Below are 56,691 nucleotides of genomic sequence, written 5' to 3' on the forward strand. Positions count from 1 at the left end.
GCCGATCTCGCCGCCGGTCGTCACCGCGAAGCCCACGGTACCGTCGCTCGCCTCGATCTCGACGACCAGCGTGCCGAGCACATTGATGCCGAATGACTGGCGGCTCTGGCGGTACTCGGGATAACGCGCCATCGGCGTCGCGATGTGATCGTCGATCCAGTGCCCGCCGGCCTGGTCGTGATAGTCCGCGCCGCCGCCGCGAACGATGAAGGCACGCACGTGCCGGATGGTAGGCATGGCCATGAAAGGGCTCCGTGAGAGAGAGGCGTCGAAGCGGCTCGACAACGCGCGTTCGACGCGTGAGCAATGCTCGAGCAGCGCGATTAATAAGTGGCGCGGCCGCCGGAAAGATCGAACACCGAGCCGGTGCTGAACGCGCAGTCTTCGGAAGACAGCCACAGGATCAGCGACGCCGCTTCTTCCGGCAGCAGGAAACGGTTCATCGGGATCTTCGACAGCATGTAGTCGATGTGCTGCTGCGACATGGAATCGAAGATCTCGGTCTTGGCCGCGGCCGGCGTGACCGCATTGACGAGGATGTTTCTGGTTGCGAGTTCCTTGCCGAGCGACTTGGTGAGCCCGATCAAGCCCGCCTTCGACGCGCTGTAGTGCGAAGCATTCGGATTGCCTTCCTTGCCCGCCACCGACGCGATATTGACGATGCGGCCATAGCCCTGCTTCAGCATCTGCGGCACGACCGCGCGGCAGGTCAGGTACGGGCCGATCAGATTCACGTCGATCACGCGGCGCCACGTGTCCGGCTCGAGCTCCCACGTCGTGCCGTTGCCGCCGGTGATGCCCGCGCAGTTGATCAGCACGTCGATCGAGCGGTGCTCGGCGAGCGTTTGCGCGGTGGCCTGCTGGACCGCGGCTTCGTCGGTCAGCTCGACCGTGACGGCGCTGACCTTGCCGAGCTCGCTCAGCTCGCGCTGGCTGCGCGCGAGGCGTTCGCTATCGACGTCCCACAACGCCACCGACGCGCCCGACTTCAACGCCCGCTGCGCGACCGCGTAGCCGATACCGCGCGCGCCGCCGGTGATGACGACCGCGCGCCCCTCCAGATCGATCCGATTCATTGCTGTGCTCCTGTGGGCCGCCGTGTGGCGTGCCGTCGAGTTGTTGTATATCGCTGCAGTCAATATACGGGCGGTGCGATGCACCAACAATTCGACTATCGAAGTGGGCGATAGCAAAAGTGAATCGGCGGCGGGATCGAGCGCTAATGGGAAGCGAAGATGCTAGTCATCGGCAGCGACGAAAAGCATCGACACATACAGAATGGTCGACACGACGATGATGCCGACGCCGACCAGCACCTTGGTCCGGTCGAAGTTGATGCCGCCGATGATCGCTATGCCGATGCCGAACACCGACGACAACGTGCCGACCGCCGCGAGGCCCACGTGGATCTTGCTGCGGACCAGCCTTTTGCGCTCCGATTCGGCAGTGGTTTCCGTTTCGCTCTGTTCCATTCCCCGCTCCTTCGCGCGCGACGCGATGATCTTGTGAAACCTGAGCTGCGATGGCCGGCGCGCGACGGCGAACCCCCGGTTGCGGTTCGACGCCGCACGCCTCGATACGCTTCAGCGTAGTTTATTTAAGCCTTCCCGAGCGCCGTTATTTGACGTCCGCGCCATTGCGCGACACCGCCGCCGCGATGGCCGACACGAACACCGCGCGCACCGAATCGCCAACCTTCAGTTTTTCGAGCGGAATGTCCGGCGCCACGTCGAGCGTTTCGGTGCGCGACGGCCCGCGCAGCGTGATCGTGCGCTTCTTGCGATCGATCTTGCGCACCGTCGCCACGACTTCGACGCGGCGCGCCGATGCAACCACACCGTTGGCCGCGGGCTGCGTGACTTCGGTATCGATGCGCTGGCGAATTCCGCTCGGCGCGAGTTTGTCGACGCCGACGAGCAGCGCGTTTTTGTACGCAATCGTCACGATGTCGCCGATATGCAGCTTGCTGACGTCGGCGGCTTGCGGATTCACGTCGAAGGTTTCGTCGCCGCCGTGTGGGCCGCGCAGCGTCACGCTGTTCGTCGCAGGATCGATCGCGACGACGCGCGCCTGAACGTGCAGCAGCGCGGCAGCGCCGATTGCCCGCTGTTCCGGCGCGGACGCCGCGTTGTCCTGCGCGAACGCCGAACCCGCCGGCGCGACCAAAACCGCGAACGCAACCGTGATCGCCTTCACTCGCATGAGCCTGGAGCCCGTTGTATTGCAAGCCATGAAATGCTCCTTTTGATTGCGTCGTTGTTACGGCAAATGTTTTGTCGCAGATCGCGTACTATGCGCAGCAGCGGCAACTGCGGTCGCTTCGAATAAAAAGGAAAACGGACTATTAATCGCTTTTAGCAGACGGGTACGCATTTTTGAAACCGGTAACGGTTCTTTTCTGATGCGCCGATTTGTCTCGCAGAACTGATCGTGAAGAGCGCGTGGCAGCGGGTGAGTGCGCGCAAGGAGCGGCGCGGCTTTGCGCACGCGTTCCCGGAGCGTCAGCGGAGGGGTTGAGAGCTAGCCATAACATATACCTCGCAAGGAGATGGACTACCGGGTGACCCAATGTAAGCGGGTCCGGAAATTGCCGTACGTTATGACTATTTCAAACTGTCTCGGGGATGCTAGCAAACGGGTAAAGGAATGGCAAGACAAAGGATCGCGCATCGCTATTGCGGATTAATCTGGCTTGCTGTGTCAAAACTTTTATGACGAGTGGCGATTCATTTGCGATAAAAATATGATGCTCGTCGTTTCGACTGTGGACGAATTAGCAATCAGCGAACGACTCAGCATAAACCCTTAATGGATGATACTGACGCTATTGCGCATCACTTCGCGACGAATACAAAAAATTGTCGTCAATCATTGGAATACTGCCCACACGGCCGGATTGATCGAGCGAATTTTGCCATCGAGATCACAGCCATCTGGCATCGCAGGCACAGCGTTTGCTGCAGCTCGCGTCGGCGTTTAACGCACAAACATTGGAATTATCGAAAGGACACCACACACATGGTCACGACTCGCCCCTGCACCGCCGCCTGCGTCATCGACGGCCGTCTCGTCACGCTCACTTTCTATCCGGACAACGGCGTATTGCGTATTGCCGATCCGACCGGCGTCTGTCTAAGGGAAACGCGCTGGCATGGGTCCTGGCGCGCACTGCTGGAAGTGTTCCGCGGTTACTACGATCCGGCGGAAAACAACGATACGGTACGCGGCGTCGACGATATCGTCGCGCGCCTCGGCGAGCGCAGCGCTGATGTTTCGCGGGAACTGGCATTCTCGTGAAATGGCATGCGCTTGCGGTCAAGCGCATGCACCGCCGCGGCGGCGCGCGACGCCTGCCCTTTGCCTGGAAACCCAGAGTCATTCGGGCGCGCCTCGTTAGGCGCGCCCTGCTGCCGCTCACCGATCGGTCATTGACCGAAATAGGTTTTGCACTCCGTGCTGAACGAGCAGGACTGGCTGTGTCGGCCACCGGCTTGTGACTCGCCCGCCGGAACACCGCCATACGACGCGTTGCGCACGCCCTGCTCGCGCGGGTCCCAACTGCGACCGTAGGACATATCGGTCGTCGCCTGCGCCGATTCGTTCGCATTGAACTGCATCATCGCGCGACCTGACATGCCGGGGTCCGCCTGGCCGCTCAGTTCCTCCGCGGTGGCTGTTCTCGGTACCAGAAACAGGACGGCGGTCGCGGCAATCATCAATATACGTGCTCTCATTTCCGGACTCCTCGATCCGGCGCAGCAGTGTTCGTCCTCCACAAGAATTGATCCGCGAACAGCCAGCCTGCCCAATGGGGCCGAGGAACGGGTCGATGCCAATGCGCTACTGCTGCGACGGGTCACCGAACTAAACAGATGAAGAATTACCGCGCTTGCAACCGATGCCTCGACGCGTTCCTGGAGCGTCGGCGGAATCGGCGGACATAAGGCGGTTGTAAGTCTGCGTTGCGCAGCTTTTCGTCTTTCTTTTATAGGTCGCGCCCCCCGGAATTCAATCCAGGAGCTTCCAGCAGAGTGGCCGATTGTCCATACCGTTCGATAAACCGCATTCACTGACAAATTCAATGTGAACTAAGCGTGCTTTGCTCGCGCATTGCGTTATGATGTTGCTACAAAGCACAAAAAGCGAACCCGCACATCGACGAAAGTCCGGTGAAAGACGGACAGCGTGGAGTGACTCCATCCATTCGCAATCATTGCATCGAGACTCAGAGTTTTTCATAGCGAACGTCAGGCTTACCGGCCTCGTTCGCCGCGCTGCGACATGCTGAAATATTTGCTGATTGGGGCTCTCAGTTTGAGGGTCGGTTGTTCCAGCGGCCGTCTTTGTCCGAGGCCGTATTGCAAATTCGGGAGCAACGTTTTTTAACCCGGCACATGGCATTTCCGTCAATCGACAACTCCACCGCGGGGCGGCCCCACTCAGTCGGGCTCGACGCTTCGCAGCTTTTTCCCCGCAATCTGTCTTCGACAGTACGCTGCACGTTTTAGAAGGACAAATATCCTATGGACGAACGGAAGCGAGATAGCATGATTGCGTATCTCCGCCATCGCATGGAAGAGTTTGGTATCAGGCCAGAAGACCTTGCCGCGGCGCTGGCTAACGAATCATTGGCCAAAAACGCTGAGCGCTATCGCAATGCGACCGGAGACAGCTGGGATGGCAATGGCGAAATGCCGCAATGGTTGAAGCAGGCCATTAGTGCCGGCCAGAGCATTGAGCATTTTGAATTGGCCGCCAAACCGGCGCCCGCACCCCAACCGAAAGCCCAACCGAAAAAACAGGTGGACTGGTCGAATGACCCGTTCGCCGGAACGCGGCTCGCGCGCCCGAATAGTCGCTAGGTGCAGGCCGCCGCGCTCGAAGGCGCGGACACCATGGCTGCGGATTCGAAACGAACCGCCGTGCCACGCACCGGTTTTGTGCCACCGCCTGGCATATTCGCGGTATTCGCGGCATTCACCGTATTCCCCGCATTGATGGCATTCGCCGCATCGACGATATTCGCGTGATTCGCGCGATTCGAGGCAGGCTGCGCATATTGCGGCAACTCGATAAACGCGCTGACCTGACGCACGATCTGCCAGAAGGTCTTGTCGAAAAGACGGGCCTGCTCGTCAGCGGACCCGTGGCCGCCCGCGAGCGGATCGGCAATGGTCCAATAGACGAATGCCGGCGCGCCGGGAAATACCGGCGCATGCAGCCCGCCGACGAATTCGTCGAGCGCGATCACGATATCCATGCGCGGCGCCCATTCGCCGGTGAATTCCAGCCAGCTTTTAGGGCTCAGCACCGCGCGCCCCGAAATGCCGGGCTGCAATTGCGCGACCGCGAGTGGATGAAGGCGCGCGGCCGGTTCAGGGCCCGCGCTGAACGCCTCGAACCGGTGCCCCGCCAGTTCGCGAAGTAAAGCTTCTGCAATGATGCTGCGGATCGAATTATCGCGGCAGAGAAACAGCACCTTATATTTTCTGGACACGCTTACCCCGTACCGATGTTTTTTTATTTAACCTCTGGGCGGAATTGTGCCGCTCCAGTCTTGCGCCCCCGTGACACTACGGCGTTTTTTTTATTTGCGCCACGGGATTCACGCCAGCTATCTCGAGTCCGGGGCACAGAGCACAACTTTGCGAATGGGCAGTGTACCAGTGTCCTGCCCCCAGTTTCAGCACCCTTTTTCAATATTTGTCAGATCAGGCGACGCTGCCGCCGGTGCGGCGATCCGGCGCGATCGGCGCGATCGGCGTGGCCGGGTCGTGATCGCAGCGCGCGGACCTGCGCGTAGGGGTATACGCGGTACGCGGGAAGCGTCGCCTCGAATGAGATTGCCGCAGGCAACCCGGATCGTCGCGACGCGTCAGAATTTCAGGCTGTTGAGGAACTGGAACCACAGGCTGCCGAGCGCACCGGCCGGATGGATGTCGCTGGCGGTCTCATCGCGCTTCGCGTGGTTCGCGCGTTTGACATGCGGTGTGTCGTGAAGGGCGGCTTCTGAAGCCGTGCTGGTTTCGTGCGCGGTTTTCGCCGGTTCGGCCTCGGCCGCCTCAGCTTGCGCCGCTGCCGCGCCCTTCGCCGCCTTACCCGCGCGCTGGGCATTTTGCGCGGCGTCCGCCTCGTCGCGGCGCGCCGCCTGCAACGCCGCGACGCTGTCGGCGATCTGCGCGGCGCGCTGTGGTTCGCATTGCCGGCCAAGCAGCACGCCGAACAGCACGTCGCGATTGTGGCCCTGGTCGGCGAAGCGGATCGCGATCGACACCATCTCCGCATACGCGGCTTCGTCGGCCGCTCGCGCCGCCGCCTCACGCTTCGCCTGCGCGCGTTGCCGACGCGTGTGCTGCGCCTCCCACTCGCGCATCTGTTCGGCGTAGACCGTGTCGTAGACCTTGCGCTGCTCGGCATCGGACAGGATCGCGTATGCGTCCTTGATTTCCTGGAACGCCGCGCGCGCCACGTCCTCGGCACCGTGATTACGATCCGGATGCCACTTCATCGCGGCTTTCCGGTAGGCCCGCTTGATTTCGTCGTCGGTGGCGTGCGCGGGCACGCCGAGCGTGTCATACAGGGTTGCCATGCTGGGCTCGATCTCGCGGAAAATCACTGCGGGCATCGTAGCATGCAAAAAGCGGCGTCATCGTGAAGCGGCTACCACGCAGGCGCATGCAACCGGCATTGCCGCCATGGCGCAACGTCCGCCAGCGACCCACGAAAAAAAGGCCCCACCACTTGCGTAGCGAGGCCGTGTCCCATGTCTAACGCGATCTATGGAGGAGACGAGTCCATCTTAGGGTCTTGCCCGCACCCGCCCAACCAACGATTCGCCATATGCTTATCGCCCGCTTGCTCACGTGCATCGCAGATGCGACTCGGCGCGTTGTGGCCGCATGGTTATATCGTTAGAACAAAAAGTCGCTTAGCGGCGCGGCGCTCGCTCATTAAGATGACACTTCAAAGTCCGGTTCACTCCGGTCGGTCCGTTCACGGCCGTGCACATGCGTTGCTGACGCTGCATGAGTCCCGCATCGACCGCGCCGTCAACCGCAGCGTGAACCGCAATCGAAGGAGCATTTCGTTGAGCAGATCCGATCACTCCCGCCCGCCGCTCATCATCGGTATTGGCGGTACGACGCGCGCGGCCTCGTCGACCGAGCGCGCGCTGGCCTTCGCGTTGCGCGGCGCCGAAGCCGCCGGTGCGCAAACCCGCCTGTTCGGCGGCACTTTTCTGCATAGCCTGCCGCACTACGCGCCGGAACAGCCGGCCCGCACCGACGAACAGCTCGAGTTGCTCGACGCGGTGCGTCGCGCGGACGCGGTGATCATCGCGACACCGGGCTATCACGGCGGCGTATCCGGGCTCGTGAAAAATGCGCTCGACACGCTCGAGGAATTGCGCGCCGACGAGCGCCCGTATCTGGATGGCCGCGCGGTGGGCTGCATCGTCACCGCCTACGGCTGGCAGGCGGCGGGCTCCGTGCTGACGTCGCTGCGCTCGATCGTGCATGCGCTGCGTGGCTGGCCGACGCCGTTCGGTGCCGGCATCAACACGCTGGAGACGCGTTTCGATAGCGTCGACAGCTGCTCCGATCCGAAAGTCATCGAGCAACTCGCGACCGTCGGCCAGCAAGCCGCGCAGTTCGCGCTCGCGTTCAATGCACAGCGTGCGCACGGCGCACCCGCCACGTCGAGCCATTCGACCGCGAGCCGGACCTCCGCACAAAACACCACCTCGATCGCCGCGGACGGCCGTTCCGCGCGCGTCCTGCACGCGGTCTGAAATACTCCCCCGGCACCCGTGACGCCGCCGCAATTGCGCGTGGCGTCACGCTTTGCGTCGAGCGACCGTGCGCCACATAACAGACATCGCGACCCCGCTCGAATAGAGTCCCGAACACAGCGACTTCGATCCAATCCGGGCTTCTGATTACCACTCCCGCGCCGCGCTGATTTGCTTCCGACGAAAGATTGGTTCACCCGCTGCGCAGCGCGCCCTACGCTTGACCCTGCCCGCCGCTTCACCCACCTTCGGCAACGACGGGGCCGCGCCGCACGCATTGGTATTCCGCACGACACCCGCGGACACACAGACAAGTCAGGATCATGAACTCACACATCCGCTACAAGGGCTACGAGGTCGAAGCGGCAACGCAACTGCTCCCCAACGGATTATTCGCCGCCAATCTGACGATCGAGCAGCGCGACGAGAATACGCGTAAAGCTTATTCGTTCGACGCGCTCGACTACTTCTTCGACGAAGAGCATGCGCTCGCCTATGCGTCGGACTGGGGGCGCATGTGGATCGATAATCACCGGTAAGCGCATCGATATCGATGAAAGCGAGCGCGACGCGCGTTGTGCATCGCCCGGCATCGGCTTTCAGGCGGATGTGCCAGAATAGCTGAACACTTGCGTTCGCTGTCTGCCCGCGTGACCTGTCCGCTACTTCGACGGATGCAGTCGAACCTCGCGCCGCCCGCGACGCATCCATCGATACGGAGACGCCGGTAATGACATGGACCGTCGATGCACAACTCGCGCTCAGCGCGGCACAAGCGGTCGAGGCGCTGCAAGCGGGTCGGCTCAAAGCCGCCGACTACGTCGCCACCCTGCTCGCGCGCGCCGCCGCCCTCACGCAGTTGAACGCGCTCACCACGCTCGACTTCCACGGCGCGCTCGCCGCCGCGCAGCGCATCGACGCATTGACGCCAGCGGAGCGGGCGCGACTGCCGCTTTGCGGCCTGGCCATAGTCGTCAAAGACAACATCAACACCGCGGGCCTGCCGACGACGGCCGGCACGCCCGCGCTCGCCGGCTTCGTGCCGAACACCAATGCACCATCGGTGCAACGACTCGTCGACGCGGGTGCGATCGTGCTCGGCAAGGCCAATATGCACGAGCTTGCGTTCGGCATCACGAGTACCAACCTGTCCGCGCACGCGGGGCCGGTGCGCAACCCGTACGATCCGTCGCTGATGCCGGGCGGCTCGTCGGGCGGCACCGCGGTGTCGATCGCCGCACGCATCGCGCCCGCCGGGCTCGGCACCGACACCGGCGGCTCGACCCGCATCCCGGCCGCGCTGACCGGCACCGCGGGCTTTCGTCCATCGGTCGGCAATGGCGGCGCCGAGCGGCGCTATCACGACCCCAACGCGGTCGTGCCGATCAGCCATACGCGCGACACCGTGGGCCCGATGGCGCGCAGCGTCGCCGATCTGGCGCTGCTCGACGGCGTGATCACCGGCGACGGCGCGTTGCCTGCGATTGCGCTCGACGGCTTGCGCATCGGCTTGCCCGCGCCGCTGTGGGACGCTCTCGAGCGACAGGTCGAAGACGTCGCGCGCGCCGCGCTGCAAAAGCTCGAAGCGGCCGGTGTCACCTTCGTGCCGGTCGCGATGACCGAGTTGGAGCATCTGAACGGCATGGTCGGCGGTCCGCTCGCCATTCACGAAGCGCGCGACGACGTGCTCGCGTGGCTCGTCGCGAATCAGGCGCCGGTGCAGACCGTCGCCGATCTGGCCGTGCGCATCGCGAGCCCGGACGTGCGCGCGATTTACGACGACGTGCTCGCCGACGTGCTCGGCTCGCACTATTCGGCAGCGCTCAACTACTGGCGGCCGCGGCTGCAGAACTACGTCGCCGCGACGTTCGCGAATGCCGGTCTCGATGCGTTGCTGTTTCCGACGACGCGGCTCGTCGCGGTGCCGATCGACGATCTGAACGGTTCGTCGACTGTCACGATCGATGGCGGTCCGCCGATCGATACGATGGAAGCGTTCCTGCGTAATACCGATCCGGCCAGCACATCCGGCATTCCGGGGCTGTCGCTGCCGGCGGGTATCAGCGCGAGCGGGCTGCCGGTCGGCCTCGAACTCGATGGACCGCTCGGCTCGGACAGGCGGCTGCTGGCCATCGGTGTCGCAATTGAACAGGTACTGGGAGAGTTGCCGGCGCCGGTGCTGTGAAGCCCGAGTTTCACGTCGGCGCCATCCGGTTTGTGCTCTAATGCCTGCGCATTGCAGCCCGCATTGCGGCGCTTTCCCTGCCCGAACCCCACCCAAGCGACGATGACGGACCTCGCCACCGCCCTCTCATCTCGCGGCCTCGCGCGCCGCATCGTTCACTTGACCGCCGTGCTCGCGGCCGCTCTCGCCGCCAGCGCCTGCGCGCGCCTCGATACGGTCGATTCCAACGCGCTGTGGAAGATCGTCGACATTCGCTGCGTGCCTTCGCAGCTGGCCACCGGCACGCCGGGGCAATGCACGGTCGTCGATCTCGACAAGCGCTATGTCATCCTGAAGGACATTCTCGGCCGCTCGCAGTTTCTGCTGATGCCGACCGATCGCATCACCGGCATCGAAAGTCCGCTGATCCTCGCGGCCGATGCGAAGGACTACTGGAGCGACGCGTGGGTTTCGCGCCATTACGTTCAGCAAGCGGTCAAACGCGAATTGCCCGACGATCAGCTCGGCCTCGAAATCAACTCCGAATATCGTCGCTCGCAGAACCAGCTGCATATCCACATCGATTGCATGCGGCGTGAAGTCAGCGCCGCGCTCGCCAGTCACGCTCACGACGCGCCCGGCGAATGGCGCTGGGCGACGCTCGATGGCAAGCGCTACAGGATCATGCGCGTGAGCTCGCTAAGCGGCGCCGACGCCCCGTTCAGGATCGTCGCGCGCGACAATCCCGATCCGGCGACGATGGCCACGCAAACCATCCTGGTCACCGGCGCGGGACCGTCCGCGGCTCGGGATGGCTGGCTGATCGTCAACAGCGGTATCGACATCGATGGCGGCAGCGGCACGGCCGAAGGGCTGCTCGATCACGCCTGCCGCGTGGCGGACGATCATTGAACGCTTACCGGATACGCACTATCCGCGCCCGCTTTTCCACGATTGCGTGGATGCATTGCTCAATAAAATGGTTCGGGCGCACAGCGTCGCCCCGTAGGATCGGTCTGGACCTGCGAGTCAACATCGCGGGTTCGAACATAAATGCGGACCGATGCAACGATGGCGATCTATCTCGACGACTCCCAGCGCAACGATATCGACCGTCTGGCCGCTGGCCGGGCCTGGCGCACGCAGTGGCCGACATGGGCGCTGATCGTCGCGATCTACGGTGGCTGGTTCGGCGTCGCCGCGCACGCGCGTCTGCTGGGTCTGCCGCTGACGGCCGCGCTGCTGGCCATCTTCGGCGCATGGTACATGTCGTTGCAGCACGAGCTGCTGCATGGCCATCCGACGCGCTCGCGATTCGTCAACGCGCTGCTCGGCTTCGCGCCCCTCGCGGTGTGGTTCCCTTATCACGTGTATCGCGAGTCGCATCTGCGCCATCACGACGATGCGTATTTGACCGAGCCCGGCAGCGATCCGGAAAGCTATTTCGTTAGCGCAGCGGACTGGCAACGCGCGGGCACCGCGCTGCGTGCGTTGCTGGTTTTCCGCAATACGTTGATAGGTCGCTTGCTGGTCGGGCCGGCGTTTGCGATTGCCGCGACCGGTGCGCAGGCACTCGACAAGATTCGCGACGGCGATTGGCGCGACCTGCCCGCATGGCTCGCGCATCTCGCCGCGCTGGTTGCACTCACTGTGTGGTTGCAGCAGCGGTGCGGGATACCGGCGTGGGTGTTCATCGTCGGTGCGGGGTATGGCTCGCTCGCGCTTGCATCGGTGCGTTCGTTTCATGAGCATCGGATTGCGCAGGAGCCCGCGCATCGCACGGTCATCAATGAAGCGGGATGGCTGTGGCGGTTGCTGTTTCTGAACAACAACTATCATCTGGTTCACCATGACTTGCCGCAGGTGCCCTGGTTTGCGCTTCGGACGGTCTATCAAACGTCCCGCCAGCAGTACATAGAACGCTCCGGAGCCTTTCTGGTCAAGGGTTACAGCGAATGGGTCAGACGCTATGGATTCGCTGCGGTAGCGCATCCGGTGGCGATCGGCACGTCCGACTCAGGCCGAGGAAATCCGGCTGCTTCCGCCGGTTTTGCGGGTAAATTGCGGGAAAAATTTTTGGTAGTTGTCCGTCAAGGAGAACTCCATGAGGCTCACCTACCCGCTCCTGAAGAACGCCAAACCGCAGAGCAAGCCCTATAAACTTCGTGATCGCGATTCCATGTATTTGCGGGTCTCGGTCTCGGGTTCGAAAGTCTGGAAATTTGATTACCGATTGGATGGCAAGGACTGCCGCTACAGCTGTCGGATGGACAGCGGTCATTCCAGGCTTACTGCTTGCCGCCGCTCCATCCGTCCCGTTCACGTAAGGCGATAAGCCTTGCGCGCGGTTCCCCGGAACAAAGCCTCGCGTTCGCCAGCGCTAGCGTGTGCCGTCAACTTCTTGAAGGCGTTCCAACCGTTGCTGAATGGATAGGAATCCGTTTACAAAATTGCGGTTGGCACCACGCTCGCTGACGACCGGTTATGCGTGCCGCAGCTTGAAGCGGCGATCGCGACCGTACTGGGTTTGCAGCCAGCGCAGATCAACATCTTCGTGACCATCGTTACACAGGAGGAAGTCGACCTGCACTTCGGTGTCTACGAGAGGATGCTGGCTGAAAAGCTCGGCGTGGTGCCGTCGATCCAGTAACCCACGCGGCAGGCATGGAGCGGTTGACTGGCAACAGAAGCGCCAGCATGAAGGGGCAACTGTCGGCAAGACAGCCCACGAGACCAGGTGCCCCTTTATGACCGGCCGCGCTCCCGTGGCGAGCGAGGCAGTAGCCGGGCGGTTCGCGTTGCTCGCCTGAGGGTTGCTCCTGCCTCAGCCACCGCGAGCGAGACCGCCGGGCCAATGCGTTACCCGCTGCGGGGCCCCTTTGCACGTCTGCATTGATAACCTTGGGACATCAATGCTTCGAAAAATTGCACTTCCCGTTTTGCGCGTCCTGCGCAAATATCGATCCCCAAGACGTTCATAACAGAGAACTCGTCGGAGAAAGGCGCGAAGCGCAAAACCGTGTTTCGCCTCTCCCAGTGCAAGCCCGATTATGGCTGCCGCCTGGAGGTACCGACGCGCATCTCGCCCGCCCCACCTCGCCACGTGATTCTCCTGCCGCCGCCTTCGAGCGCGTCCACGGCAGCGGTGCGTCTCGCGCCTGCCGCAGCGAGCTGACTGAATATCCAGTATCCGCTTCATTCGTCATTACCTTCAAATTCGGGAGACACTCACATGCAGATCACCGGAATGTTGCACGGCGCGCGCCTGCTGCAATTCGTCGGCTTTCCGTCCAGCGAAGTGCTGGGCCCGGGCGCCAGCGAAGAAGAGATCAAGTCGCTCATCGACCGGCATGGCCAGATATTCATCAAGCCGGTATTCAAGGGCGGCGTTGGCAAGAAAGGCAAGGCAGGCCTGCTCGGCCGCGCAACCGATCTCAAGACGGCGCTGGCGGAAAAAGAACGGTTGTACTTTGCCGAGCACGTTGTAAGTCACGTGCGGGCGAAGGCGAACGGCGTGACATTCGAAGCGGGTGTGCCCGCCAAACATGAAGTCTACTTTTCGATCTCCGATTCCACGCGTTTTCGCGCTCCCACCATGACGCTGTCGCACATGGGAGGAATGGACATCGAGGAGGTCGATCCAAAGCACGTCGCGATGGTGCCGTTCGATGCGCTGACCGGACTTAAGGCGTTCGTCGTCGCCAATGCGCTGAGCGAGATCGGGGCGCCGCGTGAAATCATCTCGCCACTCGTGCAGCAGTTGCCGAAGCTCTGGGAACTCTTCCATGACTTCGGCATGACGACGCTCGAACTCAACCCGATCCGCATGCGCGAGGACAAAAAGGGGCGTCTCACGCCCGTGGCATGCGACTTCAAGTGCGGATTCGATCGCGACGATCCGCGCTTTTCGCGACTCGGTCTCCCGCCCCACCTGTTCGCCGCAGACTACTCGGACTTCGAGCAGGAGATCAACCAGCTTCGCACGCACCAGGGCCAAAGTGATGTCTACGTGATCAACGACAAGGGAACCATCCTCGCGCCCACGTTCGGGGGCGGGGCGAACTCACTCGTCACCGAGATGTTGGGCGACGCCGCCATTATCTCGTCCGATTTCGGTGGCAACCCGCCCTACGAAAAAATGAAGGAAGTGGCGCGCATCTGCTTCCGGCACTGGCTCAAGCAATCGAACGTGCTATTCATCATCGGCGGCAAATCCAACAACACCGATATTTACGAAACCCTGCGTGCGATGGCCGATGCGCTGCGCGAGCACTTCAGCGAGCACGGTCCGACGCCGCTCTACGTCGTCCTCGGCCGCGGCGGTCCTAACCTGGTTCGTGGCATGTCCGCACTGCGCGACACCTGTGATTCGCTCGGCCTGCCCTATCGTCTCTTTGGCTTTGACTCCGATATCAGCGAAGTGATCCAGTACGCCCGTAAGGCCGACGCATGGATGCGCTCGGGTGGACGCTCGCAGGTCGCGGCGCGCATCGGCGCGCGCGACGCTCAATCGCAAACGGCATCGGCCTGAGGAGATCGACATGCACAAGCAAGGCAACAGCCACTTCAAATACTTCGTCGGAATCCAGTCGCTGGCGGACATCGCCACGCGTGAAGATCGCGTCTGCGTGCTCAATATTCTTGGGGGCGAGTCGTCGGACGTCACGCCGGTGAGCCACGCTTTCTCGGGCGCGAACGTCGTGTTCGGCACCGCGCCCGGCAAAGGCGGGCAAGTGCTCGCGACGCCCGCAGGCGACATTCCGGTCTTCAACAACGTGAGAGAGGGTTTGGAAGCCGGTCATCGGTTCAACTGTGGCGTGGTGTACCTGCCTCCGTCGGCCGCGCGCGACGGCGTGGCCGAGCTGATCCGTGTGAATCCGGATCTGCGCAAGGTCTTCATCATCACGGAGAAGATCGCCGTGCACGACGCCCGTGAAATCCGCGCAATGGGACAACAGGCGGGCGTCGACATCTTCGGCGCGAACGGGCTGGGCGTCGCGGACTCGTGGCAGCGCGTGCGTATCGGCGGCGCGCTCGGCGGTGACGATCCGGGCGCAACGCTGCGCCGGGGATCGATCGCCATCTTCTCGAACTCCGGCGGCTTCAGTACCACGATCGCGCAGTACCTGCGCATGAGCGGCTGGGGCACATCGACCGTCGTTTCCAGCGGAAAGGATGTCTATATCCACTATGCCGCACCGGAGTTCGCCTTTGCCCTCGCCAACGACGCGCGCAGCAAGGCCGCCGTGCTGTACTGCGAGCCCGGCGGGTACTACGAGGCCGAAGCGGAGTTCACCAAACCCGTGGTCGCGTGCGTGGTGGGCCGCTGGAAAAGCCGTCTCACGCGCGCAGTGGGACACGCGGGCGCGATGGCGGGTGGCGCCGACGATGCGCTCGCGAAGGAACGCTGGTTCATGGAGAAATTCGGCGTCGAGCGGCTCTTCACGCCCGACGATCCTTGCTGCTCGGCGAAGGGCGCGGTGGTGACGAACATCGCCCATATTCCCGCCGCGCTCACGGCGGTGATGCGCGCAAACGCAACGATGCCCGACTTCGAGCCGGAAGGCAGCCTCGCGCTCAAACCGTGGTTCGGCTCGGATCAGGGGCTCGAGTTACCCGGCGAACTCGCGCTGCCAGTCGTGCGGGCCGTCGCGCCCTACGACGAGCAAGTCGCGCGGGTGAACGACCAGGTCGGCGCGATCCCGCCGCGGCAGCCGTTGAAAGACGCCTCGGGCGCCTCGCAGATGGACGCGAAGACCCAGGTCAGCAGCTTGCACGGCGTATCGATGCTCGAAGCGGCGACGCATTCGTTCGAAGCGAACGTGTGCCTCGCACTTTTGCACGAGTTCGGTGGCACAAATGACGAGAAACTGGTCGACGTCGCGATCGGCGCGGCGGTGAACCTGTACGGCACGCCTGAACTGGCGGCCGCGCAGGCGGCGCGCGAGGCGGGCAATGCGCCAAACGCGGTGCTTGCCGCCGCCGCTGCGATCGTCGGGCCGAATCGCCAGCGCGCGGCGCGCGAGGCGGCCAGGCTGATGATCGACCGCTTCGCGGCAGCAAAACTCATGGACGCGTTCGATCACGAATTCGACATCGACGCGATCGACACCGAAGGCAGCGCGGCACTTTTTTCCGACGAACCCGACCTGCAAGCGCAGGCCATGCTCGCCGGGCTCGCCGTGCGCAGTGTGAGTTCGGTATTCGTGCGATGGCTTGCCAACGGGCCGGGCCATCCGCGAGCGGACGCCGTGCTCGCGGCGATCACGACGACACTCGCCTGGGGCCCGCTCATGCGCAAGCGCATCTCGCGGCTCACGGCGGAGAACCTGCCATGGTGGATGAAACTCTTCGGCACGCTGATCGGCGCCTCGGCGGACGCCTCGCGCCACCGTGCTGACGGTTTCTGCGACTTTTCCACCGAGGCGTTGCTCGGCGAGCGCTCTCTGACGGAGGTGGCATTCGCAGCGCTGCTCGGTCTGAAACCGTCCGCCGACGACCTGTTCGCATTCAGGACGCTGACCGGATTACTGCTCACGAACGGACCGGGCGCGATCTCGGCGCAAGGTGCGAAGGGTGCGGTGTCCGCCGACGGTCCCGAATCTCCCGAACGCGTCCAATTGAACAAGGCGCTCACGGGCTTTCTCTCCCATTCGGGTTATACGCACGGCGGCAACGGCTATGAAGGCATCGCCTTTCTCATCGAGGCGTTTCGCGACAGTGGCCTCGACGACCCCGCCGACGCGCAACACGGCGTCGACCTCGAAGCACTCGCGCGCCGTTCGGTCGAGCACTATGCGCAGTACAAGGCGCAGCAGAAACAGCTGGGCAGCCTCGACATCGCCAAGCTGCCGGGCGTGAACCACCCGGTCTTCAAGGACAAGCCGGTGAACCATGATCCGCGCGAGGTGTTTATCTCCAGGCTTTACGAGGCCCGCGGGGAGTACAACGCGTTCCATGCGTACTACCGCGCGCTGGTGCAGGCATTGTTCGACGCGGGTGTCTCGCGCAACGTCTACTGCGTCAATGTCGATGCCGTGATCGCCGCGCTGCTACTGAAGATGCTGTGGCAGCCGCTCAAACGCGGAGAGTTCAGCGAGGCGGACCTTGAAACCGCCGCGTTCACAATCTTCCTCTACCCGCGCATGCTCGGATGCGCGGCGGAAATTGACGATCATCTGAACCGCGGACGCAATATGGACACGCGAACGCCCGCTTCACAGTGTCGTTTCGTGGCCTGACTGTGGGAATCTGAAGGCGCGCCGGGCGCTAGTGCACAGGTAGCACCCGGCGCGGCAGAGCCAAATGACGATCGATAACTAACAAACATCAATCGTTCAAAACATTGCAATTTTGGTTTTATTGGTCATGGGCCAATATTCCCGAAAGACAAGACCGGACCACCGCATTTATCGGGATTTCAGGAGACACATTGATGCACCCCTCGCCCTCTACCCGTTGCCGGGACACTCCAAGGCTTCGGCGGTTTTCCGCGTAACGGCCGGAAATTTTCTGGAACAGTTCGACTTCTTTCTTTTTGGCTTCTGATGGAAACCTGAAGGAAGGCTTGGCTCTGGCCATTTCCCTCTCACGTCTTCGGGGCATTCCTCGCGACTTCCTCCGCACTCTGCGCGCCGCCTGGCGTTGCTGCCCCGAGCATCCGCCCGAGACACGCACGATCGCACGCACCTTCCCACATCGAAACAAAGATCACTGCGCAAGCGTTGCTGACCACGCTCGTCAGCGCCCGCGCCTCTGACATGAAGCGGTCGATGCCTACCAGTAGCGCCACTCCGGCGACGGGCAAATCGGGAATCACTGTCAACGTCGCGATGAGCGCGACCAGCCCGCTGCCCGACACGCCGGCCGCCCCCTTTGAGGTGAGCAACATAACCGCGAGCATCGCCGCGATCTGCGGCGCGGAAACCGCTACGTCGCACGCCTGAGCAATGAACATCGAGGCGAGCGTCAGATAGATCGCGGTGCCGTCGAGATTGAACGAATAGCCCGCGGGCAGCACAAGCCCCACTAGGCCCTTGTCGCAGCCGAGCGCCTCCAGCTTCGCGATCAGACGGGGCAGTACCGGCTCCGTCGACGACGTCGCCAGAACGATCAGCAACTCCTCTCGCAGGTAGCGCAACAGCCGCCAGAGAGCGAAACCGTGCACGCGCGCGAGCGGAGCGAGAACCAGCGCAATGAACAGCACGCATGCCACGTAGAAAGACACCATCAACATGCCAAGCGAGCCGACCGAGCGGATCCCGAAGCGGCCCACCGTGAATGCCATCGCGCCGAATGCGCCGAGAGGCGCCAGTCGCATGATCATCGCGAGGATGCGAAAGAGCGTCTCGGCGATGCCGTCGATGAGCGCGAGCACCGGCCTGCCGGCGCCCGGACATGAATTCAGCGCGAAACCGAAGAGCAGCGAGAGCAGCAGCACGGGCAGCACCTCGCCCTTGTCGAAGGCACCAAGCATCGTCTCGGGGATGAGGCTCATCCCGAACGCGACAACGTCGCGCGGATGCGTGCCCTTCGCATATTGCGCGAGGTTACTCACGTCCAGGTGGCTTGCGTCGATGTGCATTCCCGCGCCGGGGCGCAGCACGAACGCCGTGACGAGTCCGAGCGCGAGCGCCGCGGCAGTTAGAAGATAAAAGAGCGCCAGCGCCCGGAAAATTGTGCGACCAATCGCGTTTCCGCTTCCAAGCGATGTAACGCCCGAGACGATCGTGCAAAAAACGATGGGCGCAATCATCATCCTGACAAGGCCAATGAACCCGTCGCTCAGGGGCTTCAGCAGCGGGCCCGCTTGCGGCAAGAAATGACCGAGCGCCATACCGAGCACCATGGCCAGCACAACCTGCACATAGAGCAAGCGAAGCGGTCTCACCAATCTCACGATGCGGTCTTCCTGCCTCGCCGCTCTTTCGGAGACGCTTCGTCGCTTAAGGCATCGCCGCTTGCGCCGCCGCGCCTGAGCTCGATAATCGTTCTGTGGAACTCCTGAGCGGCCGGGGTCAGCGGACGCCCGCGGCGCCTCACGATTCCCACGCGCCGCTTGACCACCGGTTCGACGAGCGGCACGCTCGTGAGGATGGGGTGATTGTGCCCGGGCATGGCCATCGACGGCACCGCCGCGACACCGAGGCCCGCTTCGACCAAACCCAGCATGGTCGTGACATGGCGAGTCTCGCAGATACTCGGCAAGCGCGGTGCCACCGCCGAGAGCGCCTGATCGAGCAGTAATCGGTTGCCTGAAGTCTTGTCTACCGAGACGTACTCGTGCTCGTAAAGCTCGCTCCAGCTCACGCGCTTCTTGCTGGCGAGCGGATGATCACGACGGCAGGCGGCCACGAAGCGCTCCTGCAGCAGCACCTTGAAGTCGACCTCGGTCTCCTGGCTGCCCACAAAGCTCACCCCGAAATCAGCCTCTCCGCTGATGACGGCGGAAAGCACCTCATTGGCGCTCACATCCAGCAACTTGACCCGGATGCGAGGAAAGCGGCGATGATAGCTGGCAACGGCGTTTGGCAGGAAGTAGTAGGCGACCGAAGGCACGCAGGCAATGGTCACATGACCCAGGCGGCTCGAAGAAACGTCGCGGATGCCGAGCAACGCGACGTCGAGATCATCGAGCAGCTGTTCGGCGCTAGGCGCAAATACACGACCAACCGTGGTGAGCGTGACGCTGCGCGTGGTGCGCTCGAACAGACGCACGCCGAGCGCTTCCTCGAGCTTGTCGATGCGGCGGCTCAAGGCCGGCTGCGAAATGCTGACCGCCTCGGCGGCCTTGCGGAAGCTTCCGAGCTCCACGACCGCTCGAAACGCCTGCAAGTCGTTCAAGTCGAAATTGACGCCCACAGGTCATCCCTCCGCGTTTCAAATCAGGTATTTTGCACGATGCAGCGCAAAGCACCCATTGGGAACTACGCGCGTTTGCGGGCGTAAGCGCACGACGGTCAAACTTGACAAGCCAGGTATTTATTGCGAGGTAACCTTCGCAGCAGATTGCCGCGCGGCATGCAACCTATATATTGGCATTACCGGTCAAGACGAGAGGTCGATTCGATGGACTTTGATTCGGCGAGTAGAACTCGTAGCGTCGCGGCGCTGTTGACGTTATCGGGAGGCTTTCTGGACGCTTTCACGTATGTCGGGCATGGTGGCGTATTTGCCAATACGATGACGGGGAATGTCGCCCTTCTCGGTATCCAGATCGCGGCGGGGGACTGGGCGCGGGCGGCCCGCCATATCCCTCCACTGATCGCTTTCGTGTTCGCGGTATTTGTCGTTCATCTCCTGCGCCTCGATGCCTTTGCGGCTTCGGTCCGTCGTCCAGCACTCGTTTGCCTGCTTCTTGAGATTGCCTTTCTGTCCATCGCTGCAAGCGGTCTGGTCGGCGACTCGGATGTCTGGCTTATCCCTGGCATTTCGTTCGTCGCCACCCTGCAGACGTTGTCCTTCACGCACATCGAGAATCTGACCTACACGTCGGTCATGACAACAGGAAACCTACGGCGAGCGGCGAAAAAACTGCTGGAGGCCTTTATCCCGAGTTACGACAGAATTGCGTTGCACGAGGCGTCACTGCTTGGGATGGCAGGCTTTTGTTTTTTCGCAGGCGCGGTGTTTGGGGGTGTGACGACACGGATGCTACACGACGGAGCACTCTGGCTTGCAGTCCTGCTTCTCGTCGCAGCGCTTGTCCAGATAGGTCGGCTAGTTCGCCGGCGCGAAGACGAGGCTGCCGCGCGGAGTTACGGTGAGTGATACTGGACGTTTTGTGCTGATGGCCCTGGCTGGATTCCGGTTTGCCCCGCGCATTCGCGATCTTGGAAACATGAAGCTGAGAAAACGGCAATCGACAGGCGATTGAGTGGAGGCATTCGGCACCATCGGTTATGACCGACGGTTTTGTAGAACTGCCGCGAGCGTGCTTGCACCTCGGGAATGGTCGCCGCGTCGATACCGTGACCGCGCAGATAGAAGAAGCCGATATCACGCGCGGCTTCGCGCAGCTTAACCAGAAAATTCGCGAGCGCTTCGGCATCGCCGTGGTCGAATTGCATCAGGTCGAGTACGGGCAAAGCAGTCGCGGCGCAGCGGTCTCTATTGGACATATGAACTTTCGCGGTCAGATCGTCATTCGATGAATCACCCGCGAAGCGCACGAGCGGCCAGCTCATCCGCGATAGCAACGAGATTGATCAACGGTGGACGTTTGGCTCAATCTCTCTTCGCTCGTTCGATCCGACACGGAAATCTGACGCGGCGTGCTGCTCGGGCAAATGATCGCCGCGCCCAAACAGCTTGCCGCGCAGCGTTCCGTCCGCATAAGCAGTCTTGTAAAGACCCCGGTTCTGCAGTTCGGGCACGATGTGATCGATGAAGTCTTCGTAGCTCTCGGGCACCACCGTACGGCTCAGATTGAATCCATCGATACCGGTTTCTTCGATCCAGCCCTGCAGTTCATCCGCGACCTGCGCGGCACTTCCGACGATGGCGGGATACCGGCCACCCAGCTCGAACATCTCGAGCAGCTTGCGCCGCGTCCAGCCGTGCTGCTTTGCTGTGCGCGTGGCGGACTCGATGGCATTGGTGGGCGCGTAATCGACGGCGGCGTCAAGATCGTATTGTGCGTAATCGATGCCCGTGCTGGCGGCAAAATGTGCAAGCCCTGCGTCGCGGCTTGCATACCGTAGATAGTCCGCGTATTTCTCGCGAGCTTCGCGCTCCGTGGCGCCGGTCACGACTGCCGCGCCGGCGAACACCTTCACGTCATCTGGGCGTCGTCCCGCTTCCACCAGTTGCTCGCGCAGCGTCTTGACCGTCTCGCGTGCAACCGCACGACTCGGGGGCGAAATGAACACGCATTCTGCGTGACGGGCGGCAAAACGTTGACCACGCCCCGAACTCCCCGCCTGAAACAAAACTGGCGTGCGCTGCGGCGACGGCTCCGCGAGGTGATAGCCGTCCACGTTGTAGTAGCGCCCCGCGTGCCGGATCTTGTGGACCTTCGCCGGATCGGCATACACACGCGCCGACTTGTCGCGAAGCACCGCATCCGCTTCCCAGCTCCCTTCCCAGAGCTTGTACAGCACGTCGAGGTATTCGTCCGCGCGGTCGTAGCGCTCGTCGTGGGGCAACTGCTCTTCAAGTCCCATCGCCCTTGCCGCACTGTCGAGATAGCCCGTCACGATGTTCCAGCCGACTCTGCCTTGCGTCAGATGATCGAGCGTCGAGAAACGCCGTGCAAGCAGATAGGGCTGCTCGTAGGTGAGGTTGACCGTGACGCCGAAGCCGAGATGCCGGGTAACGGCGGCCATCGCCGAAATCAGCAGCGTGGGATCGTTGACGGGAAGCTGGATCGATTCCCGCAACGTCACGTCGACGTTGTGCTGATAAACGTCATACACGCCAACGATGTCGGCCAGAAACAGCCCGTCGAACAGTCCACGCTCGAGCGTGCGCGCCAGATCGGTCCAGTACGGCAGTGTCCGATAGTCTGCCGAGCGATCGCGCGGATGCGTCCATAACCCGTGGTTGATATGGCCGACGCAATTCATGTTGAATGCGTTCAGCAGGATCTGCTTTTTTGCCATCACAAGGCTCCGTGCCTGGGCGGATGTTTGTCGTTGAGATAGAAGTTGCCGACGGCGTGATACTTCCAGCGCACGGGATCATGCAGCGTGTGGGTGCGTGCATTGCGCCAGAACCGGTCGAGGCCGAGGCCGTCGAGCGTCGCGGCCGTGCCGGCGAGTTCGAACAGCCGCGAGCCGGCTTCCAGTGAGACCGTCGTGGTGAGCGCGCGCGCCTCGGCCACGGCGATCGACGCCTCAGCAACGGAGCGTTCGGCTGGCTTCGCCTGGGCTGCATCGACCAGGCGGCCCGCCCGGCGCAACAGCGCTTCCGCCGCGCTCAGGCGAACGGCAAGATCACCGAAGGCCGTGATGGTGAGCGGATCCTGCCACGCATGTTCCACCCTCGCGTCGATCCATGGCCGCGAATGCTCGCGCACGAACTGCAACGCTGCCTGAAATGCCCCGCGCGCCTGTCCCAGATCGATTGCCGCATGCATGATCTGCGCGAACGGGCCGATCGTCGTAGGCCGCTCGAACGAAGTCTGAAACGGCACGATCCATTCTGGCTCGACGCGCACCTGATCGAACTTCACGGAGCCGCTGCCCGTGATGCGTTGCCCGAAACCGTCCCAGTCGTCGATCACTTCGACACCCGGCGCGTCGCGCGGGATGAACACGAGGTAAGTGACATCGCGCCCATCTTCTTCGCTGACCGCCAGTGTGGGAATCCAGTGTGCGAACAGCGCGCCGGTGCAATAGAATTTTCGCCCTTCGACTTGCCACCCGGCCGCGCCGCGCGTGAGCCGCGTGCGCCGTTTGAAGTCCTTATGGCCAGTCTCGGCGAGTGCGTTGCCGAATCGGTCTCCCGCCAGTACGCGATCATAGAAGAAGCGCTGTTGCTCAGGGCGCCCGCCGACACGCAGCACTTCCAGTGCATAGAAATGATTCTGCGGAATCTGGCCCAAAGAGCCATCAGCTGCCGCAATGATCGCCGTCACTTCCGCGAGCGTCTTGCTGCTGACGCCCGCGCCGCCATATTCGCGAGGCACCGTGATCGCCCATAGACCACTCGCCACGAACGCATCGAGTTCGGCCCACGGCAACCGGCGATCGCGATCGCGCGCCGCGGCATCGGGGGCGAAAGCTGCGGCGAGCTGTCGAGCGGCCAGCAACGCGTGTGCGTCATCGGCGATTCGTGCCGGCCTCGCGCGCGTCGATTCGGCCGGCGAGATGCGCTCAAGCGTACTGTCATGAATGTCTGTTGCCATTTTTCAGTTCCACGAATGCCGCACGGGCAGTACGTCATTCAGAAAATAGTTGCCGACCAGATGCAACTTCCAGCGCACGGGATCGTGCAGCGTGTGGGTGCGTGCATTGCGCCAATGGCGATCGAGGCTGTGTGCCGCGCGCGTCGACGCGGACCCCGCCAGTTCGAACAGCTTCTCGCTGGCTTCAAGCGCGATGCGCGTCGTGAGCACTTTTGCCTGAGCCACGGCAACGGACGCACGCGCGCTCGCCGCGGCATCGACCGGCTGCGAGGCGGTGGCGTCGAGCGTGTGGCCAGCCTCGATCAGCACTTCGTGCGCGGCGTGGAGATCGATTTGCAGGCGGCCGACGTCGGCGATGATGTAGGGATCGTCGACGGCGCGCTGCAGCCCCGAATCGATCCACGGCCGGGAACGCTCGCGCACGAAATGGATTGCATCGGCCACGGCCGCCTCGGCGATTCCCTGGTCGATGGCGGCCTGTATCAGTTGAGAAGTCGGCCCGAACAGACCCGGACGGTCGCCAAGCTGCCAGATGGGCAATACATCGTCGGCATCGACGGACACCTGGTCGAAAATCACGGTACCGCTCGCGGTTGTGCGCTGCCCGAACGAATTCCAGTCATCGACCACGCTCAGGCCAGCGGCATCGCGCGGCACCCAGACCTGAACGGCACGTCCTTCGTCGTCGGTCGCGCGGGCCGGAACGCGGTGCGCAAACAGCGCGCCCGTAGAATAGAAACGCTTGCCGTCTAGCCGCAGCCCATCTTCCGTCGCACGCAAGCGCGTCGTGCCTTGCAGGATCGTCGCGCTCGATGCGGAGCGGCGTTCCGGGCCGGCATTGCCGATCCGCTGGCCCGCCAGCACTTCGCCATACAGGCGCGCTTTTTGGGCTGGTGTGCCGATCTCGCGAAGTACGCCCAGCACGCCGAAATGATTTTGCGGGATCTGACCCAACGCGGGATCGGCCGCGCAAAGAATCACGAAGACTTCCGCAAGAGTCGCGAACGAAACGTCGGCGCCGCCGTATTCCGCCGGCACGGTAATCCCTCCCAGCCCGCTTTCGGACCACCGGTCGAGTTCGGCCCATGGCAGGATGCGGTCGCGATCTCGTTCGGCGGCACCCGCTGCGAAGTCTGCCGCGAGGGTGCGCGCCGCATCGAGGGCTTCGGAATCGTCCTTGATGCGCTTGACACGCGCAGGATCGGGACGTCGCGGCAACTGCGCCACGGCATCAGATTGAAATGTCGACATGATGTTGGCTCGAATGCAAAAGTGAAGCCCGCAGCGCTACGATTCGCTTCCGGCCGATCTGGCCGGACTTCACGCCCGTCGCGCGAGACGGCGAACGAGGCGGTCCCCGACGACCTGCACCGCCGTGACAATCGCGATGAGCAACACGATGACCGTCACCATCACAGTCGTGTCGAAGCGCTGGTAGCCATAACGGATCGCGAGATCGCCAAGCCCGCCCGCACCGACGGCGCCCGCCATCGCGGACGAGCCGATCATCGCCACGATCGTGATCGTGAATCCGCCCAGGATGCCCGGCAGCGCTTCCGGCAGCAGTACATGCCAGATGATGTGGCGGCGCTGCGCACCCATCGCCTGGGCGGCTTCGATCAGACCGCGATCCACTTCGCGCAGACTGACTTCGGCAACGCGGGCAAAGAATGGAATCCCTGCGATAGAGAGCGGCACGATCGCAGCCCACACGCCGATCGTCGTGCCGACCAGAACACGCGTGAGCGGCAACAGCGCGACGAGCAAAATGATGAACGGCGTCGAGCGCAGCGCGTTGACGAGACCGCCAAGCGTCGAATTCACAGTGCGTCGCTCGTAGATACCACCCCGCGTGGTCGTGACGAGCACCAGCGCAAGCGGAATACCGACGATCAACGCGATGCATGCCGAAATGCCGACCATCAGCAACGTGTCACGAATCGCACCCGTCAGTTCCGAAAGCCACAGTTCAGACATAGCCAAGCACCTCCACGTGATCCGCGTGTCGCCGCGCACGCTCAACCAGCACGGCGATGCGGCTCGCGAATGCATCCTCTGACCTCTCATGCGCCGACAACCGCGCCGCCAGCACGAGACGCCCCTGTGCATGTCCCTGAATGCGGTCGATTCCGCCATGCACGAAGCTCACCGCGCCGCCGTCCACCGTCAACGCCGAGCTCAATGCCGCAAGGTCCGGATCGTTTCCGCTGGCCCCCGTGTAGCGCACGTCAAGCAGAACATCGGCCGCCTCGCCAAGCAATGCAGGATTGCTCGCCGGCTTCAGGCGGGCGGCAAGATCGTCGGGAAGGGCGTGCACCAATGTGCGCAACAGCGCGCGCGTCGCGTCATGCTGTGGCTCGCCGAACACTCGCCACACGGGGCCTGTTTCGACTACGGCGCCCTGCTCGATGACAGCGACGGTGTCGCAGGCTTCGCGTATCACGCCCATTTCGTGCGTGATGAGAATGATCGTCAGACCGAGACGCCGGTTGATATCGCGTAACAACGCGAGAATCGACTGTGTCGTCTCCGGGTCGAGCGCAGAGGTCGCTTCGTCGCACAGCAAAATGTCGGGATCGTGTACCAGCGCACGTGCAATGCCGACGCGCTGCTTCTGCCCGCCCGAAAGACTCGCCGGAAATGCGTTTCGCTTGGCCGACAACCCGACGAGATCGAGCAGGGCCGAGACTTTCTCTTCGATGGCCGCCCGGGACACGCCCGCGATCCTGAGCGGCAACGCGATATTGTCATAGACCGTTTTCGCCGACAGCAGGTTGAAGTGCTGGAAAACCATGCCGATGCGCCGACGCAATGTGACGAGTCCGCTCTCGTCGAGTTCGCCGACGCTCACGCCGTTCACGAGCACCGCTCCCGAGGACGGCTTTTCGAGTCCATTGACAAGGCGCAGCAAGGTCGACTTGCCCGCTCCGCTGCGCCCGATGATGCCGAATATCTCGCCACGACGCACATTCAACCGTACGTTCGTCAACGCGACGGCGGGCTGACCGCGTGCCGGCTTGAATACCTTGCCTGCGGCGTCGAATACGACGGCAGGTGCGGTGCCGTGCTGGGGCGCTCCGACGGCGAATGCCGATTCTTCCTCGATGAAGCGCGCAGCGTCGAGCAGATGGGTCATGTGGAATTCCTTGCCGATCCTCGTCTCACCACGCGACAGCGTACAGATTGCCGAACGCCTTATCGAGCGCAACTCGCACAGCATGCGAATGCTGGTAGATCGAAATGAACTTGAGGATGCGCGGGTCGTTGACGCTTTCCGGGCGCACCACCCATTGAATCGCAAAGTTCTTGTTTTCGAGGCCATCGAACAACAGCGCGCTATTCGGATCGGCCGTGCCCGCGAGTTTGATAAAGCTCGGATAGCCCTGCGCGAGATCGACGTCATCGAGCGAGCGTGCCAGCTGCGACGCCTCGAGGGCAACGATCTTCAGATGCTTCGGGTTATCGACGATATCCAGCGTGGTCGCGCGGTAGTCGACGCCAGGCTTCAGCTTGATAAGTCCAGCGCGTTGCAGCAGGAGCAGTCCGCGACCGCCGTTGACGGGATCGTTCGCGATCGCAACCGTGGCACCATCCTTCAGATCCTCAAAGCGCTTTACCTTCTTCGAATAGAGGCCGATCTTCATGATCGTGCCGGGAGCAATCGCCACGAAGTTGTAACCACCCTGCTTCTTGGCGTTTTCGAGGAAGGGAATGTGCTGGAAATAATTGACGTCGATATCCTTGTTCGCGAGGGCGGCGTTCGGCGTATTCCAGTCGGTGAATTCGATGATCTTGACGTCGAGCCCTTGCTGTTTGGCTTCCTGAGCCGCGGTCTTCAACGCTTCGATTTGCGGGCTGGTCGATGTGCCGATCTTGAGTGTCGGTGCGTCGCCCGCGAATGCGGATGACGTACTGAAGGCCAGCACGAAGAGGATAGCGTGGACTGCCGACGCGTTTCGAGCTAAAAAGAAACGCCGTAATGTGGACAAAGCTTGATTCATACTCGACTCTCGTCAATGGAATGTATTGATTCAAAGCGCTCGCGACTGCAAGAGGCTCAGATCACGCCTCCACGGACTTCCACGTGCGGGAATGGACTGGGAACCCATTTGGCCGTTAGATAACACCTCGCCGCGCTCAGTCCGGGGAGAGCCGATAATAGAGTCACGCAAAAACCCGGTCTACGAAGCGATTTTCGAATGGAAATCGTAAAACGCGATATGAAAGCGTTGCAGATGGCTTGCGCAACATGCGATCTCTATATGTTTATCTGAATTTACTATTTAGTCTTTGCATAACGTAGTGTTAGCCTCGTTTCGATCATCCGCAGGCGCTTCGTTCATCGTTGCGTCTGTTGTGACATGTATTTCCTCATCAAAACGGATTTCCGCAAGGAACTAACATGAGCGTCGAATTCATCGGCATGATTCAACAGCGCAAGGTGTCGGAAACGCATCTTCCGCAAGGGCCCGCTATCGATACCGACTACGTGCGCGCCTTTGCGCAGGCGCACGAGAACGCCGGCTTCGACCGCATTCTGGTCCCGCACAGTTCGACGAGCCCCGATGCGACGATCACGATCGCCTACGCGGCGAGCGTGACATCGAAAGTGCATTTCATGCTCGCGCATCGCCCGGGCTTTGTCGCCCCGACGCTCGCGGCCCGGCAGATCGCCACGCTCGATCACTTCTCGGGCGGCCGGCTCGGTGTGCACTTCATCTCCGGCGGCAGCGACGAAGATCAACGGCGCGACGGCGACTTCCTGAGTCACGACGATCGTTACGCGCGCACCGACGAATACCTGCAGATTCTGCGTCGCGTGTGGACGGAAGATCAGCCGTTCGATCACGAAGGCCGCTTCTACCGCGTAGAAAAGGCGTTCTCCGAGGTCAAGCCGAAACAGTCGCCGCATGTGCCCATCTATTTCGGCGGTGCATCCGAGCCCGCGCTCGCCGTGGCCGGCAAACATGCCGATGTCTATGCGCTGTGGGGCGAATCGAAACAGCAGGTGCACGAACAGGTGACGCGCGTGCGCGCCGAAGCCGCGAAACACGGCCGCAGCGTGCGCTTCTCCGTGTCGTTCCGGCCGATCCTTGCCGCGACGGAAAGTGCCGCATGGGAGCGCGCAGAACACATCCTCGAAGAGACACGTCGCCTGCGTGTCGAACAGGGCTTCTCGCGCGGCGGTCCGCAGCAAAGCGAAGGCGCGCGTCGCCTGCTCGCGGCATCCGGCGACGGCGTACGCGCGGACGAACGTCTCTGGACCGCCGTGGCAAAAGAAATCGGCGGCCGCTCGAATTCCACTGCGCTTGTCGGCACGCCGGCGCAAGTCGCACAGACGCTCGCCGAATATCATGAACTCGGCGTGACGACCTTCCTGATTCGCGGCTTCGATCCGCTCGAAGACGCCATCGACTATGGGCGGGAACTGATTCCCGCGACCCGCGAACTCACGTCCCGCGAACGCCGCGCCGCCTGACAGGAGCGATCATGAGCACCCTTCTCGCCGCCGATCAACCGTCGCTCGTGCGGCGTCACGCACCCGTGCGCAAGTTCTGGTTCGACGAAGAACCGGAACCTCAACGTACGCTTGCAGAAGAACGTCTGCATCGTCAGCAACGTCTTGCGGGCGCATTTCGACTGTTCGCGCAATATGGCTTTGCGCAAGGTCTCGCGGGCCATATCACCGCGCGCGATCCCGAATGGACCGATCACTTCTGGGTCAATCCGCTGGGTCGGCATTTCGGCCGCATGCGCGTGTCCGATCTGCTGCTGGTGAATCGCCACGGCGAAATCGTGGTGGGCGATGGTCCTGTGAATCAGGCTGCGTTTGCCATTCACGCTGCCATTCACGAGGCGCGCCCCGATGTCGTCGCAGCCGCTCACACGCATTCGCTGTATGGCAAGGCATGGTCGACGCTCGGCCGAAAGCTCGATCCGTTGACGCAGGACTCGTGCGCGTTCTACGAAGACCACGCGCTGTTCGATGATTTTCGTGGCGTCGTGCTCGATACGACGGAAGGCGCGCGCATTGCAGATGCCCTCGGGTCGCGCAAGGCCGTGATCCTGAAGAATCATGGCATTCTGACAGCAGGCCCAACAGTCGAAGCAGCTGCATGGTGGTACATCGCGCTCGACAACGCATGCCACGCTCAACTGCTCGCGGAAGCGGCAGGCACGCCGCAGCCGATTCCTCACGACATGGCAGACCTCACGCATCAGCAGGTCGGCCGCGCAAACGGTGCGCGTCATGCATTCGACAGTCTGTATGAAGGGCTGATCGAAAGCGAACGGGAGTTGCTCGACTGATGGCCATTCACAAACTGAGGCACTTTGTCGGCGAGATTGCGGAACTCGTCGATGCCGGCGTCGATGAAGCCGGGCTGCTCGATCAGGCCGCGCTTGCGCTGCGCGAACTGATCCGCGTCGACGACTGGCTGCCCAATGCCTACGCGCAGCCGTCCGTCGAACGCTACCAGCAATTTCTGCTCTACGCCGACGCACGTCAACGCTTTAGCGTCGTCAGCTTCGTCTGGGGTCCGGGCCAGCAGACGCCGATTCACGATCACACCGTGTGGGGACTCATCGGTGTGCTGCGCGGCGCGGAACTTGCCGCACCCTACGCGCGCAACGACGACGGCACGCTATGCGTGGCGGGCGCCGAAGTACGTCTCGAAGCGGGCGATGTCGAAGCGGTGTCGCCCGCCATCGGCGACATTCATCGCGTGCGCAATGCGTACGACGACCGCACGTCCGTCAGCATCCACGTTTATGGTGCGAACATCGGCGCGGTGCGCCGCTCCACGTATCCGCCAAACGAGCGGCCAAAACCCTTTATTTCAGGCTATTCGAACGACACGCTCCCCAACCTGTGGGATCTCAGCAAGGAAATACCTCTTTCATGACGTCATATCCCGTCCGCACGTATGAAGACGTGCGCGAAGCGCTGCTCGCGCGCCGAGAAATCGCGCTGCTCGATGTGCGCGAGGAAGACCCGCACGCACAGGCTCATCCGCTTTTCGCCGCGAATTTTCCGCTGTCGAAGATCGAACTCGACGCGTACACGCGTTTGCCGCGCCGCGACGTGCCCATCGTGCTATTCGACGCAGGCGAAGGACTTGCGACGCGCGCCGGCGACAAGCTCGCTTCGCTCGGCTACACGCAGATCGCGCTGCTGGCGGGCGGACTCGACGGATGGATTCGCGCCGGCGGAGAAGTGTTCCGCGACGTCAACGTGCCGAGCAAGGCTTTCGGCGAATTCGTCGAAGCGCAGCGGCATACGCCTTCGCTTTCCGCCGAGGCGGTCGGAACCCTGCTTGAAAGCGGTGACGACGTCGTCGTGCTCGACGCGCGACGCTTCGACGAATATCAGACGATGAACATTCCCGGCAGCATCAGCGTGCCCGGCGCGGAACTCGTGCTGCGCGCGCGAGCGCTCGCGCCAGATCCTAAAACGCGTGTGATCGTCAATTGCGCGGGCCGCACACGCAGCATCATCGGCACGCAATCGCTAGTCAATGCGGGGCTGCCGAACCCCGTCGCGGCGCTGCGCAACGGCACCATCGGCTGGACGCTCGCGGGGCAGACGCTGGAGCACGGCAGCAGCCGTCGGTTCGATGCCGAGGCCGGTCTCGATCAGACGAACCTCGCTGCATCGCGCACCGCAGCGCGCGCGCTCGCCGACCGCGCGGGCGTCCAACGCACGACGCCCGATGAAGCCGCTCGCTGGGCGTCCGATCCGTCGCGCACCACGTATCGCTTCGATGTGCGCACGCCTGCCGAATACGAACGCGCGCATGCACCGGGGTTTCAGGGCGCGCCGGGCGGCCAGCTCGTGCAGGAGACGGACATGTTCGCGCCCGTGCGCGGCGCGCGCGTCGTGCTGTTCGACGACGACGGCGTGCGCGCCAACATGACAGCATCTTGGCTCGCGCAGATGAACATCGACGTCTACGTGATCGATGACGCTGCCGGACAGGAACTCACGGCTAGTGGCCCCTGGCGCAGCACGAAGCCGGAGCCCGCGCACACCCCCGCTTTATCCGCGGAAGAACTCGCCGCGCTGCTCGCCGATCCATCGAGCCGCACCGTGGTGATCGACGTTACGTCGAGCGCGAACCACGTGAAGGCGCATATTCCGGGTGCGCACTGGATTGTGCGTTCGCGCCTGTCGAACGATGTCGACGATCTTCGCGCGCTGCCCGACGCGAAACGTTATGTCGTCACCTGCGCGACCAACGCGCTCGCACCGTTCGCGGCCCCCGAAGTTGCCTCGCTAACGGGTAAGCCCGTGCATGTGCTGGAGGGCGGCACATCAGCGTGGATACGTGCGGGATTTGCGACCGAATCGGGAGACGCCCGGCTCGCTTCGCCGCGTATCGATCGTTATCGTCGTCCGTATGAAGGGACCGACAATGCGCGCGAAGCGATGAACGCGTATCTGGAATGGGAATACGGCCTCGTCGCGCAACTCGATCGCGACGGCACGCATGGGTTTTTCGTGATCTAAGCGCGCCATCAGGCGGCGCGTGACAGGCGTGCCGCCGCCTTGAAGCTCTGTTCGACGCTTTCCGCGAGTACGGCGAGCGCGGACTGCATCTTGCCCAACGCGCGCGAACGTACGATCCACACGGCGATTTCAGGTTTGAAGTCGGTGATCTGAACCACGTCGAGGTGCGCTGCATGCACGCTGCTGCGCAGCAACGGCAGCGGAACCAGCCCCAGGCCAACGCCGTCGGCGACGAGTCCGAGCTGCAATTCTGTGCCGAGCGTTTCGAGGTTGAGCTTCAGCGTGTAGCCTTTCGCCGCGAGAGCCTGCTGCAAGCCCGCGCGAAAACCGCAGCCATCGGGATTTAACACCCAGCCATACGCCTCGCATTCGGCGAGCGCATAAGCACGCTTCTTCATGCTGCCCTTTTGCGCGACCACAGCCAGCTTCAGTTCGCCCAGCGTTTCGCCTGCGAGCGTTTCCTGTAACGCCCGGTTCGTTGGCAGCAGCACGAACGCCGCATCCAGTTCGCCCTCGTCGACCTTCTGCAGCAGCGGGTTGCCCCATCCCGTCGACACCCGCGCCCGCAACTCGGGATGCGCACTGCGCAGCGTATGGAGAGCCTTCAGCATCGCCACATCGGCAACCGTCTGTGCGACGCCGAGGCGCAATACACCCGCGAGTGGCGCGTCGTCCGCGACCAGATGCCTGAGCGCGTCCACCTCGCGCACGATGACACGGCATTGCTCGAAAACGACGCGGCCCATCGGCGTCGTCTTCAGCGGTTTCGTATTGCGATCGAGCAGCTCGACGCCGAGCGCCTCTTCGAAGTTCTGGATGCGGCGCGTCACGGCAGGTTGCGTCAGTGCGAGAGAATCGGCGGCCTGACTCAGCGACTGGCTGCGCACGACGGCAACGAAGGCCTCGATTTCATCGAGTTTCATGGATGATCTTGTCGTTGATTGAAGTGTTGGTGGAGCGACATTAGCGTGCAACCGCCCGCATGCTCAAGCGGTACTTCCCGCTTTCCGTTTTCCTCCCACGCATATTAACAAAGAAGAACAATGCGTTTGCCTTATAAAACCTGCGACCGTATCGTGTGTTCTTATCCAACTACCTCATGCTGCGCTCCCTCATGCACTTTTTTCCCAATCGATTCCTGCAAAGATTTTCCGGCCTTCTGATTTGCGCGATCGTCGCGAGCGCATCGCCTGTCGCGCTGGCAGACACGACGCTGAAAGTCGGCGACCAGCAGTTGCAGACGCGAGGCATACTCGAAGCGTCAGGCCAGTTGAAGGACGTGCCCTACAAGATCGAATGGTTCAACTTCCCTGCTGCGCAACCGCTGGGAGAGGCGCTCAACGCGGGGGCAATCGACGTCGGCGGCCTCGGCGATGCGCCGCTGATCTTCGCGTACGCAGCGGGCGCGCGAGTGCGTGCAGTAGCCGCAACGCGCTCGACGCCGACGGATCTCGCGATCATCGTGCCTGACGCATCGCCCATCAGGACGGCCGCCGATCTCAAGGGCAAGCGCATCGCGACCACGCGCGGCTCAATCGGCCATTACCTCGCGATCGCGACACTCGAACGCGCGGGCATCAAGCTCTCGGATGTATCGCTGCGCTTCATGCAGCCCGCCGACGCAAAAGCAGCGCTCGCGTCCGGCAACGTCGACGCGTGGTCCACGTGGGACCCGTATGTCGCGCTCGCCGAGCAGCGCGATCACGATCGCAGCATCGCGAATGGCGTCAATCTGTCTTCTGGCCTTAGCTTCCAGGCTGCGACCGAAACGTCCATCAAGGACAAGCATGCCGAAATCGCCGATTTCCTCAAGCGCGTCGCGGCCGGCCAGCGCTGGGCGCTCTCGCATCCGGACGAAGTGGCCGCAATGCAATCGAAAGTGACGGGCTTACCGCCCGAAGTGCTGAAGACCGTGTATCAGCGCGCGCAACTGCATCCCGTCGTCATCGACGATGGCCTCATCGCCGAACAGCAAAAGACGGCCGATCTCTATCACCGTGCGGATGTGATCAAGACACCGCTCGATGTCACGAAGAGTTTCGACCGGCAATTTCCGCTCTCCGCACAGTGAACCGACCGACCATGACCAGCCGTCAACCCGAAGCCGCGCTTGCCGATGTAGAACGCGACGCCGATGCGCTCGAAGCACTCGCCGATCTCGACAGTCCGCAAGCCGATGCGTGGCTCGCCGCGCTGACGGCCGAATTCGGCGCAGGCGCCGCCGCGCTCGACGCCGGCCCGATCTTCCCGCACGAGAACCTCGCCCGTCTGCGTCGCGCGGGCCTGCTTTCGCTGACCGTGCCGCGCGCGCTCGGCGGACGCGAAGCCACGCTTACACAGGCGCTCAAAGTGGTCCGCGCGGTAGCGCGCGGCGAACCTTCGACGGCGCTGATTCTCGTCATGCAATGCCTCTACCATTTGCGCCTGCAAGCCAATCAAAACTGGCCACTCGCGCTGAAACAACGCATTGCGCGCGATGCCGTCGAACGCGGCGCGCTGATCAACTCGTTGCGCGTCGAGCCCGAACTCGGCTCACCTTCGCGTGGCGGTCTGCCCGCCACGGTTGGCCGCAGCGAAGGCAATCATTGGATACTGAGCGGCCGCAAGCTGTATTCGACGGGCAGTCCCGGTCTGACCTGGTTCGCCGTGTGGGGACGCACGGACGAAGCGGCACCGCGAGTCGGCACGTGGCTCGTTCATCGCGACACGCCGGGCATCCGTTTCGGCGAGCCGTGGAATCATCTGGGCATGCGCGCGACGGGCAGCCACGAAGTGATCTTCGACAACGTACGCGTACCGTTCGACCAGGCCGTCGATCTTCAACCGCCCGGCCCGACCAACGGCATGGACCCGGTGACGAGCCTGTGGATGAACGTGTTGCTGCCATCGATCTACGACGGCGTCGCACGCGCCGCGCGCGACTGGTTCGTGCAGTGGGCGGCGCAACGCGTGCCTTCGGGACTGAACGCCCCGCTATCGACGCTCGACAGTTTTCAGCAGACGGTGGGGCGCATCGATGCGCTGCTGTTCAACAACCGCGTGCTGCTCAATGCAGGCGCAGCCGGCCAGATCGGTACGGTCGAAGCGCCGACCATCAAGTATCTCGTCAGCCAGCACGCTATCGATGCCGTCGAGCTCGCACTCGAAGCGAGCAGCAATCCTGGCCTCAGTCGCAACAACGCACTGGAGCGCCACTACCGCGACGTGCTGTGCGCGCGCATTCACACACCGCAGAACGACACCGTGCTCGGCAATCTGGGCCGCGCCGCATTCACCATCACTTCACCCACGAGGAGCGAACCCAGATGAGCGTCGAATTCATCGGCTATGTGAGCCATCAGGAATCGAGCGAGATTCATTTGCCGAAAGGACCTGCGGTCAATCCGCCGTACATTGCCGCCGTCGCGCAAGCGCATGAATATGGCGGCTTCGACCGTGTGCTGATTGCGCACTCGAGCGCGTCGCCCGACGGCTTCCAGATTGCGTCGTTCGTCGCGCAGCAGACGAAGCGCCTGGGCATCCTGCTCGCGCATCGTCCGGGCTTCGTCGCGCCGACGCTCGCCGCGCGGCAGCTCGCGACACTCGATCACTTCAGCGCGGGACGCGCTGCCGTGCACATCATCTCGGGCGGCGACGACGCGGAGCAGCAGCGCGATGGCGATTATCTGTCGCACGCTGACCGGTATCGGCGCACCGACGAATATCTCGATGTGGTCAAGCGCTCCTGGACCAGCGATCAACCGTTCGATCACGATGGCGCGTTTTACCGCGTGACGGGCCACAAGTCGCAGATTCGTCCGTTGCAGCGGTCTCATTTGCCGGTGTATTTCGGCGGATCGTCCGAGCCGGCGATCGAGGTCGCGGGCAAGCACGCCGACGTCTACGCGCTGTGGGGCGAGTCGCTCGCGGCCGTCGAAGAGACCATCGCGAAGGTGCGCAAAGCCGCCGCGCGCTATGGCCGCGAACAGCATGTGCGTTTCAGCCTGTCTCTGCGTCCCATCATCGCGCCCACCGAAGACGCCGCATGGGCGCGCGCCGAATCCATTCTCGAGCGCGCGAAAGACATTGTCGCCACGTCGCCGAATTTCACGCGCCGGCCGAAGAACCCGCAGAACGTCGGCTCGCAACGGCTGCTCGCCGAAGCCGATAAGGGCAATGTCGTCGATACGCGACTGTGGACCGGCATTACCGCGCTCACGCGTGCGGCGGGCAATTCGACGTCGCTGGTCGGCACGCCGCAACAGGTGGCCGACGCGCTGCTCGAATATCACAAGCTAGGCGTATCGACCTTCCTGATTCGCGGCTTCGATCCGCTCGAAGATGCGCTGGCGTATGGCCGGGATCTGTTGCCTGTGGTGCGCGCCGCCGTCGCGCGCCAAACGGCACCCGCTTGATTATCTCTCTCACGCAACCGACGCGCGCCTGCTAACCAGGCGCGCGTCGCGGCTTTTTGCACGTCAGGCAAGCACGTCCGAAAACACACGCGCCGCGAAACGGTCCGAATTGGTACCGTCGTTCAACACGCCGACCGATTTCAGATCGTCGGCATAGAGCGCGATTTCCTTCTTGAACGCATCGCCCACCGGATGATGGTGGTCCGTATGGCTCTTGAGCATCGCCGTCAGTTGCTCGACATTCGCGCCCGGCGCGTTCGGCGCGAAGATCGCGGCGGCCTGCGCGGGGTTGTTCGCGGTCCACTCGGTCGCTTCGAGCAAGGCCTGAGTCAGCGCTTGCGCCGTCGCGCGGTCCTTGCGGATCAGCGAGCCGCGCACGCCCAGCACGCAGCACACACGGTTCGCGTACTCGCCGCACAGGTTGTTCGACACTTCCTGCAAATGGTCGCCTTCGCGCAAGGTCCAGATGGTCGGGTCGCCATCGGCGATCGCCTGCACTTCGCCCTTTTTCAATGCTTCGCCAAGCAGCGGAGCGGGATATTGACGCCAGTGCACATCGTTGTCCGGATCGACGCCGATCTTCTTTAGCGTGACCGCGAAGAAATTCTTCGCGGGGCTCGCCATGTCGCTCACGCCGACCGTGCGTCCCTTAAGCCCCTGAAGATCGACGATCCCCGACGCCTTCGTCGCGAGCAGTCTCATGCAGCCGCCGTGAATGCCCGCCGTCAGTTTCACGTCGAAGCCCTGTTCAAGCGGTTTGATCCAGCGCAGCGCCATGCCGACGCCTGCATCCGATTTGCCGGTTGCGATCGCTTCGAGCAGCTGGTCGGTCGAGCCTGCGAAGTTGACCAGTTCAACTTGCAAGCCATGCTTGCGGAAAAAACCCTGCTTCTCCGCGACCGGCACGGGCGCGGTGCAGATCGCCGACGCGTTCCATGAAAGCTTGAGCGGCTTCAGCGCTTCGTCAGCCGATGCGCGCACGCCCGGCAGTCCGAACGCCGCGCCGCCCAGCGCAGCAGCGCCGGCGGCCCACGCGGTGTTGCGCAGCCACACGCGGCGCGCGGCGTTCGATGGCTGATTGTCGTCGGTATGGTTCATCGTGTTGCTTCCCTGTGCTTGAGTGGATGGTCTATGGCCGCGTCTGCGCGCGGGCTACGTTTCGAGGCCCAGCAGCCCCAGTACATCGCGGCGCAACGACACCAGCGCGGGATCGTCGCGATGGCGCGGATACGGCGCGTCGTTGCGAACCTCGGAAACGATGCGCGCCGGCCGTTCGCTCAGCACGATCACGCGGTTCGCGACGTACAGCGCTTCCTCGACGTCGTGTGTGACGAGCAGCACGGAAAACCTTTCCGCCTGCCACAGCCGCACGAGTTCCGCCTGCATGCGGATACGCGTCAGCGAATCGAGCTTGCCGAACGGTTCGTCGAGCACGAGAAGGCGCGGGTTATTGACCAGCGCGCGCGCGAGTGCCGCGCGCTGCGCCATCCCGCCCGACAGTTGATGCGGAAACGCGTTCGCAAACGCGGACAGGCCGACCGTCTGCAGCGCTGCGTCGATACGTTCCGCAGTTTCGCGCTTCGCCTGATCGCCGCGTGCTTTGCGCTGCGCCTGGGGACCGAGCCCGACGTTGTCGCGCACCGTGCGCCACGGAAACAGCGTCGGGTCCTGAAACACGACGACGCGCGACGGATCGGGACCAGCGATCGCTTCGCCGTCTGCGTGGATCTCGCCGCGCGCGGGCGCATCGAGGCCGGCGACGAGCCTCAGCAACGTCGATTTGCCGCAGCCGCTAGCGCCGAGCAGCGCGACGAACTCGCCGGGCTCGACCGTGAGGCTGATGTTGTCGAGCACGGGCAGCGCCTCGCCGCGCAGCGTGAATTGATGGCTGACCTCGCGCACATCGACTCGCGTGCCTCGCCGCGCGTGAGCGGACGACGCCTGCCGAAACGACCCGGAAAACGATTGAGACAGAGAAGCGGCTACCATTTGAGCAATCCTTTTTGCCATGTCAGCAGACGGTCACGCACGCGAAACAGCAACGTGATGAGCCCCGAGCACATCAGCGCCATCACGAGCAGCGCGGCGTACATGTTCGAATAGGCGGCCCAGCCCTGCGCCCATTGCAGATACCAGCCGAGGCCCGCTTTCACGCCCATCATCTCCGCGATGATCAACACCGCGAACGACGCGCCCAGACCCATGAACAGCCCGACGAATACAGAAGGCAACGCAGCCGGAATGGCGACGCGAAGAATCAGGAACGATGGCCGCGCGCCGAGAGTGCGGGCCACGTCGTAATACGCGGAACTCACGCTCGCTACACCGGACCATGTGAGCACGGCGACCGGGAACGCGGCAGCGAGTGCGATCAGGAACACGCTTGCACTGAAGCTCGACGGGAAAAAGAAGAAGGCGAGCGGCAGCCACGCGGTGGCGGGCAACGGACCCACAAGGCGCAGGATCGGATGAAGCCAATACCCCACCGCCTTCGACCAGCCGATGCTGACGCCGATCACGAAGCCCGCCAGCGCGCCGCACACGTAGCCATACGCGAGCAACACGAACGAGTGGCCGACGCTCGACGCGAGTCTCGGCAGATCGTCCGCATAGACGGCGAGCAATGCTTGCGGGGGCGCGAAGAACGGACGCGGCAGCCATTCGAGCTGCGCGGTGACCACTTCCCATGCCGTCAATCCGATAGACAGCGCCAACAGCCAGGGCGCCGCGTTGAGCCACGCCTGCACGCGCAGACGCTTTGCGCTTGCCGCGTGTGTCGAGGCATTCACTCTCCAGCCCGCCACGCCGATACCCGCCGATAACACCGCGAACAGCAGCTTGAGGATCAGCAGTTCACGCGTGTATGGCCAGTCGTCGAGTGCGGGCCACCACTGCGTGATCGCCGCGCCGCCGAGCCATCCAAGCGCGGCGAGCCCGGACACGATCAGCTTGGGGTCGTGCCGCGCAGTGCTCGCGGCATCGGCGGCAAGATTGGCCCGAGGGAAAGTTTGTGTTTGCGTGGACATGTCGCGCTCCGTCAGTCGAGGTCATGCGCTGGCAAGATGGGTTTCCGAGATCGCGCGCACGTCGATCCGGCGTGGCAGGATCGCGTCGCGGTTCGCGCTGTCGGCTACTTTTTGCAGCGCTTCGATGTCCGCGTCGGTGACGAAGTGCTGCTTCAGCGAAGCGCGCTGCGTGATCTGCTTCGCGGCGTCGAGTGGCGAGCGCGTGAGCGTCGCGTAGATCTGCGCATAGGCATCGGGGTTCGCAAGGGCCCAATCGCCGGCGCGTTGATAGCGCTTCAGGACATCGGCAATCGCCGCGCGTTTGCGCGGGTCCGTCAGCGAGTTGCCCGACGCAGTGATGAAGCCGAGGCCGCTGTTGATCCCGCTGCCGTCGCGCAGCACCCTGCCGCCGCGCTGCACGGCGATTCCGTAGTACGGGTCGAAGGTCGCCCACACTTCGATCGAACCGGACGCGAAGGCGGCGAACGCGTCGACCGGCAGAATGAAGCGCACGTTGACGTCATCTTTTGATAAACCCGCTTCCGCCAGCGCGCCATAAAGCTGGAACTGCGAAATGCTGCCGCGCGCCGACGAGACGAACACCGTGCGCCCCTTGAGGTCGGCCACGGTGCGAATAGTCGAATTCGGGCTCACCAGGATGCCGAGTTGCGCGCCCGACCCGACGCGGGTCGCCACGATTTTCAACGACGGGTCGCCCACTGCCGCGGCGAGCACTGGCAGGTCGCCCGCAGGCGCGAGATCGACGGCGCCCGCGCGTTGCGCTTCGAACAAGGGCGCGGCGCCCTGGAAGTTAGCCCAGCGGTATGCGTAAGGTGCGCCGTCCAGTACATTCGATGCTTCGATCAGCGCCCGCGTGCCGCCGGCCTGATCGCCGAGCACCAGCGTTACGCCGTTGCTTGCCGTGCTCGCGTTTGGACTGGCCGCGGACACGCTTTGCCCACGTGCCGCGGCGGCCATTGCGGCGAGCGGCGCTGCAGTGAGCGCACGCAACACGCGTCGCCGCGTGGAAAAAGACGCTGGAACGGAAGGGGTCATAAGTCCTCGCCGAAGATAGTCAGCACAGAGTAGCGAGGAAGGACCCGCGTGAGAATTATTCGATTTCGATATGTTTATATTTATTCAATATTTATGTTTTGCATGTCAGCAACGCATCAATAGGTGAGTGCGCGTCCAGCGCGTGATGCGATGCCACGTTCGGGGGAGACGTGGCTTATCCGGGAATAGGAGCCGTCGCGACGCGGATCGGATCACGCGGGCTCGGTCGTCACGCCCCAGGTGAGGGTGCCGCCCGAAACCGGCTTCTTCGACGCGCTTTGCCGCGCCTCTTGCGCGGAGTCCGCGCGGTAAGCTCAACGATGTATATGGGCTAAGCGTGGCAGCGCGTCGAACATAAGCTAATTCTGCGCACCCGAAGACTTATGCCGTTCAATGAACACGAGCCAGCAATTCGAAACTCGCGTCCTGATCGGCGGTAGGCTGCCGGTCGCGCCCCCAGCCAATCGCGCGACGGTACTGACCGAATTCGACCGGACGCACTTCCCCCTTCGGCAACGGCTCGACTTGCGGCGCGACGAAGAGCGCATCTTCCGGGCAATACAGTTCGCACATGAAGCATGTCTGGCAATCGCTCTGACGCTCGATACGCGGCGGTTCGTTCGGCACGACCTCGAACACGTTGACCGGACACGCCCGCACGCAGATATTGCAGCCGGTGCAGCGCTCGCTATCGACAATCTCGATCATGCGGCAACTCCTTTGACGAAATCCGCCGAGCGTCGTGCATCCAGTCTTTCGACCCACACTCTGTCCAGTCCGCTGCTCAACAACCGTTCGCGCTGCGCCGGGTCCGGCGTCGCATGCTCCTTCCTCCGATGCATGCCGCGCGTCTCGGTGCGTTGCAACGCGCTGCGATACATCCAGCGCGAGGTTGCCAGCATCGCTGCCGCCTCGCGCGCACGCACGGCCTCCTGTGCGCTGCGTGCTGGAGCCGCCCGGCGTACCCGCTGCCATAGCGTATCCAGGCGCGTCAGCGAGTCTTCGAGCAGCGCGCCGTCGCGCGTCCAGTTGCGTTGCGTGGGAAACACTTCCTGCTGCACGCCCCGGATGACTTCATCGGCGTCATAAGGCGCACTGCCGCCGCCGTCGCGCAGCGCCACGCCTCCGGCGCGCACGACGCATGTTGAGCGCGTAGCGCCCCGTCGTGAGCGCGCATAGTCCGCTGCGCCCGCGCCGGCCCAAAAGCCGGACGACATCGCCCACGCCGCGTTATGGCTGCCGCCTCCGGTAAAGCCGCCGCAGATGAGCTCGCGCGTGGCCGCATCGCCAGCCGCATACAAGCCCTCGGCGGACGTCGCGCAGGACTCGTCGATCAGATGCAGACCACCGGTTCCACGCACCGTGCCTTCGAGGCGCAGCGTAACGGGAAACCGCTGCGCGAATGGGTCGATGCCCTGACGGTCGAACGGCAGAAAGAAGTTGGGCTGCGCCTTGCGCATCCATGCGCGGACCTGTTCGTCGGCGCGATCGAGGCGCGCGTACACCGGCTGGCTCTCCAGAACCTGAGCGATCACACCGCGCCCATGAGACGATCCCGCGCCGGGAATCGCCGATCCGTCGCGATAGTAGAAAGTCGCCCAGTTGTAAAACAGCGATTTGGTCACCGACGAAAACGCGGGCCCAAGTCCATACGCATTCGAGAACTCCATGCCCGACAGAACCGCGCCCACTTCGGCGGCCATCAGCTGGCCGTCGCCCGTCAGCACGTTGCAGCCGAGCGCGTTGCTGAGAAACGCGCAGCCGCCCGTCGCGATCACCACTGCGCCCGCGCGCGCGAGCCACTGCTCGCCCGCCTGACGATCGACACCCGCAGCACCCGACACCGTGCCGTCCTCGTCGATCAGCAATTCGAGCGCGGGGCTGTGGTCAAGGATGCGCACGCCCGCCTCCTTGACGCGCTTGCGCATCAGCCGCATGTACTCAGGCCCTTGCAGCGACGTGCGCCGCTCGGTGCCGGTTTCGTCGAGCGGGAACGGATAGCCCCACTCCGCGAGTTGCTGCACGTTCAGCCAGGTCTGCTCCAGCACGCGATCCATCCACGACTGGTCCGCGAGTTCGCCGCCGAGCTTGAAGCGGCTCGCTTTCGCGGCAGCGCGCGATGTCCCGTCCGGCGGCACATACCAGACGCCGGTGCCCGCTGGCGCGGTCGCGCCCGACGTGCCGCAGAAGCCTTTGTCCGCAAGCACGACTCGCGCGCCGCGCGCGGACGCGCTGATCGCCGCCCACGCGCCGGCGGGACCGCCGCCGATCACGAGAACGTCGGCATCGTGCCGCGTGCCCTTATCCGCGTGAGTGACCCTGGGCGCACCGCTTCTCGCCGGATTGTCCGTCATGAAAATGCATCTCCTGTGATGACCGTTGCCGTTCCCTCACGAAGCCAAAGCGCGCTCAGCGCTCGCCTTTCCAGGCCGTGAGCCGCCGCTCCGCAAGCAACACCGCGTGATTGAAGACGAGCCCGAGCAGCGCGAGCGTGACGATGCCCGCGTACATCTTCGGAATCTCGAACGTGAATTGCGAGTAATTGACGAGGTAGCCGAGCCCCGCCTTCGCGCCGACCATCTCGGCGGCGATCAGCACGAGAATCGAATAGGCCGCCGCGACGCGTATGCCGGTGAACACAGCCGGGACCGATGCTGGCAATACGACTTTGCGAAACAGTTGCACCGGCGTCAGTCCCATCGACAACGCCGAGCGGATCAGGAGCGGATCGACGTTGCGCACGCCGCTCACGGTGTTGAGCATGACAGGCCACACGCACGAATAGACGACCATCGACACCTTCGAGGTCTCGCCCATTCCCAGCACCAGCACGAACACCGGAAGCAGCGCGAGCGGCGCGGTATTGCGAAACAGTTCGAGCAGCGGATCGAGCATTTCGGCCAGCGTTCGATACCAGCCAATCACTAAACCGAACGGCACGCCAACCGCGACTGCGATCGTGAACCCCGCGAGCGCTCGCGACGCGCTGGCGAACAAGTGTTGTTCAAGCTCGCCCGAACGCAGCATCTCGACCAGCGCGCCAAGCACCGTCGAAAAAGGCGGCAGAAACGTCGCGTCGATCCAGCCAGCACGCGGCAGAATCTCCCACAGCGCACAGAACGCGACGATCACGACACCGCCGCGCAGCACGCGCGACAATGTCGATACGAGACCAGTCGCCCACGAGCCAGCCGACGAAAAGCGGGTGGATAACGTACTCATCTTCGTTCGGGCTCCAGGTTCAGGCCGCATGCGCGACCGCCGCGCGCGAGACCGCGCGCGGCTGATGCGTCAGTTGCCAGATCTCGTGTCTCAGCTGCACGAACTCAGGTTTGGAGCGCAGGTCTTCATTCAGGTCGAGCCGCTCCAGATTCACGTCGAGCGCATGCGTGACACGTCCCGGCGCTGCCGCCATCACCAGCACGCGCTGCCCGAGATAGATCGCCTCATCGATCGAATGCGTGATGAACACGATCGTGGTGCCCGTGCGTTGCCAGATCCGCAGCAGTTCGTCTTGCAGTGTCTCGCGGGTCTGAGCGTCGAGCGCGGCAAAGGGCTCGTCCATCAGCAGCACGTCGGGCTCGAATGACAACGCGCGCGCGATCGCAACACGCTGCTTCATCCCGCCCGACAGTTCATGCGGATAGCGGTCGCCGAAACCGCTCAGGCCCACGAGTCCGAGGAATGCGCGAGCCTTCTCCGTGCGCTCCGGTTTCGGCACGCCTTTCGCCGCGAGGCCGAACTCGATGTTGCCGAGCGCGGTCTGCCACGGAAACAGCGCGTACTGCTGAAACACCACGCCCCGGTCGAGACCCGGCCCTTCGACCGCGCGGCCATCGACGAGAATCTGTCCACGGTCGGGCTTCGCCAATCCCGCGATCAGATCGAGCAGCGTAGTCTTGCCGCAGCCGCTGGGTCCGACGAGCGTCACGAACTCGCCAGCGGCCACGTTGAACGACACGTCCTCCAGCACGCTGAAGTGTCCGCGCCGCTTCAGATGAAAACCTTTCGTGACGTTGCGCACGCCGATTGCAGCACCCATCGCAGGCCTCGGAAGTCGACGCGATAGCGCCCTAGTGGGACGCCACCGACTGATTGAACGGATTGAACTGGTTCGAGTAGATGCTCTCGGCTTTCACCTGGTTCTGCTTCAGCACGCCGTTTTTCACGTACCAGTCGATGTATGTCGTGAAATCGTTCGCGTCGATCAAGCCGCCCTTGCCGCCGACGCCCGCCGACTTCCAGTAATCGACGATCGTCGTATCCTCGTTGCGATGCCGCGCTTCGACGATCTTCTTCAGACGCGCGACCACTTCGGCGCGCGGCGTGGTCTTCGCCCATTCGATCGCGCGCGCCGTGCCATCGACGAACTTGCGCACCGTGTTCGGGTTCTGCGCGATGAAGCGATCCGTGAACAGATAACTCGCGTAGCCGAACGAGCCGAACAGTTGATAGTCGGTGACCAGCAGCGTGGCGCCGCCTTGCGCGAGCTGCTTGTCCTTGATGATGTCTTCGAGGAACACCGCGTCGAGCTGCTTCTGCTTGAGAAGCTGCGCGAGGTTGACCGGCGGCGCGGCGACGAACACTACCTTGTCGATTTCATCTTTGGACAACCCCGCTTTCTCCAGATACGCCGTCACCAGGTATTGCTCATACGCACCCGGCGTATTGACGCCCACCTTGTGCCCGATCAGATCGCGCGGACCATGAATCGGACTGCCCTGCAACACGAACAGTCCGCCGTTGGTGTCCTTGTCGGTGCCCACGTACGAAATCACGGCCTTCACAGGCGCATGCGCGGCCACCAGCTTCACGATAGATCCGTTGAACGCGCCGCCGAAATCCACGTCTCCGGTTACTGCGGCCTGAATGTCCTGCGGTCCGCTGATCGTATTGCCGACCCACTTCAACTTGATCGGCGCGAGATAGCCCAGATCCTCGGCAAGCTCGGGATACAGCACCTTGCTCGCCCAGCCCTGATAGCGCAGTTCGAGCTTTTCAGGAGTCTGCGCAAACGCAGACGCGCCGCAAAACAATCCGCCCGCGATCAGCGACGCCAGGTAGAAGATCCATGTGACACGCTGCCGCCAGCGTCGAGCCGTTTGCTTCATGTTCCGTTTCTCCGTGATCCGATGCCGAAGGCCGAGCCCCAGTTAGAAAACCCCGTCGTGCTCCAGCGTGATGCGGTGAATGCGCCGCCGCGCCGAGCCGTAGTCGCGCGCCGCGTAGTGTTGGACCTGACGGTTGTCCCAGATCGCGACGTCGCCGGCTTTCCACTCGAAGCGCGCCTGCACTTCAGGCGTCTTGATCAGGTCGTATAGATAGTTCAGCAGGCTCTGACTCGCCGTCTTCGAAACACCGAGCAGATGGCTCGTATGTCCTTCGTTGACGAACACCAGCTTGCGGCCGTTTTCAGGGTGCGTTTTGATCACCGGCACTTCGATCGGCGGAAACTTTTGCGAAGCGTCGCGCACCCGTTCGAGCCCGGCCTGAACGTTGTCCTCGCTCGTTCCCTCGGGAATGTCGTAGCCGCTCAACAGGTCCGCAAGCGCATGCTTTTTCGGCGAAGCGATGAACGTGTTGACCGCTTTCAGCTTCTCGAAGTAGCGGGCCAGATCGGGATCCAGCAAGTCGTAGACTGCCGCCGACGAGGTCCAGATCGTGTCGCCGCCGCCCCCTTCGGGAATCTCCTGTGCGTGAAGGACGGTTGCCTTGGGCGGCTGTGCCTGCCATGAAACATCGACGTGCCAGTTGTCGGTGCCGCCGGATTGCGTCTTCTCGCTATGGGCGATGACCTCGATCTCCGGGAAGCCCGCGACGGCCGGCAGATAGATGTTCTTGCGAATGGGCGTGCCGAAGATGCGTGCCAGCGCGACATGCTGCTCGGGCGTAAGCTCCTGCTCGCGAAAAAAGATCACGCCGTGATCCACGAGTGCCTGCCTCACGGTTCGCTGGTTGGCGTCGCTGAGCGGTTGGGACAGGTCGACGTTTTCGATGACTGCGCCGATAAGCGGTTTGTATCGGCGCACGCGAATGTCCTGATGTGCTGCGGAGTGCGGTTGCTGAACCTCGAGTACTGAACTCATGGCTTCCTCCTTATGGGATCGATGGCGGACTCCATGAAAGCAGAGCGCGCACGGCATCGGCAACCAACGATTCCGCGCATGAATATGTGACGGATAGCGATTCGTTTAGTCGGCGCGGTCATACTAGGTTCGAACCAAAGTTTCTTTCCGTGCGGGCGATGCGTTGCCTATAGTCAAAGATTCGCCGTTTCGATAGCGCTCGATGGTTGCGCTGGCTACGGCGTCGCAATACGTGTTCGAGCGGAACAAGGATGACAAGCCGCGCCGCGGAGGCGCGATGTGACACGACCGGCAAGGGCTGCCGGTCGGCATGTTTGGCTAATAGATGTGGGCAGGCCGGAGACTGTCCGGCGACGCAAGTGCGGTACTTCGCCAGTCTAATGGACTCAAGAACGCGCGGCGCTCAGGTGGGAAAGAAGCGATTGGCAGGCCGTGGCAGCCCGAGATATTCGCGCAGCGTCGCGCCCACGTATTCACGACGGAACAGGCCGCGCCTCCGAAGTTCAGCGCGGCATCGGGATTGGACGTCGTGACGACGTTCCAGCCTGCCCGCCTGCCGCTGATGTGATCGAGCGATGCGAAGCGCCGCGCGACATGGTAAGGGGCGTCGAAGGTGGTCGAGGCGGTGGCGACGAGGCCGATCTTCTCCGTTACCGGCCAGTGCGGACTGGATGGATGCCGACCGCGCAGTCACGCTCGTCGGCGAAGCGTGCTCATGTCTCGCGCTTCGCCGAATGCGTTGTTGGGCTGGACCGCGGCGAAGGCGTTACGCGCCCGAGGCGCTCCGTTGCTGCCGTGTCCAGGTTGCGCCGCGGGATACCCGAACCATGCGAGGTTAGCGCCGCAGCGCAATGAACGATAACGGAATTTGCGACGACGGTGAAGGAAGCGAATCTTCAATGGCTATCGTGGCGTGTCAGCTATGCATCGCGCTTTGTGCGGCGCTCATGGAGCGATCGCCGTGCTTGCCGCCCGCGCATTTCACACGCGAGGAAGCGGCGGCCATTGCTGGCCGCCTGTTTCAGCGTCGCGATGACAGCCGCCGCACCACCGACACCAGCGCATCGACCTCATCGCAGGTGTTGTAGAACGCGAGCGACGGCCGCACCGTTGCCTCGACACCGAAGCGACGCAAGATCGGCTGCGCGCAGTGATGCCCGGAGCGCACCGCGATGCCCTCCTCGTTGAGCGCCTTGCCCACCTCTTCGGTTTCGTAGCCCTTCAGCACGAACGACAACACGCTGGCCTTGTCGCGCGCCGTGCCGATCAGCCGCACGCCCGGCACCGGTTGCAGCACGCTCGTTGCGTACGCGAGCAGATCGTGTTCATAACGCGCGATATTCTCGATACCAATGCGCTGAACGTAATCGATCGCCGCACCCAGGCCCACCGCATCGGCGATATTGCCCGTTCCCGCTTCGAAGCGATTCGGCGGCGGCTGGAACACCGTGCGTTCGAACGTCACGTCCGCGATCATGTTGCCGCCGCCTTGCCACGGCGGCATATCTTCGAGTATCGCGCGCTTGCCATACACCACGCCGATGCCGGTCGGACCGAACACCTTGTGGCCCGAGAACACGAAGAAATCCGCGTCGAGCGCCTGCACATCCACCCGCATGTGCGATACCGACTGCGCGCCATCGACCAGCGCCTTCGCGCCCGCACGATGCGCAAGCTCGACAATCTCCCTGACCGGCACCACGGTGCCCAGCGCGTTCGACACCTGCGTGACCGAGACGATCTTTGTCCGGTCATTCAGCAGCCGACGGTATTCGTCGAGCAAAACCTGCCCGCTGTCATCGACCGGAATCACCCGCAGCTTCGCGCCGGTCTGCGCGGCAAGCTGCTGCCACGGCACGATGTTCGCGTGATGCTCCAGATGCGACACGATGATCTCGTCGCCTTCGCCAACGTTCTGCACGCCCCACGTCTTCGCGATCAGGTTGATCGCTTCGGTGGTGCCGCGCACGAAGATGATCTCCTCCGGCGATGCCGCGCCGATGAAGCGCTGCACCTTGCTGCGCGCCGCCTCGTAGGCATCGGTCGCGCGGCCGGCCAGAGCATGCGCCGCGCGATGGATGTTCGAGTTTTCGTGTGCGTAGAAATACGCGAGCCGGTCGATCACCGCCTGCGGCTTGTGCGTCGTCGCGGCGTTGTCGAACCACACGAGTTGCCGGCCGTTGACGCGCTCCTGCAGAATCGGAAAGTCGCGGCGAATCGCATTCACGTCGAACGGTGGATGCGCCGCGCTTGCCGCCTGCGGGACGTTCTGCGCGCCATGAAGCGACTGCCCCGGCGTGCGAGAACGATCCTGCATATTCAGGAAATAGTGTGACGGGCTCGCGGGTTGCGCCGCTGCGGGTGAAGCAGCCGCCCGGTCATACGGAAAGCGTTGTTCGACAAGCGGCCCGTCAACAGCAGGCAAGCCGAGCGATTGCGCGGTCACTTCCTGCCAGCCCGGCACGACGATCTCCGGCGGCACGGCGGAAGTCTCTCGCGAGTGCGTCGCATCGCCGAGGAAGTAGTAAGGCGAAGCCGACTGCCTTGCCAGCGCTCCACCGCCGCCCTGACGCTGCGCGCCCTGTCCTTCCGGCACACCCAGCGCGGCGCTGCCAAAAGGCGGATCGAGCGCGGGCGCTACCGTCACCACGTTATCGGGCAAGCCGTTCTGAGCCGCCGCATGCGGCACCAGCGCGGGCGCGCGATGCCCCAGCGACAGAACGTGCGTCGGCGAAGGCAGCAGGTTGCCGCCCGGCACGTGACCTTGCGGCAACGCCGCGCCCGGGATGCCGGTGCCCGTGCCTCCGGGTCCCGCGAGCGGCGAACCAGCCGGAGCTGGATTGCCGAGCTCGCTGGTCACGGGCGCGGTGAACGGCTGCGTGCCCGCGAGACCCGGCGTTGCCGACGTATCGGGCGCATTGCCCGGCAGCGCCGAGAAGAACGCGTTAGCGAGCGACGCCAGAAGCGCGGGGTCGGGCAATCCCGCTGGAGGACCGTCAGGCACTTCGTGCGACAGGACGTTGTCCATCGGCTTACTTGTAGGTGTCTGGGTAGTCATGGTACTTGCCGATCTCCACGTCATCGAGAACCGCCAACGCGTCCGGCGAATGCACGGCGAGCGAGCAATAGAGCGAGATCAGATACGACGCGATCGCATGATTGTTGATGCCCATGAAGCGGACCGACAGCCCCGGACCCTGCTCGCCCGCGACACCCGGCTGGAACAGGCCGACCACGCCCTGGCGCTTGTCGCCGACGCGCAGCAGCAGGATCTTGGTCTTGCCGTCCGCAACCGGCACCTTGTCCGACGGAATCAGCGGAATACCGCGCCATGTCAGGAACTGCGAGCCGAACAGACTGATGGTGGGCGGCGGCACGCCACGGCGCGTGCATTCACGGCCGAACGCGGCGATCGCGAGCGGATGAGTGAGGAAGAACGCGGGCTCTTTCCAGACCTTCGTGAGCAGCTCGTCGAGATCGTCCGGGGTCGGCGCGCCGGTCAACGGAAACACGCGCTGTTCTTCAGCGACGTTGGCGAGCAGACCGTAATCGGGATTATTGATGAGCTGGCTTTCCTGCAGCTCCTTGATCGTTTCGATCGTGAGGCGCAGTTGCTCCTTGATCTGATCGTGCGGGCTGCTGTACAGATCCGAGACCCGCGTATGCACATCCAGCACCGTGCTGACCGCATTGAGAAAATACTCGCGCGGCGCTTCCTCGTACGGCACAAAAGTGCGCGGCAATGCGCTCTCATCTTCACGCGCGGTGCAGGCGGCCACCACCGCTTCAGGATTCTTCACCTGGTTCAGACGATAGATGCCTGCCTCGACCGGCAGCCACTGCAGCAGGTGCGTGAGCCAACGCGGCGTGATCGTCGCGAGTTGCGGAACGGTTTTGGTGGCATTAGCTAGTTGCCGTGCTGCGGTATCGCCGAGCGCCGTCAGGCCGCCCACTGTTGCTGTCATCTGTTGCTCCGGGGTTGTTAGATGAAAATCGGGAAAGCTTATGAGCGGAACAGATTATCGAGAGCCAACCCCGGCCCTTCAACATGCTATAGACAGCAACGTTCGATCTAACGCAGCGAAGCGGGATCGACCTCCGCAGTTGCAGCGGCAGGATTGAGCAGACGTTCTATCGGCACCTGAAACGCGCGCGCGAGTTTGTCGACCGTGACGATAGATGCGATCGCGGCACCGCGTTCAATCTCGCCGACATAGGAGCGGTTCAGTTCGGCGTACTCGGCCAGTTGCTCCTGCGACCAGCCATAAGTCTCGCGAATCCGTCTGACCGCCGCGCCGAATTCCCTGACGAGGCCGCTCATCGCGCTGCTCCCGTCACGAGAGGTTCGTCCTCCCGCTGCGCGCGTGACGTGCGTTCGCCCGGCACGGCAACGCCGGTGCCTTCATTGCGCGACACCGCCTGCGTCACGTGCGACCCCGGCGCGACATCCTGCGTGAGCCACACATTGCCCCCGATCACCGAACCCCGGCCGAGCGTCACGCGTCCGAGTATGGTTGCGCCCGCGTAGATCACCACGTCGTCCTGGACGATCGGATGACGCGCGTGCCCCTTCTCCAGGTGCCCTTGCGCGTCGCGAGGAAAGCGCTTGGCGCCGAGCGTCACCGCCTGATAGACGCGCACCCTCTCGCCGATCACGGCCGTCTCGCCGATCACCACGCCGGTGCCGTGATCAATGAAGAACGCCGCGCCGATCTTCGCGCCGGGATGAATATCGATCCCGGTCTGCGCATGCGCATGCTCAGCAACGATCCGCGCCAGCAGCGGCAAACCGAGTCCGTACAATTCGTGCGCGATGCGGTGGTGAATCATCGCGAGCACGCCCGGATAGCACAACAGCACTTCATCGACGCTGCCCGCCGCGGGGTCGCCATGAAACGCGGCGAGCACGTCGCTGTCGAGCAGCGTGCGGATTGCCGGCAAGCGCGTCGCGAACGCGCGCACCGCGACGCTTGCCTGCGCTTCCACCAGGGCCGCGGGCGGTGGGTCGTGCCGGGTGCGGTAGTGCAACTCCAGCCGCGCCTGCGCCAGTAGCGCATGCAAGGCCGCGTCGAGCGCATGCCCGACGTAGAAGTTCTCGCTCTCCTGCCGCAGATCGGCGGGCCCGAGACGCATCGGAAAAAGCACACCCTTCAGCGTATCGACGATGTCCGCGAGCGCTTCGCGCCCCGGCAACTCGCGCCCGCCTGGTTCGAGCGAACGCTTCTGCACTTCACGCCACTGCTGGCGCACCGTCTGAAGCGCCTGAACTATTTCATCGACGTCGAACACTGCCACAGCGTTGACTCCCCATAAAGTGCAGCGCGGACCGTTTCAGGTGCATCAGTCCTGAATCCACGGCAGGCCGTGAAAACGCCAACCATTGCTGGCGCCGCGCCGTTGCGCGTCGTCCAGCTCTCCTTCGAAACCTTCCAGCACGTTGAAAACCTGCGTGAAGCCCGCCTTCGCGGCAGCCTCGGCCGCCAGCGCGGAGCGGTTGCCGCTGCGGCACAGCAACAGCACGACCGCATCCTTGCCGGTCTTCGCTTCAAGCTCGCGCACGAAGCGCGGATTGCGCGTCAGGCTCGTGCCAGTTGCCCATGCAACATGCAGACTGTCCGGCACGAGTCCGACGAATTTGCGTTCCTCGGCAGTGCGCACGTCCACGAGGACTGCGGCGCCGGCCTGAACGAGTGCCCACGCGTCTTGCGGCGGCACGCCGCCCGCATAGGACAGGCCCGCTTCGGCAGCGCGTGCGCGGGCGCTTTCGAGCAGCGCGTCGGTGGATCGTTCTGCGAGTTCAAGCGTCATGACGTCTCCTTCGATATAGCGCGATTCCTTACGCGCTGTTTCTAGACAATGGCGAATGCAACCGCCTATAGCCATCAGGAGACACTATGAGAGATCGGCGACCGAAGCCGAACCAATTTATTTTCATTTCTAAAGAAGCATCGGTTTAGTCGCTGCGACTTACGGAAACGCTGCTTGCCATTCAATCCGGCGGCGGATCGTGCGGCACGACAAACATGCCAGGCGTGTATTCCATATGGAAATAGCCGCCGCGCGCATACGCCGCGATCCGCTCCGCCGATTGCGCGCGCTCGTCTGGCGCGCGTAGTCCGTCGGAACGCTCATCGGACTGTGCCGATGAACGCTTCGCATAACGCTGCCGCAAGGTCCGCACGGGATGCAGCAGCCCACTCGGGAAAATTGCCGTGGCCATGCGACCTCCATCGATCCATTGCTGTATGGACTCAATCTAGCGTTCGCATAAAAGAACGGCAAACAAGGTTTGATGGATTGGATTTCACTACGCGTATCAAACGCTAATCTTTTCTGGACGATCGAACGTCGCCGCGTTCCGAGGCCTTCGAATCAACAACGTCGATCACGCTTTTTCCGGCGACGCCGCGGCACTCTTCGACGCCATCGCAGGGGCATTCGTTTCACTGCGTCGAAACGCATTCGCGCCGCTATGCAAATGCCAAATCAATATTGGCGCGCGCGGCAAGCCGCTGACGATAATCAGGCGCATCAGTCTCTCTTCTCGCGGCAACCCGTCCAAGGAGCATTGATATGACAGCAGCTGTTGACACTCAAGCGGAAAGCGCGCTCTCGCGGCTCAGACACGCCAATAATGACGCCCTTCCCGACGACATCGAGCGGCTCGTGCAATCGCATGACGGCGATAACTGGATTCGCGCGCTCGCGTTGAATCCGGACACCACCCGGCGCTTCGTCCGTTACTTCGAACAACTGTTTGGCGCGACAGGCGGGAAGCTCCCGCTCGTCGAACGCGAACTGATCGCGGTCGTTGTCTCCACGACCAACCGCTGCGGTCTGTGCGCGCTTCATCACACTCACGCACTGGGCGCCGCGCTCGACGATCCGGCAAAAGCACGCCGCATTGCCACGGACCTTCATTTCGCGGGGCTTTCGTCGCGTGAGCAGGCACTCGCCGATCTTGCGATCAAGGTGACGCAAGACCCGCGCAGCGTGAATCAAAAAGATTTCGAGCGGCTGCGTGGCGAAGGCCTTTCCGAGCTGGCCATTCTCGAAGCTGTTGAAACGGCGTCGTGGTTCAACCACACGAACCGCATTTTCATTTCGCTGGGCGTCGTCCCCGACGACAAATACTTCGCTTGAACAATCGTCGTATGGGAGAAGGAGAAAATCACTGTGAGCACAGTCAGTACGGCACTGGAACCCGACCTATCCGCCCCCACGAATAACGAAGCGCAAGCCGCCAACACATCCAGTTCGTTGCTCTCTGAAGCGCTGCTCGATCGCATCGGTACGCGCGCGGCGCTATACGATCGTGAGAACCGATTCTTTGCCGAAGACCTCGACGAGCTGAAACAGGCGGGATTTCTGCGTGCGAGCGTGCCAGTCGAGTTGGGAGGCTTGGGGCTTACATTGCCCGAATTCATCCAGCAGCAGATCCGGCTCGCGGGACGTGCGCCCGCCACGGCGCTCGCGTTGAACATGCATCAATACTGGATCGGCGCGGCGCTGCATTTGCGGCGGCTTAGCGACAACTCCGCGCAATGGATTCTTACCGAGGCCGCAGCCGGCAAGGTCTTCGCCGCAGGCCACGGTGAACCCGGCAACGATCTGGGTCTCGCCCACTCGTTCGTGAAGGCGACGCCGCTCGCCGACGGCAGCTACCGCTTCGACGGCCGCAAGATTTTCACGTCGCTGGCTCCCGTTTGGGACTGGCTCGGCGTTCACGGACTCGACGACTCGGACCCCGCGCATCCTAAGATCGTGCATGCGTTTATCGAGCGCAGCGCGCCGGGTCATCGCACGGTCAAGACATGGGACGCGCTCGGCCTGCGCGCGACGCAAAGCGACGATACCCTGCTTGAGGGCGCCGTGGCGCGCAAGGATCGCGTAATTCGCGTGCTGCCTGCCGGACCGCCGAACGATCCGTTCGTCGACGGCATTCTCGGCGCCGTCCTGCCGGGGCTGGCCGCCGTGTACTACGGCGCGGCAAAACGTGCGTTCGCTCTCGCGCTTGCGTCCGCCACCACGCGCTCATCCGCCGCATTGCAGGGCAGGACCTACGCATACAAGCCTCTCACGCAGCGCAGCGTCGCCGAGGCGTCGATCGAACTCGACAGCATCGAGGCATTACTGGAACGCGTCGCCGATAGATGGTGGTCCGGGCAACCGGAGCCCGAACCGTGGATCGCGAAACTGCTGGCCGCGAAACAGCACGCGGTGGATGGCGCGCTGCGCGTCGTGAACCTTTCGCTGCAAATTGCCGGGGCCGGCGCGTTGGCGCGGCGTGCGGAACTGGAACGGCTATATCGCGATGTACGTGCGGGCGCATTCCATCCGCCTAACGCTGATGCGTCGTTCGAGCTCATCGGCCAAGCGCGCCTCGGTGTGCTCGGTCTCGTTTGAAGGAAGCCTTCGCTGCACGCAATGATGCGTCGGCGAAGGCCCTGTCTAATCGCAGCTTCGGCCACCTTTACGAGCAGGCGGCGAGTACTGCCTCACCGTCGCGCGAGCATGGCAAGCGAGCGATGCTGCTGCAATTGCGAGTCATATCCGGCAAGCGCGCCTTCGAAAGAGCGCACAGCCGACCATGTCGCGAATAGTGGTTGTGACCGCGTCTTCGTGTGTCGTTTCGGTCGCTGCGGCTCCATTCACGACGTGACGCGCACCGCTCAGGCAATAGCCCGAAACGCGCCGCGCGTTCAAACATACACGCACGGTGCCGTTTTCGATCAGCGGCGCGAGCGCGGCTTCCACTGCCCGCTCCGAAACACCGAAAAGAAGTGTCGGCCGGTTCGCGTAGGAAGTCATGTTGCATCTCCATTCGTCTGGTTCCTCAACAGAGGTGACAGAGGGCCGATGGGAATGTTCCAGCTCGCACACCGCAACGGACGCCTGATCGGTTGGACTCCCCTGTAATCGACCAGCGTCTCGAGGCCTGCTTTATGCTGTTCAATCTCCAGGCTCGGGAATCGCCCATTTTCGATTCGAACAAGGAGATAGGCTCATGAGGGCCAGGTCCGGGCGGCACATATCTGCGCCACGGGCGGTCTACTACGCCCTCGCATCGAATATCGCTGTCGCCGTGTGCAAGTTCGCCGTCGCGTTCTACACCAACTCGGGGTCCGCACTCGCCGAAGCCGTACACTCCAGCGCCGACTGTCTGAACCAGATTGCGCTGCTCGTCGGGCATCGCGCCGCGCGAGCCGAGCCCGACGAGCAACATCCACTCGGCTTCGGTCGCGCGACCTATGTCTACGCAATGCTGGTGGCGCTGCAGCTTTTCATCTTCGGCGGCGTTGCGTCGATGGTGATCGGCGGCTTTCGAGCAATCCATCACTCACGGCTCGAACAGCCTTTGCTCGCGATCGCCGTGTTGTGCGTGTCCGGCGTGATCGAGGCAGTCGCTCTCAGAGCCTCCATTCGCACGATCGAACCCCGCCATCGCGCCGGCGGGCTACTGAAATGGTTCAGGGAAAGCGGCAGGCCGTCCGTGATGCTCGCGGTCAGCGAGGATGTCGCCGCGGTAACGGGCGTGCTCGTCTCCCTGATCGCGATCGGCATTACGGTGCTCACCGGCAATCCGCTTTACGATGCGCTCGGCAGTGTCGGCGTCGGCGTCGTGCTGATGGTCACGGCTCTGTTCTCGATGCGTGAGATTCAATCGCTTCTCGTCGGTGAATCGGCGCACCAGCGCATACGCCAGGAGATGCGCGCGTGGCTCAGCGAGCGCCACGAAGTCCGTCGCATCGTCAGTCTGATCGCCTTGAAGTGGTCGGAGGATCTGGTGATTGCGATTCAGGCCGAACTCGAACCGCACGACAGTGCGAACGACATGG

General features: G+C 63.1%; 53 protein-coding genes and 4 pseudogenes (2 of these 57 running past the window's edge). 22 read left to right on the plus strand and 35 right to left on the minus strand.

The genetic code is table 11. The annotated features are described in order from the left end of the window. The 4 genes from rhmD to VSR82_RS30745 all read right to left on the minus strand — a co-directional run. On the minus strand, nt 1-243 hold the 5' end (the start) of the coding sequence (gene rhmD / locus VSR82_RS30730; protein ID WP_429455678.1) for an L-rhamnonate dehydratase. 936 nt of this gene lie to the left of the window's left edge; 243 of the gene's 1,179 nt are visible here — the first part of the coding sequence; its start codon is at nt 241-243; its stop codon lies off the left edge, out of view. 80 nt (nt 244-323) lie between these two features. Beyond that, a complete protein-coding gene (locus tag VSR82_RS30735) occupies nt 324-1,076 on the minus strand; it encodes an SDR family NAD(P)-dependent oxidoreductase (RefSeq protein WP_429455679.1) in 753 nt (250 codons plus the stop codon). Nucleotides 1,077-1,238: 162 nt separating this feature from the next. Then, the gene (locus VSR82_RS30740; RefSeq protein WP_018434370.1) at nt 1,239-1,472 is read right to left on the minus strand and encodes a hypothetical protein; all 234 of its coding nucleotides are present in this window, start codon (nt 1,470-1,472) and stop codon (nt 1,239-1,241) included. Between the two features lie 145 nt (nt 1,473-1,617). Then, the gene (locus VSR82_RS30745) at nt 1,618-2,232 is read right to left on the minus strand and encodes a copper-binding protein (protein ID WP_410848307.1); all 615 of its coding nucleotides are present in this window, start codon (nt 2,230-2,232) and stop codon (nt 1,618-1,620) included. Nucleotides 2,233-3,018: 786 nt separating this feature from the next. Here VSR82_RS30745 and VSR82_RS30750 point away from each other — a divergent pair. Then, nucleotides 3,019-3,297 carry a hypothetical protein gene (locus tag VSR82_RS30750; RefSeq protein ID WP_410848498.1) on the plus strand — a complete coding sequence of 93 codons (279 nt, stop codon included), beginning with the start codon at nt 3,019-3,021 and terminating at the stop codon, nt 3,295-3,297. A gap of 128 nt (nt 3,298-3,425) precedes the next feature. Here the strand turns inward: VSR82_RS30750 and VSR82_RS30755 are convergent, their stop codons facing one another. Continuing rightward, nucleotides 3,426-3,734, minus strand: coding sequence for a hypothetical protein (locus VSR82_RS30755; protein ID WP_368581905.1), 309 nt, complete (start codon nt 3,732-3,734; stop codon nt 3,426-3,428). Between the two features lie 789 nt (nt 3,735-4,523). Here VSR82_RS30755 and VSR82_RS30760 point away from each other — a divergent pair. Next, nucleotides 4,524-4,862 carry an H-NS histone family protein gene (locus tag VSR82_RS30760; RefSeq protein WP_368581904.1) on the plus strand — a complete coding sequence of 113 codons (339 nt, stop codon included), beginning with the start codon at nt 4,524-4,526 and terminating at the stop codon, nt 4,860-4,862. Here VSR82_RS30760 and VSR82_RS30765 read toward each other — a convergent pair. Both VSR82_RS30765 and VSR82_RS30770 read right to left on the minus strand, forming a co-directional pair. Then, entirely contained in the window at nt 4,859-5,497 is a 639-nt protein-coding gene (locus VSR82_RS30765) for an arsenate reductase/protein-tyrosine-phosphatase family protein (protein WP_368581903.1), read from the minus strand. The genes VSR82_RS30760 and VSR82_RS30765 overlap by 4 nt on opposite strands. 378 nt (nt 5,498-5,875) lie before the next feature. Further along, nucleotides 5,876-6,589: a J domain-containing protein gene (locus VSR82_RS30770; protein WP_429455680.1), complete on the minus strand. Its 714-nt coding sequence runs from the start codon at nt 6,587-6,589 to the stop codon at nt 5,876-5,878. Between the two features lie 498 nt (nt 6,590-7,087). Between VSR82_RS30770 and VSR82_RS30775 the strand changes: the two genes are divergently transcribed. From VSR82_RS30775 to VSR82_RS30800, 6 genes are all read left to right on the plus strand, one after another. Further along, nucleotides 7,088-7,789 carry an NADPH-dependent FMN reductase gene (locus VSR82_RS30775; RefSeq protein ID WP_429455681.1) on the plus strand — a complete coding sequence of 234 codons (702 nt, stop codon included), beginning with the start codon at nt 7,088-7,090 and terminating at the stop codon, nt 7,787-7,789. 323 nt (nt 7,790-8,112) lie between these two features. Beyond that, nucleotides 8,113-8,328: a DUF6566 family protein gene (locus VSR82_RS30780; RefSeq protein WP_176106231.1), complete on the plus strand. Its 216-nt coding sequence runs from the start codon at nt 8,113-8,115 to the stop codon at nt 8,326-8,328. 191 nt (nt 8,329-8,519) lie between these two features. Further along, the gene (gene iaaH / locus VSR82_RS30785) at nt 8,520-9,974 is read left to right on the plus strand and encodes an indoleacetamide hydrolase (protein WP_429455682.1); all 1,455 of its coding nucleotides are present in this window, start codon (nt 8,520-8,522) and stop codon (nt 9,972-9,974) included. Between the two features lie 102 nt (nt 9,975-10,076). Further along, nucleotides 10,077-10,865 (plus strand): CDP-diacylglycerol diphosphatase, encoded by a 789-nt coding sequence (locus VSR82_RS30790; RefSeq protein WP_498858305.1) that lies wholly within the window; start codon nt 10,077-10,079, stop codon nt 10,863-10,865. Between the two features lie 159 nt (nt 10,866-11,024). Then, nucleotides 11,025-12,113, plus strand: coding sequence for a fatty acid desaturase (locus VSR82_RS30795; protein WP_429457699.1), 1,089 nt, complete (start codon nt 11,025-11,027; stop codon nt 12,111-12,113). Then, entirely contained in the window at nt 12,058-12,288 is a 231-nt protein-coding gene (locus VSR82_RS30800; protein ID WP_498858306.1) for an Arm DNA-binding domain-containing protein, read from the plus strand. The genes VSR82_RS30795 and VSR82_RS30800 overlap by 56 nt, the downstream gene beginning before the upstream one ends. Here the strand turns inward: VSR82_RS30800 and VSR82_RS30805 are convergent. Beyond that, a pseudogene (locus VSR82_RS30805) lies at nt 12,273-12,389 on the minus strand (amidohydrolase family protein); the annotation flags it as partial. The gene VSR82_RS30800 and the pseudogene VSR82_RS30805 overlap by 16 nt on opposite strands. Nucleotides 12,390-12,402: 13 nt before the next feature. On the opposite strand from VSR82_RS30805, the pseudogene VSR82_RS30810 reads away from it, so the two are divergent. The 3 genes and pseudogenes from VSR82_RS30810 to VSR82_RS30820 all read left to right on the plus strand — a co-directional run. Continuing rightward, nucleotides 12,403-12,603: pseudogene (locus tag VSR82_RS30810) on the plus strand (hypothetical protein); the annotation flags it as partial. Between the two features lie 582 nt (nt 12,604-13,185). Next, complete coding sequence (locus VSR82_RS30815) at nt 13,186-14,484, plus strand: ATP citrate lyase citrate-binding domain-containing protein (RefSeq protein ID WP_429455684.1); 1,299 nt, start codon at nt 13,186-13,188, stop codon at nt 14,482-14,484. A 10-nt stretch (nt 14,485-14,494) separates the two neighbouring features. Continuing rightward, nucleotides 14,495-17,194, plus strand: coding sequence for a CoA-binding protein (locus VSR82_RS30820; protein WP_498858307.1), 2,700 nt, complete (start codon nt 14,495-14,497; stop codon nt 17,192-17,194). Between the two features lie 347 nt (nt 17,195-17,541). Here VSR82_RS30820 and dctA read toward each other — a convergent pair whose 3' ends face one another. Further along, nucleotides 17,542-18,852, minus strand: coding sequence for a C4-dicarboxylate transporter DctA (gene dctA, locus VSR82_RS30825; protein WP_498858308.1), 1,311 nt, complete (start codon nt 18,850-18,852; stop codon nt 17,542-17,544). Further along, nucleotides 18,849-19,814, minus strand: coding sequence for a LysR family transcriptional regulator (locus VSR82_RS30830; protein ID WP_410848298.1), 966 nt, complete (start codon nt 19,812-19,814; stop codon nt 18,849-18,851). Before VSR82_RS30830 ends, dctA begins: the two co-directional genes overlap by 4 nt. Before the next feature lie 207 nt (nt 19,815-20,021). Here VSR82_RS30830 and VSR82_RS30835 point away from each other — a divergent pair, with 207 nt between their 5' ends. Then, a complete protein-coding gene (locus VSR82_RS30835; RefSeq protein WP_429455685.1) occupies nt 20,022-20,723 on the plus strand; it encodes a YoaK family protein in 702 nt (233 codons plus the stop codon). 155 nt (nt 20,724-20,878) lie between these two features. Here the strand turns inward: VSR82_RS30835 and VSR82_RS30840 are convergent. The 7 genes and pseudogenes from VSR82_RS30840 to VSR82_RS30870 all read right to left on the minus strand — a co-directional run. Beyond that, nucleotides 20,879-21,139: pseudogene (locus VSR82_RS30840) on the minus strand (2-oxoglutarate and iron-dependent oxygenase domain-containing protein); the annotation flags it as partial. 21 nt (nt 21,140-21,160) lie between these two features. After that, nucleotides 21,161-22,555: an LLM class flavin-dependent oxidoreductase gene (locus VSR82_RS30845; protein WP_368581783.1), complete on the minus strand. Its 1,395-nt coding sequence runs from the start codon at nt 22,553-22,555 to the stop codon at nt 21,161-21,163. Further along, nucleotides 22,555-23,802, minus strand: a complete 1,248-nt coding sequence (locus tag VSR82_RS30850) for an SfnB family sulfur acquisition oxidoreductase (protein WP_429455686.1) — start codon at nt 23,800-23,802, stop codon at nt 22,555-22,557. The genes VSR82_RS30845 and VSR82_RS30850 overlap by 1 nt, the downstream gene beginning before the upstream one ends. 3 nt (nt 23,803-23,805) lie before the next feature. Continuing rightward, complete coding sequence (locus tag VSR82_RS30855) at nt 23,806-25,053, minus strand: SfnB family sulfur acquisition oxidoreductase (protein ID WP_429455687.1); 1,248 nt, start codon at nt 25,051-25,053, stop codon at nt 23,806-23,808. 69 nt (nt 25,054-25,122) lie between these two features. Then, a complete protein-coding gene (locus tag VSR82_RS30860; protein ID WP_410848293.1) occupies nt 25,123-25,779 on the minus strand; it encodes a methionine ABC transporter permease in 657 nt (218 codons plus the stop codon). Then, complete coding sequence (locus VSR82_RS30865) at nt 25,772-26,938, minus strand: methionine ABC transporter ATP-binding protein (protein WP_429455688.1); 1,167 nt, start codon at nt 26,936-26,938, stop codon at nt 25,772-25,774. Before VSR82_RS30865 ends, VSR82_RS30860 begins: the two co-directional genes overlap by 8 nt. 25 nt (nt 26,939-26,963) lie before the next feature. After that, complete coding sequence (locus VSR82_RS30870) at nt 26,964-27,803, minus strand: MetQ/NlpA family ABC transporter substrate-binding protein (protein ID WP_498858309.1); 840 nt, start codon at nt 27,801-27,803, stop codon at nt 26,964-26,966. A 401-nt stretch (nt 27,804-28,204) separates the two neighbouring features. Here VSR82_RS30870 and VSR82_RS30875 point away from each other — a divergent pair, with 401 nt between their 5' ends. From VSR82_RS30875 to VSR82_RS30890, 4 genes are read left to right on the plus strand one after another with little or no spacing between them, the layout of a single operon-like run. After that, a complete protein-coding gene (locus tag VSR82_RS30875) occupies nt 28,205-29,281 on the plus strand; it encodes an LLM class flavin-dependent oxidoreductase (protein ID WP_410848291.1) in 1,077 nt (358 codons plus the stop codon). Nucleotides 29,282-29,292: 11 nt separating this feature from the next. Continuing rightward, nucleotides 29,293-30,111, plus strand: a complete 819-nt coding sequence (locus VSR82_RS30880) for a class II aldolase/adducin family protein (RefSeq protein WP_410848290.1) — start codon at nt 29,293-29,295, stop codon at nt 30,109-30,111. Continuing rightward, a complete protein-coding gene (locus VSR82_RS30885; protein WP_410848289.1) occupies nt 30,111-30,707 on the plus strand; it encodes a cysteine dioxygenase family protein in 597 nt (198 codons plus the stop codon). Before VSR82_RS30880 ends, VSR82_RS30885 begins: the two co-directional genes overlap by 1 nt. Next, nucleotides 30,704-32,311 carry a rhodanese-related sulfurtransferase gene (locus tag VSR82_RS30890; protein ID WP_429455692.1) on the plus strand — a complete coding sequence of 536 codons (1,608 nt, stop codon included), beginning with the start codon at nt 30,704-30,706 and terminating at the stop codon, nt 32,309-32,311. Before VSR82_RS30885 ends, VSR82_RS30890 begins: the two co-directional genes overlap by 4 nt. Before the next feature lie 8 nt (nt 32,312-32,319). Here VSR82_RS30890 and VSR82_RS30895 read toward each other — a convergent pair whose 3' ends face one another. Continuing rightward, the gene (locus VSR82_RS30895; RefSeq protein WP_368581773.1) at nt 32,320-33,234 is read right to left on the minus strand and encodes a LysR family transcriptional regulator; all 915 of its coding nucleotides are present in this window, start codon (nt 33,232-33,234) and stop codon (nt 32,320-32,322) included. A gap of 191 nt (nt 33,235-33,425) precedes the next feature. Here VSR82_RS30895 and VSR82_RS30900 point away from each other — a divergent pair, with 191 nt between their 5' ends. Genes VSR82_RS30900 through VSR82_RS30910 form a run of 3 tightly spaced genes read left to right on the plus strand, consistent with a single transcriptional unit; the run spans nt 33,426 to nt 36,705 of the window. Continuing rightward, nucleotides 33,426-34,382 carry an ABC transporter substrate-binding protein gene (locus VSR82_RS30900; RefSeq protein WP_410848496.1) on the plus strand — a complete coding sequence of 319 codons (957 nt, stop codon included), beginning with the start codon at nt 33,426-33,428 and terminating at the stop codon, nt 34,380-34,382. An 11-nt stretch (nt 34,383-34,393) separates the two neighbouring features. After that, nucleotides 34,394-35,620, plus strand: coding sequence for an acyl-CoA dehydrogenase family protein (locus VSR82_RS30905; protein WP_498858310.1), 1,227 nt, complete (start codon nt 34,394-34,396; stop codon nt 35,618-35,620). After that, the gene (locus VSR82_RS30910) at nt 35,617-36,705 is read left to right on the plus strand and encodes an LLM class flavin-dependent oxidoreductase (protein WP_429455694.1); all 1,089 of its coding nucleotides are present in this window, start codon (nt 35,617-35,619) and stop codon (nt 36,703-36,705) included. Before VSR82_RS30905 ends, VSR82_RS30910 begins: the two co-directional genes overlap by 4 nt. Nucleotides 36,706-36,768: 63 nt before the next feature. Here the strand turns inward: VSR82_RS30910 and VSR82_RS30915 are convergent, their stop codons facing one another. The 17 genes and pseudogenes from VSR82_RS30915 to VSR82_RS30995 all read right to left on the minus strand — a co-directional run bounded on the left by VSR82_RS30915 (nt 36,769) and on the right by VSR82_RS30995 (nt 53,072). Next, nucleotides 36,769-37,803 (minus strand): ABC transporter substrate-binding protein, encoded by a 1,035-nt coding sequence (locus VSR82_RS30915; protein WP_368581769.1) that lies wholly within the window; start codon nt 37,801-37,803, stop codon nt 36,769-36,771. A gap of 54 nt (nt 37,804-37,857) precedes the next feature. Further along, nucleotides 37,858-38,694, minus strand: a complete 837-nt coding sequence (locus VSR82_RS30920) for an ABC transporter ATP-binding protein (RefSeq protein ID WP_410848283.1) — start codon at nt 38,692-38,694, stop codon at nt 37,858-37,860. Next, nucleotides 38,688-39,731: an ABC transporter permease gene (locus tag VSR82_RS30925; RefSeq protein WP_368581767.1), complete on the minus strand. Its 1,044-nt coding sequence runs from the start codon at nt 39,729-39,731 to the stop codon at nt 38,688-38,690. The genes VSR82_RS30920 and VSR82_RS30925 overlap by 7 nt, the downstream gene beginning before the upstream one ends. Nucleotides 39,732-39,752: 21 nt before the next feature. Beyond that, on the minus strand, nt 39,753-40,766 hold the full coding sequence (locus VSR82_RS30930) for an ABC transporter substrate-binding protein (RefSeq protein WP_429455695.1): 1,014 nt from the start codon (nt 40,764-40,766) through the stop codon (nt 39,753-39,755). Nucleotides 40,767-41,156: 390 nt separating this feature from the next. Then, complete coding sequence (locus VSR82_RS30935) at nt 41,157-41,474, minus strand: 4Fe-4S binding protein (protein WP_368581764.1); 318 nt, start codon at nt 41,472-41,474, stop codon at nt 41,157-41,159. Then, nucleotides 41,471-43,120, minus strand: coding sequence for an FAD-dependent oxidoreductase (locus VSR82_RS30940; protein WP_429455696.1), 1,650 nt, complete (start codon nt 43,118-43,120; stop codon nt 41,471-41,473). The genes VSR82_RS30935 and VSR82_RS30940 overlap by 4 nt, the downstream gene beginning before the upstream one ends. A gap of 55 nt (nt 43,121-43,175) precedes the next feature. Then, nucleotides 43,176-43,988 carry an ABC transporter permease gene (locus VSR82_RS30945; protein WP_429455697.1) on the minus strand — a complete coding sequence of 271 codons (813 nt, stop codon included), beginning with the start codon at nt 43,986-43,988 and terminating at the stop codon, nt 43,176-43,178. A 19-nt stretch (nt 43,989-44,007) separates the two neighbouring features. Further along, the gene (locus VSR82_RS30950; protein WP_368581761.1) at nt 44,008-44,808 is read right to left on the minus strand and encodes an ABC transporter ATP-binding protein; all 801 of its coding nucleotides are present in this window, start codon (nt 44,806-44,808) and stop codon (nt 44,008-44,010) included. A gap of 31 nt (nt 44,809-44,839) precedes the next feature. Then, complete coding sequence (locus VSR82_RS30955) at nt 44,840-45,877, minus strand: ABC transporter substrate-binding protein (protein WP_410848276.1); 1,038 nt, start codon at nt 45,875-45,877, stop codon at nt 44,840-44,842. 42 nt (nt 45,878-45,919) lie between these two features. Next, a complete protein-coding gene (locus VSR82_RS30960) occupies nt 45,920-46,852 on the minus strand; it encodes a TauD/TfdA dioxygenase family protein (RefSeq protein ID WP_368581759.1) in 933 nt (310 codons plus the stop codon). 495 nt (nt 46,853-47,347) lie between these two features. After that, nucleotides 47,348-47,506, minus strand: a pseudogene (locus VSR82_RS30965) (LLM class flavin-dependent oxidoreductase); the annotation flags it as partial. Nucleotides 47,507-47,873: 367 nt separating this feature from the next. Continuing rightward, the gene (locus tag VSR82_RS30970; protein WP_429455698.1) at nt 47,874-49,910 is read right to left on the minus strand and encodes a family 2A encapsulin nanocompartment cargo protein cysteine desulfurase; all 2,037 of its coding nucleotides are present in this window, start codon (nt 49,908-49,910) and stop codon (nt 47,874-47,876) included. Then, a complete protein-coding gene (locus tag VSR82_RS30975; protein WP_410848274.1) occupies nt 49,885-50,817 on the minus strand; it encodes a family 2A encapsulin nanocompartment shell protein in 933 nt (310 codons plus the stop codon). The genes VSR82_RS30970 and VSR82_RS30975 overlap by 26 nt, the downstream gene beginning before the upstream one ends. 107 nt (nt 50,818-50,924) lie before the next feature. After that, complete coding sequence (locus VSR82_RS30980) at nt 50,925-51,173, minus strand: helix-turn-helix domain-containing protein (protein ID WP_018436421.1); 249 nt, start codon at nt 51,171-51,173, stop codon at nt 50,925-50,927. Continuing rightward, nucleotides 51,170-52,147, minus strand: coding sequence for a serine O-acetyltransferase EpsC (gene epsC / locus VSR82_RS30985; protein WP_429455699.1), 978 nt, complete (start codon nt 52,145-52,147; stop codon nt 51,170-51,172). The genes VSR82_RS30980 and epsC overlap by 4 nt, the downstream gene beginning before the upstream one ends. Nucleotides 52,148-52,192: 45 nt before the next feature. Then, on the minus strand, nt 52,193-52,660 hold the full coding sequence (locus VSR82_RS30990; protein ID WP_429455700.1) for a rhodanese-like domain-containing protein: 468 nt from the start codon (nt 52,658-52,660) through the stop codon (nt 52,193-52,195). A 181-nt stretch (nt 52,661-52,841) separates the two neighbouring features. Further along, the gene (locus tag VSR82_RS30995; RefSeq protein ID WP_429455701.1) at nt 52,842-53,072 is read right to left on the minus strand and encodes a hypothetical protein; all 231 of its coding nucleotides are present in this window, start codon (nt 53,070-53,072) and stop codon (nt 52,842-52,844) included. Nucleotides 53,073-53,425: 353 nt separating this feature from the next. Here VSR82_RS30995 and VSR82_RS31000 point away from each other — a divergent pair, with 353 nt between their 5' ends. The 3 genes from VSR82_RS31000 to VSR82_RS31010 all read left to right on the plus strand — a co-directional run. Then, on the plus strand, nt 53,426-53,995 hold the full coding sequence (locus VSR82_RS31000; protein ID WP_498858311.1) for a peroxidase-related enzyme: 570 nt from the start codon (nt 53,426-53,428) through the stop codon (nt 53,993-53,995). 33 nt (nt 53,996-54,028) lie between these two features. Beyond that, nucleotides 54,029-55,258 carry an acyl-CoA dehydrogenase family protein gene (locus tag VSR82_RS31005; RefSeq protein WP_429455702.1) on the plus strand — a complete coding sequence of 410 codons (1,230 nt, stop codon included), beginning with the start codon at nt 54,029-54,031 and terminating at the stop codon, nt 55,256-55,258. A gap of 601 nt (nt 55,259-55,859) precedes the next feature. Further along, nucleotides 55,860-56,691, plus strand: the 5' portion of a protein-coding gene (locus VSR82_RS31010; protein WP_498858312.1) for a cation diffusion facilitator family transporter. It continues 197 nt past the right edge of the window; the window shows 832 of its 1,029 coding nt (coding positions 1-832); its start codon is at nt 55,860-55,862; its stop codon lies beyond the right edge, outside the window.

The sequence above is a fragment of the Burkholderia sp. JPY481 genome, assembly GCF_038900515.1.
Taxonomy (GTDB): domain Bacteria; phylum Pseudomonadota; class Gammaproteobacteria; order Burkholderiales; family Burkholderiaceae; genus Paraburkholderia; species Paraburkholderia youngii.

Coding starts and splice junctions, on each gene's coding strand:
- VSR82_RS30800 (WP_498858306.1), top strand. CDS start 12,058: ATGAGGCTCACCTACCCGCTCCTGAAGAACGCCAAACCGCAGAGCAAG.
- VSR82_RS30735 (WP_429455679.1), bottom strand. CDS start 1,076: ATGAATCGGATCGATCTGGAGGGGCGCGCGGTCGTCATCACCGGCGGC.
- VSR82_RS30845 (WP_368581783.1), bottom strand. CDS start 22,555: ATGGCAAAAAAGCAGATCCTGCTGAACGCATTCAACATGAATTGCGTC.
- VSR82_RS30820 (WP_498858307.1), top strand. CDS start 14,495: ATGCACAAGCAAGGCAACAGCCACTTCAAATACTTCGTCGGAATCCAG.
- VSR82_RS30970 (WP_429455698.1), bottom strand. CDS start 49,910: ATGACTACCCAGACACCTACAAGTAAGCCGATGGACAACGTCCTGTCG.
- VSR82_RS30850 (WP_429455686.1), bottom strand. CDS start 23,802: ATGGCAACAGACATTCATGACAGTACGCTTGAGCGCATCTCGCCGGCC.
- VSR82_RS30885 (WP_410848289.1), top strand. CDS start 30,111: ATGGCCATTCACAAACTGAGGCACTTTGTCGGCGAGATTGCGGAACTC.
- VSR82_RS30750 (WP_410848498.1), top strand. CDS start 3,019: ATGGTCACGACTCGCCCCTGCACCGCCGCCTGCGTCATCGACGGCCGT.
- VSR82_RS30950 (WP_368581761.1), bottom strand. CDS start 44,808: ATGGGTGCTGCAATCGGCGTGCGCAACGTCACGAAAGGTTTTCATCTG.
- VSR82_RS30930 (WP_429455695.1), bottom strand. CDS start 40,766: ATGACCCCTTCCGTTCCAGCGTCTTTTTCCACGCGGCGACGCGTGTTG.
- VSR82_RS30940 (WP_429455696.1), bottom strand. CDS start 43,120: ATGACGGACAATCCGGCGAGAAGCGGTGCGCCCAGGGTCACTCACGCG.
- VSR82_RS30760 (WP_368581904.1), top strand. CDS start 4,524: ATGGACGAACGGAAGCGAGATAGCATGATTGCGTATCTCCGCCATCGC.
- VSR82_RS30980 (WP_018436421.1), bottom strand. CDS start 51,173: ATGAGCGGCCTCGTCAGGGAATTCGGCGCGGCGGTCAGACGGATTCGC.
- VSR82_RS30745 (WP_410848307.1), bottom strand. CDS start 2,232: ATGGCTTGCAATACAACGGGCTCCAGGCTCATGCGAGTGAAGGCGATC.
- iaaH (WP_429455682.1), top strand. CDS start 8,520: ATGACATGGACCGTCGATGCACAACTCGCGCTCAGCGCGGCACAAGCG.
- VSR82_RS30990 (WP_429455700.1), bottom strand. CDS start 52,660: ATGACGCTTGAACTCGCAGAACGATCCACCGACGCGCTGCTCGAAAGC.
- VSR82_RS30935 (WP_368581764.1), bottom strand. CDS start 41,474: ATGATCGAGATTGTCGATAGCGAGCGCTGCACCGGCTGCAATATCTGC.
- VSR82_RS30780 (WP_176106231.1), top strand. CDS start 8,113: ATGAACTCACACATCCGCTACAAGGGCTACGAGGTCGAAGCGGCAACG.
- VSR82_RS30900 (WP_410848496.1), top strand. CDS start 33,426: ATGCACTTTTTTCCCAATCGATTCCTGCAAAGATTTTCCGGCCTTCTG.
- VSR82_RS30755 (WP_368581905.1), bottom strand. CDS start 3,734: ATGAGAGCACGTATATTGATGATTGCCGCGACCGCCGTCCTGTTTCTG.
- VSR82_RS30880 (WP_410848290.1), top strand. CDS start 29,293: ATGAGCACCCTTCTCGCCGCCGATCAACCGTCGCTCGTGCGGCGTCAC.
- VSR82_RS30870 (WP_498858309.1), bottom strand. CDS start 27,803: ATGAATCAAGCTTTGTCCACATTACGGCGTTTCTTTTTAGCTCGAAAC.
- VSR82_RS30945 (WP_429455697.1), bottom strand. CDS start 43,988: ATGAGTACGTTATCCACCCGCTTTTCGTCGGCTGGCTCGTGGGCGACT.
- VSR82_RS30995 (WP_429455701.1), bottom strand. CDS start 53,072: ATGGCCACGGCAATTTTCCCGAGTGGGCTGCTGCATCCCGTGCGGACC.
- VSR82_RS30975 (WP_410848274.1), bottom strand. CDS start 50,817: ATGACAGCAACAGTGGGCGGCCTGACGGCGCTCGGCGATACCGCAGCA.
- VSR82_RS30910 (WP_429455694.1), top strand. CDS start 35,617: ATGAGCGTCGAATTCATCGGCTATGTGAGCCATCAGGAATCGAGCGAG.
- VSR82_RS30915 (WP_368581769.1), bottom strand. CDS start 37,803: ATGAACCATACCGACGACAATCAGCCATCGAACGCCGCGCGCCGCGTG.
- VSR82_RS30890 (WP_429455692.1), top strand. CDS start 30,704: ATGACGTCATATCCCGTCCGCACGTATGAAGACGTGCGCGAAGCGCTG.
- VSR82_RS30865 (WP_429455688.1), bottom strand. CDS start 26,938: ATGACCCATCTGCTCGACGCTGCGCGCTTCATCGAGGAAGAATCGGCA.
- VSR82_RS30925 (WP_368581767.1), bottom strand. CDS start 39,731: ATGTCCACGCAAACACAAACTTTCCCTCGGGCCAATCTTGCCGCCGAT.
- VSR82_RS30920 (WP_410848283.1), bottom strand. CDS start 38,694: ATGGTAGCCGCTTCTCTGTCTCAATCGTTTTCCGGGTCGTTTCGGCAG.
- VSR82_RS30895 (WP_368581773.1), bottom strand. CDS start 33,234: ATGAAACTCGATGAAATCGAGGCCTTCGTTGCCGTCGTGCGCAGCCAG.
- VSR82_RS30875 (WP_410848291.1), top strand. CDS start 28,205: ATGAGCGTCGAATTCATCGGCATGATTCAACAGCGCAAGGTGTCGGAA.
- VSR82_RS30855 (WP_429455687.1), bottom strand. CDS start 25,053: ATGTCGACATTTCAATCTGATGCCGTGGCGCAGTTGCCGCGACGTCCC.
- VSR82_RS30860 (WP_410848293.1), bottom strand. CDS start 25,779: ATGTCTGAACTGTGGCTTTCGGAACTGACGGGTGCGATTCGTGACACG.
- VSR82_RS30740 (WP_018434370.1), bottom strand. CDS start 1,472: ATGGAACAGAGCGAAACGGAAACCACTGCCGAATCGGAGCGCAAAAGG.
- VSR82_RS30960 (WP_368581759.1), bottom strand. CDS start 46,852: ATGAGTTCAGTACTCGAGGTTCAGCAACCGCACTCCGCAGCACATCAG.
- VSR82_RS30770 (WP_429455680.1), bottom strand. CDS start 6,589: ATGGCAACCCTGTATGACACGCTCGGCGTGCCCGCGCACGCCACCGAC.
- VSR82_RS30955 (WP_410848276.1), bottom strand. CDS start 45,877: ATGAAGCAAACGGCTCGACGCTGGCGGCAGCGTGTCACATGGATCTTC.
- VSR82_RS31000 (WP_498858311.1), top strand. CDS start 53,426: ATGACAGCAGCTGTTGACACTCAAGCGGAAAGCGCGCTCTCGCGGCTC.
- VSR82_RS30790 (WP_498858305.1), top strand. CDS start 10,077: ATGACGGACCTCGCCACCGCCCTCTCATCTCGCGGCCTCGCGCGCCGC.
- VSR82_RS30835 (WP_429455685.1), top strand. CDS start 20,022: ATGGACTTTGATTCGGCGAGTAGAACTCGTAGCGTCGCGGCGCTGTTG.
- VSR82_RS30905 (WP_498858310.1), top strand. CDS start 34,394: ATGACCAGCCGTCAACCCGAAGCCGCGCTTGCCGATGTAGAACGCGAC.
- VSR82_RS30815 (WP_429455684.1), top strand. CDS start 13,186: ATGCAGATCACCGGAATGTTGCACGGCGCGCGCCTGCTGCAATTCGTC.
- VSR82_RS30795 (WP_429457699.1), top strand. CDS start 11,025: ATGGCGATCTATCTCGACGACTCCCAGCGCAACGATATCGACCGTCTG.